Below are 56289 nucleotides of genomic sequence, written 5' to 3'. Positions count from 1 at the left end.
CTGCCTGAAAACCGGATTGTCGGCATGACGACCTTTATGAATATTGATAGAGCCGGACCACGCGTGGAAATTGGCTCTACATGGTATGCGGCCAGCGTGCAGAGAACAGCTGTTAATACCGAAGCCAAAAAGCTCCTTCTGTCTTACGCGTTTGACGTGCTGGACTGTCTGGCTGTGGAGTTCCGTACCCATGTGCTCAACCAGCGCAGCCGCCGGGCCATTGAACGGCTGGGTGCAAAGCTGGACGGAGTGTTACGCTGCCATCAGCGGCTGGCTGATGGCTCCCTGCGGGATACCTGTGTCTACAGTGTCACGGCCGCAGAATGGCCTGCCGTACGGAACCATCTGCACTGGTGTCTGACGGAAAAATATCAGCGGGCGTGAAAGCGCGATCCGCAGCACGCTGCGGATCACTCCTCACCCTTTCAGGCGCGGGCCGCGTCCTGAATAAAGAAGGTGGCGTCTGTACGCCCGTTCCATGTTTCTGACCGCAGATAGCCCGCCAGATGGATCGGCGGACGGGTGCTGTCTTCCAGCGCGATGGCCAGCGGATTATCATTCGCGCGGAACAGCAGGGCTTTCAGGCGGCCCCCATCCTGACTCTTGAGCAGCAGGCGGAGCGTATTGCCATCCCGCCCAATCCGGTCAGACCGGATAATCTGGGCGTGAGAGACAGCAATCAGCGGCTCCGCATTGCCTGCGCCAAACGGGGCCAGCATGGCAAGATTTTCCGCAAGCTCGACCGTTGCGCCCGAGACAGACAACGCGACATCCAGCGTAATATCCAGTGTATCCGGCAGGGCTGCCGCATCTGCCAGCCGTTCATCCAGAAAGGCATGAAAGCGTTCAATATTGTCCGCAGGCATCGAAAAACCTGCGGCCATGGCGTGGCCGCCCCCGGTTGTCAGCAGGCCAGCCTGACGGGCCGCAATAATAACCGTGCCCAGATCCAGACCCGGCACAGAGCGGCCTGAGCCTTTGATGGAGCCATCGTCCTGCTCTGCGCCAACCAGCGCGGGCCGGTTGAACTGTTCCTTGATACGGCCAGCCACAATCCCCACAACGCCGGGGTGCCAGTCCTTCCCGGCCAGCAAAATAACCGGATGTCCGGCTTCCCGCTGTTCGGCAGCCTGCGCCATAGCGCGGTCCAGTATTTCGGCTTCCACACCCTGCCTGCGGCGGTTTACCGCATCCAGCCGCTCGGCCATGGTGCGGGCGTCATGCGCGTCGGTGCAGCGCAGCAGGGTCAGGCCCAGTGCGGCCTCGGCAATGCGGCCGCCCGCGTTAATGCGCGGGCCGAGGGCAAAGCCGCAGGTGAAGGCATCTGGAGCTTTGGTCACACCGGCAATGTCCAGCAGTGCGTTCAGGCCGGTGCGCTGGCGGCGGGCCATGATTTTCAGCCCCTGTGTCACAAAGGCGCGGTTCAGCCCATGCAGGGGCATTACGTCACACACCGTTGCCAGAGCGACCAGATCAAGCTGACGCATCAGGTCCGGCGCAGGCTGGGCGTCGTGGAACCATCCGGCAGCGCGCAGATCGCGGCTCGTGGCAACAGCGGCCAGAAAAGCAAGCGCGGCTGCGCACACATGCCCAAGGCCCGACGTGCAGTCAGGCCGGTTGGGGTTTACGGTCGCCAGAATAGGGGGCAGCGCGTCTTCTGATTTGTGGTGGTCCAGCACAATCAGATCGGCTTTGTCTGTCAGCGCGCTCAGAACAGGCCCGGCAGCAGTGCCGCAATCCACACAGATAATGAGCGAAGCGCCGTGCGACACCAGCCCTTCCAGCGCAGGCACGTTCGGGCCGTAGCCTTCCGTCATGCGGTCTGGAATATGGGTATGGACGGTGCTGCCCAGCTCTTCAAAAAATGAGGCGAGGATGGCGGAAGCGCATGCACCGTCAACGTCATAATCGCCAAAAATACCGATTGTTTCGCCCTTCTGCACTGCCTGCGCCATACGGGCGGCGGCTTTATCCATATCCTGCAGGCTGGACGGATTGGGGAGCAGGGCGCGGAGCTTGGGGTCAAGAAAATGGGACGCCTGTTCCAGCGGGATGCCACGCAGCGCCAGAAGCCTGCCGACAATTTCCGGCAGGCCCGCGCGCTGCGCAATGGCGGCCCCCGTGCGCAGCAGGGCGGGGTTTTCAGCCCCGTCCCGCCACACCCAGCGGCGGCCTGTCAGGCTGCTTTCTACACCAAGGGCCGCACGGGCCTCTGGCATGGGGGGCAGGGTGTCCAGTGTGTCAGACAAAAGAGCCGTCATACCGGGGGAGGACCGCCTTATTGCGGGGTCCATGTTTTGGTTTTGAAGTTATGGTAGCCTTCAATAAACCGCACCGTGCCGGATTTGGAGCGCATGACCAGAGAATGCGTGACGGCATGGTTCGGATACTGATGGATGCCCTTCAGCAGCGTACCGGATGTCACCCCGGTTGCGGAGAACAGCACGGAACCAGCCGCCAGATCATGCAGGCCGAGTTTGCGATCCGGGTTTTTGCCGGGGTTCATTTTCTGGGCGCGTTCACGCTGGCTGTCATCTTCAAACAGCAGGCGGCTCTGCATCTGGCCGTTGACGCAGCGGATAGCCGCAGCCGCCAGAACGCCTTCCGGCGCGCCACCGGACCCTGCATAAATATCGACCTGACTGGTGTCCAGACAGGCGGCAATTGCGCCCGCAACGTCTCCGTCCGTCAGCAGACGGACGCGCGCACCGGCTTCCCGCGCTTTGGCAATCAGTTCTTCATGCCGTTCACGGTCCAGCGTGCAGAGAACGAGGTCCCGCACTGCCTTGCCCTTGGCTTTAGCCAGATTGCGCAGATTGTTTTCAATGGAGGAATCAAGGTCCACAACGCCGTCCGGCAGGCCCGCGCCGACAATAATCTTGTCCATGTAGACGTCCGGCGCATGCAGGAAGTTGCCGCGTTCGGCCAGAGCCACCACGGTAATGGCGTTCGGCATGTCCTTGGCGCACAGGTTTGTGCCTTCCAGCGGGTCCACGGCAATATCCATGGCCGGGCCACCCGAACCGACTTTCTCACCGATATACAGCATCGGTGCTTCGTCCATTTCGCCTTCACCGATCACGACGGTGCCATCAATGGCTACGGTGTCAAACGCCGTGCGCATGGCCTCAACCGCAGCACCATCGGCGTCATTTTTCTTGCCCCGTCCCGTCCAGTGGGCAGAGGCCAGCGCAGCGGCTTCCGTGACACGGACCAGTTCAAGGGCAAGGTTACGGTCGGAAACCACAAAACTCGGGATCGGATCGTTCGCGTCAGACATTCTGGAAGTCATCCTTTATTGTTTTTAGGCCGGGCTGGGCTGTCTCGGCAGAAGCTCAGTCCGTTTCAATCCGGATCATCACCGGTGTATCCGTCACAACATCCAGACCATCAATGCGTGTGACGGCCTCCTGCATGGCGGCTTCGGACGTCTGATGCGTCACCAGCACCAGCGGTACATACGGGTCAGCATCATTCTGCTCCGGTGTATGCTGCAACATGCTGCGGAGCGAAACGCCACAGTCACGCAGAACAGCCGTGATATCCGCAATCACACCGGGGCGGTCTTCCACCAGAAGGCGCAGATAGAACGCGCCAGTGCCTGCGGAAACCGGGTTAGCCTGTAAAGGAGGCGTATCTGTGGCCTGCACACCCCAGACAGGGATGGTATGGCCACGCGCAACATCAATCAGGTCTGCTGCAACGGCGCTGGCTGTTGGGCCAGCACCGGCACCGCGCCCTTCAATCATCAGGCGGCCTGCAAAAGCGCCTTCTGCCACCACGGCGTTAAACACGCCGTCCACCTGCGCGATGGGCGCGTTTTCCGGCACAAGGCAGGGGGTGACGCGGGCTTCAAGTCCCGCCTCGCTCATGCGGGCCATGCCCAGCAGCTTGATGCGATAGCCCAGCGTGCGGGCAAAGGTGAGATCCAGCGCGCCAATGCGGCGGATACCCTCAACATGCAGGGATTCAAAGGCAACAGGCTGCCCAAAGGCCAGACCCGCCAGAATTGTTAGCTTATGCGCAGCATCCAGACCGTCAATATCGGTAGACGGATCAGCTTCGGCGTAGCCGAGTTGCTGGGCATCAGCCAGAACGGTGCCGAAGTCCTTCCCGGTTTCCCGCATTACCGTGAGGATATAGTTGCAGGTGCCGTTCAGAATCCCGCCAATGCGCAGCAGGCGGTCTGCCGCCAGCCCTTCACGCACCATCTTAATGGCCGGAATCCCGCCAGCAACAGCCGCTTCAAACAGCAGAGGGGCAGATTTTTCAGCACTCAGGCGGGCAAGGGCCGGTCCATGAATGGCCAGCAAGGCCTTGTTGGCGGTAACAACGGGCTTCCCGGCAGCAAGGGCGGCTTCCACCACGGCGCGCGCCGTGCCTTCCGCACCGCCAATCAGTTCGACCACCACATCCACATCCGGGTCAGCCACCAGATCAGGCGCGTTATCGTACCAGCGCATGCCGGACAGATCGACCCCGCGGTCCCGCGTGCGGTCCCGCGCGCTGACGGCGGTCACTTTCAGCGGGCGGCCTGCCCGCGCTGTGACCAGATCGGCGTTGGTGGCCAGCAGACGGATAACGCCTGCGCCAACTGTGCCGAGACCAGCAATGCCGAGGCGAAGAGGGGCAGACTGGGGAGAAGTGGGGGAAGAAGACGTCACGATTCAACAGACTCCGGCTTGCTGGCGGAAGCAGGGGGTGCCTTGACCCCATGCGCAGAAAGAAAACCACGAATAGCACGGGTGGCCTGACGCAGGCGCTGGGTGTTTTCCACCAGCCCGATACGCACAAAACCTTCCCCATGCTCACCAAACCCGAGGCCGGGGGCCACGGCCACCCCGGCTTCCTTGAGCAGGAGTTTGGAGAACTCCACGCTGCCCATTTCACGGAACGGCTCAGGGATGGGGGCCCATGCAAACATTGAGCCTTCCGGTGAGGGTACGTTCCAGCCCCCGGCATGCAGCCCGCGGATCAGCACGTCCCGGCGTTCTTTATACAGGGCGCGGATATCGGCCACACAGTCCTGCGGTCCGTTCAGCGCCGCGACCGCCGCGACCTGAATAGGCGTAAAGGCCCCGTAATCCAGATAGGATTTAATGCGGGTCAGGGCGGCAACCAGCCGCTCATTGCCAGCGGCAAACCCCATGCGCCAGCCTGCCATGCAGTAGGTTTTGGAGAGGGACGTAAATTCGACCGCAATATCCTTTGCACCCGGCACAGCCAGAATGGAGGGCGGCACGAGGTCCCCAAAATAGATTTCCGCATAAGCGAGGTCAGACAGGATGAAGATTTCTTCCCGCCGGGCAAACGCCACCAGTTCCTTGTAAAAATCCAGATCAGCCAGATAGGCCGTGGGGTTGGACGGAAAATTGACAATCAGCGCCGTCGGTTTGGGCACGGAATGGCGCACGGCACGCTCCAGCGCCCTCAGCATGGTATCATCCGGGGTGGCGGGAATGGAACGGACGGACGCTCCGGCAATAATAAAGCCGAACTGATGGATGGGGTAGGAGGGGTTGGGCACCAGAATGGTGTCACCGGGGCTGGTAATGGCAGAAGCCAGATTAGCCAGTCCTTCCTTGGAGCCCAGTGTCGCGATGACTTCCGTGTCGGGGTTGAGCTTTACGTTAAAGCGGCGCTCATAATATCCGGCCAGAGCCTTCCGCAGGCCGGGAATCCCTTTACTGACGGAGTAACCATGCGCGCGGGGGTTCTGCACGCTTTCAATCAGTTTTTCCACAATATGCGGCGGGGTCGGGCTGTCCGGGTTGCCCATGCCGAGATCAATAATATCCTCGCCCCGCGCTCGGGCTGCCGCTTTGGCCTGATTGACTGAGGCAAAAACATACGGCGGCAGGCGGCGGATACGATGGAATTCTTCGGTCATGGACTTCAAATGCCCTTGGTGGGAAAGGGGTCAGACCCCGCACGATTGCGGGGAAAAACATAGTAATGGCAGAAACGGAACAGGCAACCGCCCCGACCGGATAATCTGTTGTGCGCCATCAGATTATCCAGCCAGATTATTGCGCGGGCCTGATCATAAGGTGGGGGTCAGGGCGTGGTGGCGATGCGCGCTCCCATACCAAAGGCATCCCCCCGGATATGGATGGCGGAGGCCGGAACCTTCAGGTCAATGAGTTTTTTGGCGATATTCTGGGCGCGCAACAGCCCGAGCTGCACCGCATCGGCCTGAGCCTGAGCATCAAGGGAGGCTGCCGAGCCAAAGCCCCGGACATAAAATGGGCCGTGGGGTGTTTTAGTCACCAGTTTTGCAAACGTATCATCCTGCCCGGAGGAAATCTGGTCAGACTGCGGAACACAGTGAATAGCCGTGCCTTTGGCGTCAGACAGATCATAATTCGGGCGCACAGCATCCGGCAGATATGCGTCGGACGGGATGTTGAAGCCGGGGAAGGAAGGCGGGGCCGGTGGCCCGGAGGGAATCTGCGGAATGGCGCTGGCCGGGGTCGGCGGGGTCTGCGCAGTGGTTTTTACGTCCGGCATCCCGATTTCCGGCATGGCGACTTCCGTCTTGCCCTTGCCTGCGTCTTTCTTTTTATCTGCGCCAAAAAGGCCACCGGTTGAGGGTGCGCTGGTGGACGGAAGTGCGGGCTTGTTGAGTTTATCTGCCGCCGCTGTCGGGGTGGCCGGTTGCGGAGGCGGGGCGTCGGCCGCATCCATAATGGCCCCTGCAGTCCCTTCCGGAAGGGTTGCGGGCTGTGCGGCTGTGGTTCCGCTCCCGTTTCCGGCCTGCGGTGTTGCCGCCGGTTTGGGGGCTGCTGCGGCACCGGGCGGCGGCGGGATTTCGGGCATCAGAGTGCCGTTGGCGGCCACGGTGCGGTACATCAGATTCCGGTCACGGATCATCTGCTGCGTGATCAGCGCACGCGCCTGAGGGGAGGGCATGTCCGGCGTTGTGGTGGGGGTCAGGCCCACATGAGGGTATGGGTCATAAATGCCGGGCGGCGGCGGGCGTTGTGAGGCAATTACGCCGCCGCGCATATGCTGCATCCATCCAAGCGTCGTATCGACGGGGTCTTTATGGCTGCAACTTGTCAGGCAGAGCACGCCTGCTGCAACCAGCACTCCGGAACGGAACGGACTGCCGGACTGAAAGGCCATGGAAACACGGTGCCTTAAAGGCCGGTCCTGTTCGGGGCACGCTTGTTGCATGACGTGAGGGTTGCTCCGCTGGCAGAGTGAAAAACAGGGTGCACTCTACCCTCTTCAGATCGTTGTGGCGAGATAGGGGATCACCCTCGCATGATTGCCCCTTGGCAGGGGCGCGCAGGCAGAGCAGGATAAGAGACATGAACAGAGACACAGAACATGCGGAGACTGGCATGACGGGCATTTCCCCCTGCGACCCTATCCGGCTGGATGATGATACTCCGGACTCTCCGGACGCACCGGAAAAAGAAGACGCCAAAACCCCGGCCGCCCCGGAAGGGGAGCTGGAAAGCAAGCTGTTCAAACAGCGCAAAGTCCTGATTTTTGGCGGGATTAATGACAAGGTTGCGCGTGATGTCACCGCACGCCTGCTGGCGCTGGCCGGTGAATCGGACAAGCCGATTGATGTGTACGTCAACTCACCCGGCGGCCATGTGGAGAGTGGTGACACCATCCATGACATGATCCGGTTTGTCGATTCGGTGGCTCCGGTCAACCTGATCGGGACGGGCTGGGTGGCATCTGCCGGTGCGCTGATTTTTGCCGCAGGCCATAAGGACCGCCGCTTCTGCCTGCCGAACACGCGCTTCCTGCTGCATCAGCCGATGGGCGGGGTGCGTGGCCCGGCTACCGATATCGATATTGAAGCGCGTGAAATCATCAAGATGCGTGAGCGTCTGAACCGTCTTTTTGCCCGGGAGACAGGCCAGCCGTACGAAAAGATCGTCAAGGATACGGACCGCAACCACTGGATGGCTGCGAAAGAAGCAATTGAATATGGTCTCGTGACTAAGATCATTTCGAAGCTTTCCGACATCCACTAAACGGAAGACCCGCGCTCCTCTCTCCCTGCGGGGGGAGGGGAGCCAGTTTGTTGTCCCGGGTCCTGCGTTATCCGCTTCTGCCAAGGCAGGGGCGGGTGGCGCAGCACCCCAGTAAACGGGTTCCTGCCAATGGGTTCTCTAAGCGATATCTATTCCCGCCTGCCTGACAGTGTGGATGATCTGCCTCCGCCGCCCGATAACGCGGCCGTTGTTGAGGCTGATTACAAAGCCCGCCACTGGGTCAGCCCCCTCAAAGGCCCGCTGAAGCCGGGGTCGGACGCGCATAAAAAGGCCATTGCGGCCATGTTCCGCGAGACCTTTAATCCGTACCGGCCCTCCGTGATTGACTGGCCGAAGCTGGACCCGGAAACCCTGCACCGCATTACCTCCCTGCCAATCTGGGATATTGCTGTGCAGACCGAAGGCAAGGCCCGCCTGCGGATGGCGGCATATGCCCGTCTGGTGACTGATCCGGATATCAAGGACGCCATTTCCCGCAATGCGTGGGAAGAAAACCGGCATAAGGAAGTTCTGTCCAAGCTGGTTGAGGCCTATGACATCAAGATGGCCCCGGAGCCGCCTTATGTTGAGCCAAAAGATGTGGAATGGGCCTACCTTGTCACCGGGTTCTCCGAATGTGTGGATAGCTTCTTCGCGTTTGGTCTGTTTGAACTGGCACAGCGGTCCGGTTTCTTTCCGCCGGAACTGATCGACACGTTTGAACCTGTTATGCAGGAAGAATGTCGTCACATCCTGCTGTTTGCCAACTGGCTGGCCTGGTACCGGGCCGTTATGCCCTGGTGGCGTCGCCCGTTCTTTGAAATGAAGGTCTGGGCTGTCTGGGCGTTCCTTGCCTATGAACGCATGAGCCTTGCTTCCTCCGTGGATGATAAGGGTGAGGTCCATACGCAGGACAACAACTTTACCGTCACCGGCGCCAAAGACATTGCGGACATCCAGTTGAATCTGCCGGACTTTATGGATTTGTGTCTGGAAGAAGATGAGCGCCGCTTTGCGGGGTATGATGCCCGCCTGCTGCGCCCCACAACGGCCCCGGCCATTGCACGGGTGATCCGTGACGTTGGCCGTGGCTGGCAGTTTGTTTCCGGTCTGGTTCGCGCCAACCGTCGCTGAGTACCGTTTTACCGTTCGCGGGCGGAAGAGGATCTCTTCTGCCCGCGCACTCTTTGAGCGCGGTAAGAGAATATTTTGCGTTTCAATTAAATTTCCAGAGACACGCAGTTAATTTTTATTTTCTTTATATCATTCCGAATCCAATATGAATTAATATGCTGAACATTTTTGGGAGTCATATTTTTTAGCGCAGGAGAGAGGCGTGGCTCTGTTCAGAAATGGTGATGCCTGCATTTTTTCTCTTTCTCCCAAATTAAAGAGAAACCAGAAGCCATATAGTTTCTTACTGAGTAAAAATCAGGGAAAGATTTTTACGGTGAGTGCTCCTGTTTTTGCTCTGATTGCGCTCATAAATTTTTTTGGGCTGATTTTCTATACCCTGTCTGAGATTTTAACTGAAAAAGCGCCGAATGAACTGATCTTGGTCGTGTCAGTTTCTGTCGCATTGTTCACATTTTTTTCTTATTACTTTCTATTTTTATGGATCAGGACGTCGGCATCAATCTGCCGTGCGTCACAGACTCTGGAAAACTTTCGTGTCGATAGATGGATATCACTCTCTTTATATAGTGGATCTTTGTCGGCACTACTTACGCCACTCTTTGCTCTGGCCAGAATGAAAGAGTTTTCTATTTTTCATGCAGATGAAGATATTCTGACGAAAATTCTAAAGCTGGCACTGATCCTCATGGTGTCTCTGATGGTGTATTACTGTGGGTATATGATAAAAAACATATGGTCAGAAGATAAGGTATAGTTCCTGAGTGTGGGAATGCCGCAATCAGGATTTACGCTTCATCTTAGCATGTGGATCAAGCGGGATTTTTACAAGAATTTTGCTGAAGGCTCTGGTGCTCCGGAACAGCGTGCTGCGGGCGTAATCCTGTGGCCTGAAAACAAAATTTTGCGGCGTATCGCTCTGGTTATCCAGTAAAAGCTGCGTCTGGTCAGCATTAACAGCTTCCAGCCTGCTATGCGGTGCGACTGAGGCAATCAGCCGATGTGCGTCTGGCAACATGAATGCAACAATCACCCCGACAATATCTTCCATGCAGTTATTAAGCTGCCGGAGCCAGTGGCGCGCCTGTGCATCCGTAAACTGGTCCGGTTGCGGGGGGCTGACAGCAATCTGGAATGTAAACCCAATAAAGGATTCTGCGGGCAGATTGGCCATTAAGGGCGGATTTTCTGCCCAGAGAGCTTCTGTCAGAGGCACGGTCAGTTCATCATTATCCGCGTTGAAGAGCGGGATGGCACCGTTTTTTGTTTGCAGATGCAGGCCGGAGGCTTTCAGCGGGGCATCCTGCGGCTGAAGTCTGCCCAGAACATGCAGGGACAAATTGGCGCGGTCCTGCTCGGGCAGCGCATTAAAGCGCCGGAAGACCCGTGCGACAGCCTGATAGGTCTGTACAGTAACAGGCCGTGTGGCATGAACTTCTATGTCTTCAGGCTGAAGCGTTTCCGCGTGTGCCTGTTGGAAAGCGGTCAGATAGCAGGTTGCCAGAAGCCAGAAAAAACCGTGTTTGCGCATAGAAATCCGCCTTGCGGTGTCAGAAAACCCCTTAACTCATACAGGCAGACTTTGCGCAACGCATGGGAAATTCTTTTGCCTGTCAGGCTAAGGCGTTCTGGGTACACGGGTGCATGCAGGCGGTTTGGTGTTGCAGAAGGCTATCCTCAGTCAGGGGGCGTTGCTGTAGCGCCGGTAGCGGAATTCCGGCGGGGTCGCTGGCCGTGCTGCAATGGCCTGTTCTATCCGCTGGTGGGCCGGAGCGCGATGGCAGACAGGGTCCGTTGCACTTGCTTGTCCGGCCAGTGCAAGGGCCTGACAGCGGCAGCCACCCCAGTCCTCTTCCTTAAAGGCACAACTCTGGCACGGTTCCGGCATCCAGCCTGTACCGCGAAACAGGTTGAACAAAGGTGAGTCCTGCCAGATTGCCTCCAGCGAGTCCTCCGTCACTGTGGGAAAGGTCAGGCCCGGAATAGTTTCTGCCGCATGGCAGGGCAGAACCTTGCCGGAGGGTGAGATATTCAGAAAACGCTGCCCCCAGCCGCCCATACAGGGTTTGGGGCGCTCGGCGTAGTAATCAGGCGTTACAAAATCAATCGCAATCCGGTTGCCAAACCGTGTGCGGGCAGCGGCTACCGCCTGTTCCGTGGCGTCCAGTTGCGCACGGTCTGGCAGCAGGGCATCGCGGTTCAGCAGGCCCCAGCCGTAATACTGCGTATGGGCAATTTCCACCCGGCGTGCGCCAAGCTGCTCAGCCAGATCCAGCATGGCCGGAACGCGCTCTGCATTTTGCCGGTGAATAACAAAATTCAGGGTAAGGGGCAGGCCGTCTTCAACAATCAGACGTGCTGCTTCCAGCTTTTTGGCCTGTGCCCCGGCCATGCCGCCAATCCGCTCACCTTCCTGCGCGTCCGCATCCTGAAAAGAGAGCTGGATATGGTCCAGCCCGGCTTCGGAAAGGCTTTTCAGGCTGTCACGGGTCAGCAGCACACCAGATGTAATCAGGTTGGTGTAAAGTCCCAGAGAGACCGCATGGCGGACCAGATCAGCCAGATCTGGCCGGGCCATGGGTTCTCCGCCGGAAAAATGCACCTGCAAAATCCCCATCGCGGCAGCTTCATCGAGCACGCGCATCCATGTTGCCGTATCCAGTTCGCCGGCACGCGGGTCGAGCCGGAGTGGGTTGGAACAGTAAGGGCATTGCAGCGGGCAGCGATGCGTCAGTTCCGCCAGCAGGCTCATGGGGGGCGGGGCTTTAGGTGCGCCGGGGACTGTCATGCCAGCAGCAGAACCTGTTTATCAGCCAGATCCTGCGTCATGCTCATAACGTCCTGTGTAATGACATCACGCGGTGCGGAAAATTTTTCCGTCAACTGGTCAATAATCTGGCCCAGAGAGCGCTTGCCATTCACCAGTTGCAGAATTTCCGCGGCCACGGCATCCGCCAGAAAGGCGCGCTCGGGGGCCTGCACAAACCATTGTTCACGCACGCGGTCGTACTGGAGGCGGGTGCCACGGGCAAAACGCGGCACGCAGGTTTCTTCTCTGATGGTCGCGATTGTCATGCAGCGCTCTCAGCCGGACGAAACGCCCCGGGTGGAATACGGGCCGGAGTGACGTAGGCGTAATCCAGCGCATCCAGCATGGACCACAGAACACCACATTTAAACTTCAGGGCACCCAGCACGGCCTGCTGTTCAGCCACTGTGCGGGCATGCTCCTTTACATAAGCCAGAGCAAAGGCGGAATCCTGCGGGGCCTGCGTCAGGCGCGGCGCAAAATAAGCCAGCGTTTCTTCCGTAATAAACGGATAGTTCCGCAACATGCCGGACACCCGCTCACTAATAATGGTGGGGGAGAACAGCTCTGTCAGAGAGGACGCAATGGCTTCCAGAATGGAGCGTTCACGCACAAAATGCACATAGGCTTCCACCGCAAAGCGGGTGCCGGGCAGCAGCCCATCCAGAGACTCGACATACGCCCGGTCCAACCCCAGACCATCAGTCAGTTTGAGCCAGCGGGCCACGCCGCCCGTGCCGGGCTCCGTGCCATCATGGTCAATCAGCCGGCGGCGCCATTCCCGGCGCAGTTCCGCAGTTGGCAGGCGGGCCAGAAGGGTCGCGTCCTTGGCGGGGATGCTGGCCTGATAATAATAGCGGTTGAGCGCCCAGGCTTGTACCTGCCCCTTTGTCAGCTTCCCGTCATGCAATGCACGGTGGAAAGGGTGCAGGTTATGGTAGCGTTCAGCGCCAATGGCCCGCAGGGCGGCTTCCAGATCTTCGGGGGAAAGCAGCCGGTCTGTCATAGTGTAATCCTCATGCCATCATAGGCGACATCCCATCCGGCCTCTTCGGCCTGCTTGCGTTCAGGCGTTTCGGCTAACAGGATTGGGTTGGAATTATTGATGTGGATCAGCACTTTGCGGCCCACATTCAGGGTGCGGAACGCGGCGATTGTTCCGTCCGGTTCGTCCGCAATGGACATATGCCCCATGCGGTGGCCGGTTTTAGCCCCCAGACCGGCCCGGACCATTTCATCATCCGTCCAGAGGGTGCCGTCAAAAAACACGACGTCGGCCCCGTTCAGGCGTTCCCGCAGGGCGTCCGTCATCATGGCGCAGCCGGGAATGAACAGGGCGCGATGCTGGCCGTCCGTGATGTCCAGCCCGATGGTCTCGCCATTATTCATAATTTCAGCCGGATTCTCCCCGCGTTCCGCATAAAGCGGCACCTTGCCGGGCACGGAAAACGGTGTGATGCGCAGATTGCCCGGCATGAGGGAAAGCGGCTGGTCCAGCGCCATGGTCTGGCGCGGGACTAACGTGCGGTCCAGCGCATCAAAAATCGGGTTGGCATCCAGTTGCGCCAGAACCGAAGCTGTTGCGTACAGCCCGTATGCCTGCCGTTCCCGCATGGTCAGGAGGCCGGTAATGGCGTCAATTTCGCCACTAGTCAGAACCACACCGGCAATAGGGGTGGAGCGCAGACCATTTTTGGGGTGCAAGGCCGGAGTCTGGTTGATCTGCGTCCGCAGATCAGGGGAGGCGTTGAGGATGAACCAGTGCTCACCATCTCCGCTGACGGCAAGAGACGCCTGTGTGCGGGCCGGGGCGTTCGGGTCTCCGGCGCGGGCGCGCTGGCAGCCGGGTGCATTAGAGTTCCACTGAGGGAAGCCGCCGCCTGCGGCAGCGCCTAGAACAAGAAGATCAAGCATACGCGGCTTTTTAGAAAATAAATGCCGCCAGAGTAACCCCGTTCAGGTCCCTCTGGCGGAATAACAGCGTATTGTCCGGCTTATTTCTTCTGGCCGCAAACGTAGCTGTTGATTTCAGCGCCGAGGGGGATTTCGGTGATTTTCGGTGTCGTCCAGGCCATAGAAGTTCTCCGTATCAAAGGATCATGTCACATGCGGCATCCTGCGCTCCGGGGAGGATGCAGGCAGATAAACCGCGTGCAGCGAGTGTGAGCAAAAGCGGAGGCGGTGCAACCCTGATCGGTTGAATGTGAGGCCTTTTTCATGCTTCTCACGGGAGTGTGAACGGGTTTTTGTGGCGCTTGCGGAGTGGGTGAGTGCCCAGCGGGAAGGCCATAATTTGCTATTTTTATCGCATGGCTTCTAAACACAGCCCGGCATGATGTGCCGCTTACGGGCTTATTCCAGCGTGGGGAGAGAAGCGTGAGGGCTGATGAATAGTCAGATCAAGGCGTTATTCGGGCGGGTCTTCAAGAATACGGGCTATCTGCTGAGCGGCAGAGGGGCGATGGCTGTGCTTGCGCTGGCCAGTACGGCTCTGGCTGTCCGCACGCTGGGGCTGGAAGACTACGGGATTCTGCTGCTGATGAGTTCCTTCGTCATGTCCTGCGCTGTGGCGACGCGCTTTCAGTCCTGGCAGCCTTTGCTGCAATACGGCATGTCTCTCTACAAAGCGGCGGATAAAAAGCCGTTTCAGACTCTCTTCCGTCATTGTGCCCTGCTGGATGCGCTGGGCGCGGTCATGGGGCTGGGCGTTGCTGTGGTCTCCAGCCTCTGGCTGGCGCATCTTTCTGGCTGGGCCGCGGCGTACGGGCATATCCCGCTATGGTATATGACGGTGATCCTGTTCATGAACACCGGGTGCGCCATGGGCGTGCTGCGTCTGGCCAACCGGTATGAACTGGCGGTTCTGGCGGATACGGCCAGTTCTGTGGTTAAGTTTGCGGGCTGTGTGGCCGGGTTTTTCCTGCACTGGACCCTGCCGGAATTCCTGCTGCTCTGGTACTGCGCCACGGCGGTTGCCTTTGTGCTGGATTATGGGCTGGCCATCTGGGTTATGGCCCGCACGGACAAGCTGAACGGCTTCCGGCTGGTGAATGTGGCATGGCTCAGCCGGATTAAAGGGATCTGGCGGTTTACCTTCTCCACCAGTCTGGATCAGGCGCTGGGGCGTCTGGGGTCACGCCTGACCGTGCTGATTGTGGGGGCCGTGCTGGGGCCGGAAAGTGCAGCCATCTACAATGTTACCTGGCAGATTTCAGACGGAATGGCCCGTCCGGCCCAGATGCTCACGCCTGCCCTGTATCCGGAACTCGTGGCGCTGCGGGATAAACGGGACTGGGCGTCCATCCGGCAGGTCACCAACCGTATTTTGCAGGCGCTGGCTATTTTTTCCGGTGTGGTGCTGGTTGTCGCGACGTTTGTGGGGCCGTGGCTCCTGCATCTGTTGCTGACTGTCCCATGGACAGGCACCCGCACCCTGCTTTTGCTCATGACCGTCACGGCTATTCTGGATTTGTGGGATGTGCCGCTGGAGCCGCTGCTGGTGTCTCTCAACAAGGCACATCAGATTCTTATCGGGCGTATGGTCACAATGTGCTTCTCCCTTCCCCTGCTTTATGTGCTGGCAAATGCGTGGGGAATGACGGGGGCAGGCCTTGCAACCCTGCTCAGCGAACTGGCTATTCTTCTGACGCGCCTTGGCCCTTACCTTGTCATGAACCGCAAGAGGTCCTTCGACGGTGAACCGGAAGCCTGAAGCAGCGACGGCCAGTGAGCCGGGCAGGCAGCAGAAATGGGAGGATACGACCTGAACCCGTCAGTTTTGTCCGTGCCCGTCTGGATTCTGGAGACAGGGCGCCCCGGAGAACAGGCACAGTGCCAGATTCTGGCGCAGGCTCTGGGGCTGCCGTTTAGAACCGTGCCTCTTGGACCGAACTTTTCTCCGCCGGATCAGTGGCCGGAGACAGCAGGCCTCCGGCTCATTCTGTCTTTCGGGAATGCCGTGCAGGCGGCCTGCGCGTTACGCGCGACGTGTGCTGTGCGGCCCTTGCTGGTGCATATTGGGCGTCCAAGCCATATTCCCGCAAAAAATCTGGACCTGATTATCCCGCTCCCACAGGACGATTACCCGCCGGGACCGAACGTGCTGAGAGTGGCATGGCCGTTTAATGGCGCCTCCCTGCCTCCGCAGCATGAGGAGGCACAGGAATTGAGGCATGCTGGCACAATTGTGCTGTATGGCGGCCCGTCCCGCCAGTTCCAGATGGGGCGCGCCGAGACAGAGCGGCTGCTGGCGTTTGCGTACGCACTGGCACAGACTAACGGGGAACCGCTGCATATTATCACCAGCCCCCGCACACCGCCGGAAGCCGTGCACTGGATTCAGTGCTGGATGACACGAGAGACTGCTGCGTTACATCTTTTCAGGCCGGGAGAAACTCTGTTCACGCATTTTCTGACCACAGGCAACCGTTTTGTCGTGACGGCAGATAGTGCCTCCATGCTGGCGGAGGCCTGGCGGACCCGTGCGCCGGTCTGGCTATTTCCCTTGCCTCAAAAGCAGAGTTTCATGTCCCGCCTGCAACAGGGGGCGGACCAGATGGGGTTGAGGCCTCTTCGCTCATGGCTGATCAGACGCGGCCTGCTGGGGAGTGGCAGCAGGTTTGCCTGCTGGCATCGTGCCTTGATCCAGTCAGGCGTTATCCGGCTGGTCCGTCCGGCGTTGACCGAACAGGATTTGCGATGGAGGCCAGTACACCGTCAGGCAGATACAGACCTTGTGCGCTGTCAGGAACGCCTTCTGGCTCTCCCCGGCCTTCTGCCGCTAACGGCAACTACACGGGAACAATCGTGAGCAATGTGAGCACCTTAACCGAACAGGCTGTTCTGGATGGAACCTGTGCTGTCATTGTGACCTATGGCAACCGGCTTCTGTTTGTTGAACAGGTTTTACGGGGCGCCTTTGTTGCCGGTGCCGGGCATGTTGTGCTGGTGGATAACGGCACAGAGCCTGCTGTGGCACAGGCACTCACAAGCTGCACGGTCCTTTGGGGCACCGGGCGCGTCACATACATCCGGCTTGAACAGAATGGAGGATCGGCAGAAGGGTTTGCCGCCGGTATTGCCGCGGCCGCGCAAAGGCCGGACACCCGCCATATCTGGTTACTGGATGATGACACTGTGGCGGATACCAGAACGTTAAAAGCTCTTACGCAGACATGGCTTCTGATGGGAGCAGACCCCTCGTGCTGTCTGTCCAGTTTTCGGCAGGATAAACGGACATACATCAAGCTGGCTGAAAGGCATAAACCCAACGCTATTCAGGGAAATTCCTTTTTCGGATTTTCGGTGCAGGCACCTTTTCAGAAAAAGACGGTTCCTGTCTGGCAGAAAGAGGGACTGGACTGTCTTGGTATGGAAATGGGCGCGTATGGTGGCCTGTGGTTTCATAAAGACTGGGTGCGGCGTATCGGCCTGCCAGATGTACGTTTTTTTCTTTATTTTGATGATTATGACTACACATTACGCATCACCCGTCAGGGTGGTGCACTCTGGATGTGCCGGAACAGTGTGCTGAAGGACCTTGAGCCATCATGGACGCAGGCTGCGTCATGCCTGCACCCGTGGTTGCAGGCACCGCAGGGGATAAACCGGTCCTATTTTTCTGTTCGGAATCGCGTTGTTATTGAGCAGAACAGTGTTCGGTGTCAGCCGGTATATTTTCTGAATATGACACTGTTTCTGCTCATTAAAGTTTCCTGCAAATCGCCGGGCAGTATTTTGTATCATTTCCGCCATCCGCTCAGAATGGCGCGTCGGTGGAAAAGCGTTTTCCGGGCTATTCAGGATGGTCTTGCCGGAAATTTTGAAAACGGATTGCCCAGAACATAAAACCAAAAAGGCTGCCAGAACGCTGACAGCCTTTTTGCGGTTAGTGAACTGGTGCGGGCGGGGCACCAGAACCCGGCGGAGGAGGCGGAGGCGGGTTACCGCCCATCATTGACGGGCCGGGCGGGCAAGGCGGCTCGTCCTTCTTTTCTGCAATCTGCTTCAATTGCTTTTTGGTCAGAACATCGTGGATCTGCACATCTGTCTGCAAACGCTGGGCTTCATGCTGAGCATGGAGCGTGCCGATCTGCTGCGTCAGGCTGTTAAGCTGATCGGTATCAACCTTCCCCGGTGTGGTCAGCAGAGTGCGGATCTGGTCATGCAGGGCGTGGTCCTGCGCCATATCCGCTTTAGGGTCCGGGCGATTGGCGTCCAGAATGGCCTTAATCTTTTTCTTCTGGGCAGAGGTCAGCTTGACGCCGTCCAGATTAAGCACCGGGCCGGGCGGATGGCAGGCTCCGGGCGGGGGAGGCGGCGGCGGAGCAGTTTCTTCAGCATGAGCAGCCGCACCTGCGGTCGTCAGTATGCCGAGAGTCAGAGCCGTTGCCAGCAGAGCCTTCTTCATCATATCAGCCTTTGTCTTTCCATCTTGCTTTGGTGGGAGCCCTGAAAGATCTCCTGCTACTGATAACAGGCGAGATTTATGGTCATACCAAGGCGGGAAAATTGTTTTGTATGGCCATACGGACACAAAACTCCCTGATCAGGGATGGGGCTTCAGCGAGGCGGGTGAATACAAAAAACGGCGTGCCATAAAAAGGCACGCCGCTGATTTTGGAAGCAGTCTTGTAAAAAGCGCTGCTGTTTAGTCAACACCAATCATGACGTCAGAGGCTTTGACCAGTGCCGTTGCTGTCTGACCAACTTTCAGGCCCAGATCAGCGACGGCTTCATTCGTGATGGATGCCATCATGACTGTTCCGCCCGGTAATTCCAGACTGATGTGAGAGGTTGTTGCTCCCGGCTGAATGGCAATAATTTTACCGGCAATCTGGTTACGTGCGCTAATTCTCATCAGAAGAGTCTCCTCAGACCTTTATCGTCCGTAATACTAGGCAGTCTTCAGCATTTCGGGAAGGCTTGTCGCGCCACTGGCAAAAGCACATTGCGGAGCACAATGCCTGCGACCGTAAATTTACAGAATGGAGTATTAAGTCCATCCGATTTTCTCAGGATAAATCAGCGGTCTGGTAAGGCGGGTGGTGGAGCTAAGGGGAATCGAACCCCTGACCTCCTCATTGCGAACGAGGCGCTCTCCCATCTGAGCTATAGCCCCGCCTTTACACGGCGAAAACCTAAGGGGCTTATCAAGACGCTGTCAAGCTGTATTGTATCGGTCTGCGGTCTGGTAAAGCCAGACATACCTCTATGTTGTGGAGAAGTGTTCTTGCTGTTTGCTCTTTTTACAGTGCTGATGCGTTTGCTGGAAATCTACTGCTGGATTCTGATTATATCCTGCATTTTCATCAATCTCTGCCTGTTTGGTATTCTGGACACCCGGAAGCCACTTGTCTGGAAAGTCGGGCTTTTCCTCAACCGCATGACAGAACCGGTTCTGGAGCCGGTGCGCCGCGTTCTGCCCTCGCTGGGTGGCGTGGATTTCAGCCCGATGGTGGTGTTGCTTGGTATTCAATATGTGCTGCAACCCGTGCTGGTCAGCCTGTTCAGAACCCTGATCTATCGCTGAGCATCTTAAAAAGGTTCGTGCCGGAGGAGGGCACGAACCAGAGTGGTCCGATTCTGAAGCTGGAAAAAATCAGATCACGGGGTTTCTGGATTTGCACGGCCATCAAATCTGTGATGCGCACTCCCGCACTCCCGCACTCCCGCACTCCCGCACTCCCGCACTCCCGCACTCCCGCACTCCCGCACGTTATAGGTTTTCCTTTCTGATGCGGAAGAATGCGGCTGGTCAGAGTGGAAAATGCAATTCCATATCAGGCTAAGATCATTGTCCGCTGTTTTGTCAGTCTGGACAGTGCAAAGCGCCGAAGTGTGGTTCCTGGGTGTGTGGCTGATGTTAAGCGTTCGGCCTCACTACCCGGCAAAGGAGAGCGTCCCACTTCTCAAAAAGCTCCCCTGCGTCCGCAGAGGGATTAAGTTGGCTCTTGTTGCCAACCGGAGTGCTTGCTCAAAATTCACGAGGACCCTTCGATAGTTTTTGGGGCGGATTTCGCGCGCAGGCGGAAAGGCGTGAGGGTTATCGACACAGCCTGTACTGATTATCCACAAGCTTACCCCCGCAGCCATCCGCAGAATCTGGGGATAAGTGCAAAAGCTTAAAAAAGCAGCGGGTTATGGAAAAAGGCGAGTGATTTCAGGCTTCTGCTGACTCCAGCACGGGGGCCTGCACAACGTGCCTGAACGCCAATAAACGCCTGACTGGTGACGCGCACGAAATCAGCGCGGTTTTAAACCAAGATCAGATATTTTTAGTTTTTAGGGAAAAAATGGTGCCCAAGACCGGGATCGAACCAGTGACACTGCGATTTTCAGTCGCATGCTCTACCAACTGAGCTACTTGGGCACCGCAAGCCTTGCGGCGTGAGAGAGCATTTATCTCAGGCGGGGAGGGAGATCAAGTCACCTTTCGTCATTTATCTCAGGTTTTTCAAGATTCTCTTCGTCAGCCGGGGGGCCGGGGATACGATACTGCCCAGAAAACCACCGCCCGAGGTCAATATCCGCGCAGCGCTGAGAGCAGAAGGGGCGTGTAGAGGCCTGAGTTGGCGCGCCACAGACGGGGCAGGTGCTATTTTGGCTCATGCGTGTGTCGTCCAGAAAAAATCAGGAAGGGCAGGGTCGAGCCGGAGGCTCAGAGCCTTGCCGCGTTGAGAGATACAGTCTGCCAGAGCCTGCGGGTCCTGCTCCAGCGCTGTCATCAGGCCCAGCCCGCACCGTAGCGTGCTGGCCTCACATTCCTGCGTTACAAGATGCCGTAACACGCGCAGAGCCTGCCCGTGCGGAGAGGAGAGCTGCTCTGGCAGAGAGGGGTGGATACGCGCCCGAACAATTTCAACCAGCCCCAGTGCCGTAATGCCAAGGCAGCGGGGGCGAAGAGGGTCGTCCTGCAAGGCGGCTTTCATAGGGTCCAGAAGGGCTTGTCGTTTGCGGGTGGCGAGTCCTGCCGGGTCAATCAGAATGGCCCCGGAGAGGTTCCGCAGGCGAATCTGGCGCATAAGGGCCGGAAGGGCATCCCGGTTAGCCGCAAACTGCGCTGTCTGCTTGGGCCAGCCTGTTTTGGCCGGAGGGGCATCCATATCAATGGCGACCAGAGCAGGCGTCGGCGTAATGGTGGCCTGCATTCCACCCGGCAGGCTGATCAGCGGGTCTTCCAGCGCGGCGCAGGCGTGGGCGATTTCTTCAGGGAACGACTCAAGTTCCTGCTGGCGGCGAGAACGCAGAGCCGAAGGGATACGCGCAGCCGCAGCAGGGGAATCAACAACAAGGGTGGCATCAGGCCAGCGGGCGGCCAGACGGTCCAGCGGGGTTGGGCCCCGGTGGATCAGCCCCGGTCTGGCGGGCACGTTTGCGGGAGTCTGTTCGGCCCTGAGCCGGACACCCTTACCGCCCTGAGCGGCCCGCACCACGCGCACGACCAGCGTTTGCCCCTCTGTGAGAGTCTCGGAGCCTTTCTGGTCCGGCAGAAAGCCACTTTCGCCTGACCCGAGGTCTACAAAGGTTCCGCCTATTCCCGGTGCGTGTGCGCTGATGCGCCCGAGATAGAGATCATCCACACCGTCGGGCGCTGCGGGACGCCACAGGGCGTAATCAAGCAGGGTGTCGTGTTGTGTGACAGCAATGCGGAATTCGCCGGGAAAGGTGGCGAGGCGCAGAAAGACGCTCACGCCAGCCAGTGGCCCGGCTGGCCGCGCAAAAGCTGGGCGGTTTCAAATAAAGGCAGTCCAATAACGGCTGAGGCACTGCCTGAGATAAAGCGAATAAATGCCGCAGCATGGCCTTGCAGCGCGTAGCCGCCTGCTTTGCCCTGCCAGTCACCCTGATCCAGCAGTGCTTCAATCTGATGCGGGGTCATGCGGGAGAACGTTACAGCCGTTTCTACAATCCGTTCAGCCCGACGGCCTTCAGGCCAGCAGGAAGACGGAATAACGGACAAAGCCGTCAACACAGTATGGCGGCGGCCGGAAAGCAGTTCCAGACAGGCCCGTGCTGTCTCACGGTCTTCGGCTTTAGGCAGAATACGCCGCCCAAGGGCAACCACCGTGTCTGCCCCCAGCACCAGTGCCGGTTCAGTCAGGCTGGTGGCCACCGCAGCGGCTTTTTCTGCGGCCATGCGGCGGACATAGGGGCGTGGCTGTTCTGCCCGGGCTGGTGTTTCGTCAAGATCAGCTGGCAGAACGCGGTCTGGTGCCAGCCCAATCTGGCGCAGGAGGTCAAGCCTGCGGGGGGATGCAGAGGCCAGCACAAAGCAAGGCCGGCGCACAGGCTCAGCCCCGTCCGGCCCGGACGCAGCCCCAGAAGTCGTCATGCTCTTACTTGAAGCGGAAGGTAATGCGACCTTTGGAAAGGTCATACGGTGTCATTTCGACATTCACCCGGTCACCGGCCAGAACACGAATACGGTTCTTGCGCATTTTGCCGCTGGTGTGGGCCAGAATCATATGTTCGTTGTCGAGTTTGACCCGGAACATTGCGTTGGGCAGCAGTTCGGTAACCGTACCGCTGAATTCAATCATGTCTTCTTTAGACATGGCGTCCTTCGTTCATTTTTAAGCCTCGTTGTGGTTGGATGTGCAGATATGGGTGAGGGAGCGGGTTCGGTCAAGCGTCAGCCGTGGTTTGGTCCAGCGCCTCAAGCCGCGCGGAGATGCTCAGCGCATGGGCTTCCAGCCCTTCGGCCTGTGCCAGAGCCACCCCGGCAGGACCAATACGGCGCAGCGCATCCGGGCCACCGGCAAGGAAGGTCGTCCGCTTCATGAAGTCAAAAACAGACAGGCCGGAGGCAAAGCGGGCGGTGCGGGATGTGGGCAGCACATGGTTCGGGCCGCCAACATAGTCTCCCACTGCTTCCGGGCAGAACCGGCCAAGGAAAACCGCGCCTGCGTGCCGGACGTGGGCAAACAGGGCTTCTGGATCATCCACCATTAATTCCAGATGTTCCGGGGCCAGACGGTTGGCCAGAGCCACCGCTTCCTCCAGATCTTTTACCACCAGAACGGCTCCGTTTCGCTCCCAGCTGGCGCTGGCAATGGCGGTGCGGGTGAGGGTTTTCAACTCGGTAGCGACGGCCTCTGTCACCTTGTCCGCAAAGGCGGCGTCCGGTGTAATCAGCGTGGCCTGAGCCAGTTCATCATGCTCAGCCTGTGCCAGCAGATCCAGCGCAATCAGGCGCGGATCGGTTGCCGAATCGGCAATCACCACGACGTCCGAGGGGCCTGCGATGCTGTCGATCCCCACATGCCCGAACACCTGCCGCTTGGCTTCCGCCACAAAGGCATTGCCGGGGCCAACAATACGGTCCACCGGGCGGATGGTCTGTGTGCCAAACGCCATGGCCCCCACAGCCTGCGCCCCGCCAATCCGATAGATTTCCGTCACTCCGGCCCGGTGGGCCGCAGCCAGAACCAGCGGATTTATCACGCCGTCCGGGGTGGGGACGCACATGGCCAGACGCGGCACACCCGCAACGCGGGCCGGAATGGCGTTCATCAACACGGAAGAAGGATAGGCCGCTTTCCCGCCCGGCACATAAAGCCCGACAGCGTCCAGTGGGATCCAGCGCATGCCCAGCGTCATGCCGACGTCATCCGTATAACGGATGCCGGACGGCACCTGAGCTTTATGGAAAGCCTCAATGCGTGTGGCGGCCACGTCCAGTGCCGCCATTAGCTCCGGACTGACCTGCGTGCAGGCCTGAGCAATCTCCTCCGACGTGAAGGCAAGCTGGGCAGGCTCAAGCGGCAGGCGGTCAAATTTTTCTGTCAGCGCGCACAGGGTGGCATCGCCATCGCGCCGGACAGAGGCCAGAATCTCCGCAACGGGTTTATGAACTTCCTGCCCCTGTTCCTCACGGGCTGTCAGAAGCGAGGCAAAATCAGCCTCAAAACCGGAATCGCGTGTGTCTAACCGTTTCATGAAGACTGTTCTGCCCTGGTTTTTTCTGCGGCAGGAGGGGAGGCCTCCAGCGCGTTACGAAAGCCGTTGATCAGTGCGCCGATTTCTTCCGGGCGCGTTTTCAGCGCTGTCCGGTTTACAATCAGCCGGCTGGTAATGTGGGTAATGGTTTCCACTTCCCGCAGCCCGTTGGCCCGCAGGGTGGAGCCTGTGTCCACCAGATCGACAATCAGGCGAGACAGGCCCAGCATGGGGGCCAGTTCCATGGCGCCATGCAGATGCACAATATTGGCGTTAATGCCGCGCGCGGCAAAAAAGCGACGGGTAATGGCGGGGTATTTGGTGGCAACCCGAACCTCAGACCACCGGGCCCATTCCTGCGGGTCATGCGGGAGGCTGGCGGGTTGCGCAACGGATACGCGGCAGCCGCCAATGCCCAGATCCAGCGGGGCATAAATTTCCGGGTAATCAAATTCCATCAGCACGTCTGCGCCGCAGATGCCGATATGCGCGCCACCGGATGCGACAAAAGTTGCTACGTCAAAGGAGCGGACGCGCACAACATCCAGCATCGGGTCCTGCGTAGGGAAGCGCAGCTTGCGGCTGTTATCACCCAGACAATCGGGGGAGGGGGCCATCCCTGCCTGATCAAGCAGCGGTGTGACGGCTTTGAGAATTCGCCCTTTGGGCAGAGCCAGAACCAGAGGGCCCCGGTCCTGCGCTCCGGGAGAGCGCGCGGGCTGAAGATCTGGCTGGGGCACGGTCATGAACACTCCGGTGGGCGGGCAGGTCTGTTTTTACGAAGGCTTTACCTACCATACGTCGCTGATGCCCAAAAGAGGCAGGCAACAGTTAGGGGGCAGGTGTGTCACCCTGCCCCCTTTTTCAGTCGAGTTTTAGCGGCGCCACCAGCCTGTGCGGCGCCGGGAGGCAGGCTTGTCGTCCTCAATAACAATCGGCTGTACGATGGACGCATCAGGCGCGTCCTCTTTAGCCGGTGTTTTCCCGGTGCTGCTCTCGCTGGCTTCAGCCGCGACAGCTTTTTCAGCAGTCGCGGTGCTTTTTGCAGCGGCGCGGCGGCGGCGCGGCTTGGGAGCCTCTTCCTCAGCAACCGCAGCGTCAGCAGTGGGGGCTGCCGCCTGATCCTGTTCTGCGGATACGGTCGCCTCAGCCGGTGCCGCCGCAGGTTTCCGGCGGGGTGCCGCGCGGCGGCGTGTGCGGGGGGCAGGCTCTTCTTCCGGAGCGGCTTCGGCCACCGGGGTGGCAGAAGTCTCAGCGTCCTGCGCGGGTGCTTCGGCGTCAGCTTTTTTCCGCGGCGCACGGCGGCGGCGCGGCTTGGGAGCCTCTTCTTCAGCAACCGCAGCGTCAGCAGCAGGGGCGGCTTCCGCTACAGGGGCAACCGGTTCTGCCTGCTCAGCATCAGCGTCAGCGGCAACCGGCGTGCTTTCGGCCGGAGTTGCGGCTTTACGGCGACGTGCCGGGCGTCTGCGGGCGGGTTTAGCGTCCGGGGCTGGAATGTCTTCAGCCTGTGTTTCCACCGGGCTTTCAACTTTTTCTTCTTCCGGAGCTTCTTCCACAGTGGGTGCAGCCGCCGCAGCCTTTTTGGCTGCGAGAGCCTTTTCCGCTTCCATGGTGGAATTTTCGATCAGATCGAAAATATCCAGACTGCCGCCAAACGGATTGGCCGGTGTCGGGCCCTGCCATGTCGGGCGGCGCGGCTGCGGGGCCGGGCCTTCCTCAATGGTCACCCGGACGTCCGGTGTGTCCGTATCGGTCGGCCGCATGCGGGAATGGCGGGTGCGACGACGGCCGGGGATCAGATTGCCTTCAGTTTCCGCAGGGGCAGGCGCGGAGGGTGCAGACTCGTCTTCCTCTGCCTCTGCCGGAGCGTCTGCCGTAGCAGCGTTCTGTTCATGCGTTGCCGCATTGTCTTCGCGGTTTCCATTGCCGCCACGGCGGCGGCGACGGCGACGACGACGACGCGGCTCCTCTTCCCCGTTGCCTGCTTCAGCAGCAGGTGCCGGAACATCCGTGTGGGCCGCTGTTGTGTTCGGCTCGGCAGCAGGTGCTGCTTCGGGTGCGGGGTTTGCAGCGACGTTTTCTACCGGCGGCAGCGCCTCATAAGTGCGGTTTGCCTTGGGCGGCTGACGGCGTTCAATGCGAATTTCCGGCACAGGCAGCGTGGCATCGGCGGCAAACAGAATTTCCATCTGATGCCGGTGCTCGATTTCCGCCAGCCAGTCGCGCTTGTTGTTCAGCACATAGAAGGCGATTTCCGCCGCGACATGCACGGTAATGGCGGAGGCCCGGCGGCGTGCGCCTTCCTCTTCCACTGCGCGCAGCACATGCAGCGCAGAGTTTTCAATGCCGCGGACCATGCCGGTGCCCTGACAGTGCGGGCAGGGCGTAAAGGCGGCTTCCGCGACAGACGGGCGCAGCCGCTGGCGGGACATTTCCAGCAGGCCGAAATGGGAGATTGTTCCCATCTGGATGCGTGCACGGTCATTGCGCAGCGCATCTTTCAGGCGGCGTTCAATCGCGACATTGTGGCGGCGGGATTCCATGTCAATAAAGTCAATGACAATCAATCCGGCCAGATCGCGCAGGCGGAGCTGGCGGGCCACTTCATCCGCGGCTTCCTGATTGGTGCGGAAGGCGGTTTCTTCAATATTGCGCTGGCTGGTGGCCTTGCCGGAGTTGACGTCAATGGCGACCAGAGCTTCTGTCTGGTTGATAACCAGATAGCCGCCGGAACGTAGCGACACGACCGGGGAGAGCATGGCATCCAAATGCCCTTCCACATGGTAATGTGTGAAGAGCGGCTGGTTCTCCTTGTTCCACAGCCGGACTTTTTCAGCGTGCTGCGGCATGAGCATCCGCATGAAGTCCCGCGCGGCCTTCCAGCCGTGTTCGCCATCCACCAGAATTTCACTGACTTCCCGCGTATACACATCGCGGATGGCGCGTTTGACGAGGCTTGCTTCCTCATAAATCAGCGCAGGGGCGACGGACTGCATCGTGAGGTCACGGATATCGTCCCACAGATGGAGCAGATATTCGCAGTCGCGCGTAATTTCAGGCCCCGGCCGCTGTGCACCCGCGGTGCGGACAATCATCGCCATGCCACGCGGCAGGTTGAGGGCGGTAATAATGTCGCGCAGACGGCGGCGGTCGGGCACGGAGGTGATTTTGCGGGAGACACCGCCGCCACGCAGGGCGTTGGGCATCAGCACACAATAGCGGCCAGCAAGGGAGACGTAGGTGGTCAGGGCCGCGCCTTTGTTGCCCCGTTCTTCCTTGACGACCTGCACCAGCAGAACCTGCCGGCGGCGGATGACTTCCTGAATCCGGTAGTTCCGCAGGAAACGCGCAATGCGCTTCTGGATCAGCGCTTCCTCACCCGTATCAGTCTCGCCGCCCACATAATCAGGGGTGTCGTTCCGGCGGGTGGGGCGGCGGCCTTCTTCATCGCTGGCGGACTCATCAGCGTCAGAGCTGGCGTCCTCATCTTCAGCGGTGGAAGCCTGCGCGCTGTTTTCATCGTCTTCAGAATCAGCTTCGCCTGCGTCGATCAGGCTTTCTTCTTCCGCCTGAAGGGCAAGCAGCTTCTCCCGGTCGGCAACCGGAATCTGGTAGTAGTCAGGGTGGATTTCGCTGAAGGCCAGAAACCCGTGGCGGTTGCCGCCATATTCGACAAAAGCAGCCTGAAGGCTGGGTTCTACGCGAACAACGCGGGCAAGATAGATGTTCCCTTTGAGCTGCTTTTTGGAAGCCGCTTCAACATCGTAATCTTCAAGTCTGTTTCCATCCATAACGACAACGCGCGTTTCTTCCGCGTGCGTCGCATCGATCAGCATACGCTTTGACATAAAAGGAAAAACTCCGGCGTGCCGGTGGCCGGCCTATCCGGTGGAGCCGTCTTGACGGCTGGACACGGGATGGGGACGCTTCCGACAGGCATAGGTCTGTATATGTGAGAAAATGAAAGGCGGATGTCAGGCCGGACGCTGAGGTGACAGCAGAGGCGCGGAAACAGGATGCTGTCTCCGGTCTGGTCATGCACTCCAAGAACGTGGCCCTGACGATAGTCATGTATCCTTCAACCAGTGTTTCCTGCTCCCATCTGCGCGGGGCGGCGGTTCAACGCCAGTCGCGCCTTTAAAGCTTAAAGGAGCGGAAACAGGATGCATGACGGGCAATCCTGCCTTGAGCCATGCTTGCCGACCATGACCTAAACAGCAACAAACCGCAAGCCATTCAGCGCGACTGTTTTGCATCCGGGTGGCTTTGACACGGTTTAGACATTATCTGTGTGCAGGATTGCCCCAGTTAGAGAAGTGTGAGCCTCGTCATGACGCCTGAGTCTGAAAAAACACCCGGTTTTTTTCTGATGGCCGGGCGGTCCGCCCGCACAGCCGGATTTTTTGCCCCAGAGTCCGCAGGATCGTCTCCCGTCTCCTCCCCTGACCGGCGCGGCCTTCTGGTGGTGGGTGCGGGTCTGTTGGCTGGCGGCTTTCTGGCCCCGCAGGCACGGGCCGCTGGCGCTTCGGCGCATGGGGCAGGGCAGACCCTGCACGCGCCTGCTATTATTGGGAAGGCGCGGCCAGCACTCCCGATGGTGATGCTGGACCCGGGGCATGGAGGGAAAGACCCCGGTGCGATCGGTTACAGTGGCACCTATGAGAAATATGTTGCGGAAGCCGCCGCTGCTGAACTGCGTCAGCAGCTTCTCGCCACAGGCCGGTATCGCGTGGCCATGACGCGCAGCAGTGACCATTTTGTGCCGCTCGATGGCCGGGTTGAGCTGGCTCAGCAGCACGGAGCCTCCCTTTTTATCTCCATGCATGCGGATGCCCTGCATAATGCCGGGGTGCGGGGGGCGAGTGTCTATACCCATTCGCACGGCGCATCGGACAGCCAGACGGCGGATCTGGCGAAAACAGAAAATAGTGCTGACCGGTATGGCGGGCCGCTGGTGCAGGGGGCGTCCCCGGAAGTGCAGCAGATTCTCGCCAGTCTGGTGACGGAGGAAGCCCGGCGCGGCTCTGCGCATATGGCCAGTGCGGTTGTCTCGTCTTTTCAGTCCCGCATCAATCTGCTGCCCAATCCGCACCGGCACGCCGCATTCGCGGTTCTGAAATCAGCGCAGATTCCTTCTGTTCTGGTTGAAATGGGGTTTATGTCCAACCGGATGGATGAGGCCGCACTCCGGCAGGCCGGGCACCGGGCCATGGTCGCGGGTGCGATGTGCACAGCCGTTAATCGTTACTTCGCATCTGCAGGCGTTGGGCTGGCTGGCTGAGTGGTCCGCCTGTAAAGTTATTTGTTTCAGTGTGTAAACAGACTGGTCTGGCGTCGATCTTCCTGATATTCAGGCTATATTATAACATAGTCTGACGGGATGAATGGTCATGCGTACAAAACAGACAGGCCTGAAACTGGCCGGTTTGCTTGCCACGGTTTCAGTCTTTGCGGCCGGTGCCGGTCTTTCTGCTCAGCCAGTTGCCCGGGCTGCGGAAGCTCCGCAGGCGACGGACGCCGCAAAGCAGAAATTCAGCGTGGAAGATTTTTTCGGTAAACCGCAAAGCGTGACCAGCAATGGCTCTGTGACCGTACATGGCGCGCATATTGATTATGAAGCCGTGTCCGGCACTCTGATTGTGCATAAAGCCGGATGGGATGATTCCGAGCGCCCCGAGGCGGACAAAGAGAAGTCTCAGCCAGAGGCTGCGGCATCCATGTATTATGTCGCGTATTTCAAGAAGGGGGTGCGCCCGGAAAATCGGCCCATCACGTTTGTTTATAACGGCGGCCCCGGTTCTTCCAGCGTGTGGCTGCATATGGGGGCGTTTGGCCCCAAAAGAGTTGTCACGTCGGATGATAGCCACACCCCCGCTGCGCCCTACGCCATTGTGAATAATAATGACAGCCTGCTGGATGTGACTGATCTGGTGTTTATCGATGCACCGGGCACCGGCTACGGGCGTCTGATCGGCAAGGATAAGGAAAAGGCGTTCTGGGGCACGGACCCGGATGCCGGTGCGTTCACGGACTTTATCGCGCAGTTCCTCTCTCGTTTCGGGCGTTACAATTCTCCCAAATATCTGTTTGGTGAAAGCTACGGTACGACGCGGTCTGCAATTGTCGCCAATAAGCTGGCGGATGATAAAGGGATTGATCTGAACGGCGTGATCCTGCTCTCGCAGATCATGAACTACGATAACGATATTGATGGGGTTGCTATGAACCCCTCAATTGATCAGCCGTATGTCCTGGCTCTGCCGAGCTACGCCGCAACGGCGTGGTATCATAAACGTCTGCCCGCGGAGCATCCTGACCTCAAGGCGTTCCTGAAAGAGGTGGAGCATTTTGCGCTGACGGACTACACAGCGGCCTTGCAGGAAGGAAACGCAATTTCTGACGCGCAGCGTGATGCCACAGCGCAGAAGCTGCATGACTATACCGGTCTGCCGGTGGACTATATCAAAAAGGCTGACCTGCGGATCAACGGCGGAGAGTTTGAAAAAACCCTTCAGGGCGATAAGGATCTTGATACCGGCCGTCTGGACAGCCGCTTCTCCGGCCCGACGATGGATAAGCTCTCCCAGTTCTCATATTACGACCCGCAGTCCTCTGCCATGTCTTCAGCCTATATCGCCGCGTTTAATGACTATGCGCGGAATACGCTGCATTACGGCAACTCTCCGGCCTTTGGTGACGGGTATCAGGAATACAAATTCTTCTCTGACGCCATCATGAAATGGGATTTCTCTCATAAACAGCCCAACACCGATTTCCCCATTCATGGGGCGGTCAATGTGCTGCCGGATCTGGCGTCTGCCATGAAGCATAATCCGAGCCTGAAAGTGATGCTGAATCAGGGCTATTATGATCTTGGCACCCCTTATTATGAGGGGATTTATGAAATGAAGCATCTCCCCATTTCACGTGATCTGAGCAACAATATTCAGATTGTGCAGTATGAATCCGGGCACATGGTATATGCCAACCAGAATGCTCTGACCCAGTTGCATGATAACGTCGCGAAATTCATCACGCAGACGCACAGTGCTCCGGCTGCGGTTCCGGCAAAATAAGACTGCTCAGTGTGAGAACGGGGTGGGAATAGTCCTGCCCCGGACAGGATTTTTAAAGCGGGGGCTTGCTGATACCGGCAAGCCCCTGTTTCTGTCTGAGCACAGCAATCAGCAGACTGGTGCTGACGCCCGCAACGCCTCCAAGCCCCAGCCAGTATAAAACGCCCAGCGCCGGATTATGGATCAGGCAGAGGGCCAGCGCACAGCACGGCCCCAGCATACGAAGAATCTTGCTGGCCAGAACCGCGCGTGCTGAGCGCGGAAAAGGCGAGCCGCGTCTGGGTTGTAAAAACGCATGGCTCCAGAAGGCAGCGGCCCATAGTGTCAGCACACACAGCATGATCATGCGGCACTCTCCCGTAATTTCAGGAGGGCGAAAAGGGCTATCAGGCCAGTGCAGAATGCCAGACTATCTGTTGTCAGAAAAACGCCGCCGCCCTGCATCCATGGATGTGAGCCGGAAACAAGATCCAGAAGAGGCAGCGCACATCCGGCTCCGGCAAGCAGCCCGAGTTGTTGCCGCCAGCCTGATGCAGCATGACGTGTCATGCAGAGCACCAGCGCATGAGCGGCACAGATGCCCCACACGGTAAAGAAGAGGTAAATCTCCGCCATGGTGCGGCCGGAGAGTGTGACCGGCAGGCAGCGGTTAGCCCAGAAGAAGGCAAGCGTTGCTGTAGGAAACCCGATAAGTGTTGTCTGAGTCAGAGCTTCTGCCAGACGGAACAGAGCCTGCTCCCCTGAGGAGCGGCGGCGTTTCATGAGAAACACCACCAGTCCGCTTGCGGCCAGAGCGGTTGCGGCAAGGCCGGAGCAGAAATACAACCAGCGTAAGGAGAGAGGGGCATAGCGGGCATAATGCAGTCCGCGCACAAGCTGCATGGTGGCTGTGGCAGGCGAGCTTTGTGTGGCTGAGCGCAGAAACTGCCCGTCTTTCCGGCTGAAATCCGCATGGTCTCTGGTCAGAAAGGGGCCGTAGGCATCGCTCTTGAAAATACGGACTTCATCAGGCGTAAATAAAATCAGATTGCCATCCGGACTTTGCAGAAGCTCACGGGCCTGCGCAATGAGGGGCGCAAGAGGCGGCGGTAATGGCCCCGCCTGCAAAACCCGCCCTTTTGGTGCGGTTTTTTCTTTCTTGTCCTTCCCGCCGTGATGAGAGGCAAACCAGGGCTGAGCAGGAAGCAGAACCCGCGCATGAATGGCGGTGCCGGTATAGCCCATAAAAAGAATGAAAGGCAGAAACAGCACGCCTGCCAGCAGATGGGCATCCAGCCACGCGCGTGGCCGCGGGCCAAAAGGGCGAAAGAGGATAAGGTCTGGCCAGAGTGCTTTGATATGAATGACCAGCCCGGACCCGATGGCCACTAGCAGGCAGAACCCTAGAAAGGTTACAATCTGCACACCGGGCTGATTGCCACCCCGGAGGGAGAAGTGGAAATTATAGAAAAACTGTCCGCCTGCTGTCTCACGCGCCGGGACGAGTGCGCCGGTTGTGGGTTCCAGAGCCGTGCCAACAAATTCATACCCGTCATAATGCAGGACCCGCAGAACAGGATCACGGTCTGAGGGGAGGGTAAGGAAAGCGGAAAGCCCTTTTTGCTCTTCAGCCTGAACAGCCTGAGCGGCGGCCTGTAACGCTGCCGGTGTCAGGGTGGTGCTGTGCGTCAGCGAGACCTCGGGCTGCATCCACTGGGTGATTTCCGTATCAAACACGGCCAGTGTGCCGGATGCAAAAACAAGCACCAGAAGCAGCCCGGCCAGAAAGCCAACCCAGCTATGGAGCCACCCCATATGCACCCGCAAAGTTTCACGCATGGGTCGTCTTTCTCATCAGGAGGGGAGAATGCTGGCAAGAGCGATGGAGGCACACACCACAACGCCAAGAATCAGCCCCCATGAGTGGCGGCGTCCTGCAAAACCGGCCAGGACCAGCATCGGAACAAGGGCGGCAATCACCATCCCGCCCAGATCTGTTTTAAGCCGGGCATCTTCAAGCGGTAGGAGGCGGGTCAGAACCATAATCAGATGGGCGGTTATAAAGGAGAGCGCGCAAACGCAGGCCAGCAAGCCGGACCGCCGCAGAACGGTCTGCCTTTTCTGGCTCTTTTTTGCATCTGGCCCGGAGGAAGAGCCAGCCAGACCGGTCTTTTGGGTGCGACTCATTCTCATGTTGCTAGGTGTTCAGAGGGGGACTGTAAAGCCCGGAACGGAGACGATTTTATAAAATAATATTGCGAATGTCTCTTAATTGCGTCTATGGAAGCGCACACTGTCTTTATTTCTGGATTTATCATGATGATGCGTGGTCGCCCGCCTGTCCTTTCTTCGCTGCGCCATGTGGGGCGGGGTGCAGTCCTGCTGGCAAGTGTTGCCGTTTTGAGTGGGGCCGCGTTTGCTGAGCCGCAGGAAACAACGGCAGCGGTGGCGGCTTATAAATCTGCCAGAAAAGACACCAAACCGGCAGAGACTGAGCAGCAGTCCCGGCAGGATGAAAGCCTTCTGGTGACAGCCCGACGGCGCAACCAGATGGAAGTGATCAGCGGCGGGCAGCTTGGGGCTCTGGGCACCAAGAAGGGGCTGGATGTGCCGTTTAACATCCGCAGCTATACGTCCAGTCTGATTCTCAACCAGCAGTCCCAGACGCTGGGTGAGGTGCTGGAAAATGATCCGTCCGTGCGCACCACCTATGGCTATGGGAATTTCTCTGAAATTTTCGTTATCCGCGGCTTCCCGGTCTATGGGGATGATGTTGCGATCAATGGCCTTTACGGCATTACGCCCCGGCAGCTTGTCTCCCCCCAGCTTTATGATCAGGTTCAGGTGATGAACGGCGCCAGCGCCTTTCTGAACGGGGCTGCTCCCGGCGGGACCGGTATTGGCGGCACCATCAATCTGATGTTCAAACATGCGCAGAAAACCCCCATCACGCGCCTTACGGGGGATTACGCCAGTCAGGGCGTCGGGGGCGGTAGTCTGGATGTGGGGCGGCGTTTTGGGCAGGACAAAGCCTATGGCCTGCGTCTGAACGTGGCCGGTCTGTCTGGCCAGACATCGGTTGATCATGAACGCCGCCACTCCATAGCCCTTGGTGCTGATTTTGACTGGCACGATGATAAAACCCGTATTTCTTTGGACATGAATTACCAGAATCAGGGCGTGAATGGCGGGCGTCCCGGTGTCTTTCTGGGGGCCAGCGCAACAGGTGTGCCACGTGTGCCGGGTGCGTCTCATAATTATGGGCAACGCTGGACCTATAATGATCTGAATTATATTTTCGGCATGCTCAACGTCGAGCATGATCTGTCAAAACATATTACGCTTTATGGGGCTTTTGGCGGCCTGGGCAGTGATGAAAAGGGGAATTACTCCACCCTTACGGTGCAGAATTCCCAGACGGGTGCTGCAACCGCCGGGGCGATGTATGTGCCGTATCAGCAGACGAATGAAAGCACACGGGGCGGTGTGCGCGCCCATTTTGATACTGGCCCGGTCAAGCATGAAATAAATGCCGGTGGTTCTGCCCTGTGGGAGGAAAGCCGGACGGCGTATTCCATGGCGCTCAGCTCATTTGATACAAATCTGTATAATACGGGGGCTGTTGCTGCGCCTACTGAAAACTGGACCGGGGGCAATCTGGATAATCCGCTGCCTACCAGCCGCACGCAGCTTTATAGTCTGTTCTTCTCAGATACGATGTCCTTCTGGCAGGGGCGCGTCGCGCTGACGGCAGGGTTCCGTTACCAGAATATGCTGATTAACGGTTATAATGCGTATGGCGATGGCGCGCGGACGGCCCATTATAATGAGGATGCGATTACCCCTGTTGTCGGGCTGGTGGTGCATCCTACCCGCCGTACCTCCATTTACTTCAACCGGATTGAAGGGCTGGCACAGGGGCCGACGGCAACCGGGACCAATGTGGTCAACCTTGGGCAGATTTTCCCGCCCTTTAAAAGTGTGCAGTATGAGGTTGGCGCGAAATACGACACCGGGCGCTTTACAACAACGCTTGCATTTTATCAGATTTCCCAGCCCAACTCCTATACGGAACCCTATGGGAACAGTGGCGCCTTTATTTTCCGGGAAAATGGATTGCAGCGGAACCGTGGTGCTGAGTTGAGCATCAATGGCCAGATCCTCCCCGGTCTGCGCTTTAACGGGGGTGCTACGCTGATTGATGCTGATCTGCGCCGCACCGCACAGGGCGCTAATGACGGTCATACCGCGATTGGTATTCCCAATTATACCATCAACGGAAATCTGGAATATGACCTGCCATTCCTGCGCGGGGCGACACTGGTCGGGCGTGTGGAAAATACCGGCAAACAGTGGGTGAATACGAGCAACACACTGCATCTGCCGGTCTGGACACGGTTTGATCTGGGCGCGCGCTATACTTTTGCTGTGGCGCATAAACCTCTGACACTCCGTTTTGGCGTCGATAACCTTGCTAATACCCGCTACTGGGCATCCGCTTTTAACGGGTACCTGTTGCAGGGCCTGCCCAGAACATTCAAATTTTCCTTCACCACCGATCTGTAATTGCTGCCGCGCGTGGTCATGCTTAAGTCTGGATAAGGTTCGGGGATAAAGAGCCGTTTTCTTTTCACCCGTTTTTATAAAGCCACCCTTCGGGGTGGCTTTTTTTGTTCGGACACAACAATGCAGGACAATCGATGCGCCACTTCTGAGGAAGTGGCGCTTTTGCGTGAGCGTGTCGCGCGCGTTGAAGGGGGGCATGACCACCTTCGTGACGGGCTGGATACGTTATCGCGTCAGTTTTCTGATTTGCGGAGGGATCTGACGCACTCTGTCGCGGAAAATGCGGCTCGCACGCGGCATGAAATCATGGCCCGTGTGGATGATATGAGCCGGGATGCGCAGAACCGTGATGCGGAAGTTTCAGACCGTCTTGCGCGGATAGAAGGCGGAATCCGTCTGGCAAACTGGGCCATGCTTACCTGTATCACGCTGGCCACAGGCCTGCTGGGGTGGGATCAGATGGGGAGTGCTGTCTGGCGTTTTCTGCTGTCTGTCACGCGGTTTTCCTCATGAACGGGGCGGTTGAAACTGCCGCCCGCACGGCATGGGGTGAAGCACGCGGGGAAGGACTGCGCGGGATGCAGGCCGTGCTCAATGTGATCGGGAACCGGGCTGTCCATCCCGGCTGGTGGGGGCGCGATATTGCATCGGTCTGCACAGCGGAGGCGCAGTTTTCCTGCTGGAATATGCAGGACCCCAATCGGGCCGCACTCCTTGCTGTGACGCAGGCAGACCCACAGTTCCGGCAGGCCAGCGCTCTTGCCGCCCAACTTTGCCGCCAGCAGCTTTCAGACCTCACCGCCGGGGCGGACCATTATTACGACTGGCGCGGCGCAAAGCCTGTCTGGGCACGAAAACAATTTTTTACAAAAACAATAGGCCATCACGCATTTTACCGGATTGGCCTGAAAGGATAGACGTTATGAAACAGACACTTCTGACAAGCGCCAAAGTCAGCGGTCTTGCGGCTGCTATCCCGATGCTTCTGGGCACGGTTCCTGAGACGTGGGATCACCTTATCTGCACGCTGATTGTTGTGTGCGGTGCCATCAGTACGGTCGTTCCTGTACCGCATGCGGGGTCTGCATGGATGGTGGCTTACAAAATTCTTTCAGTCGCCGGGCTGAATTTTGGCTGGGCTGCTAATCATCTTGCGGCTGCCGCGGGCACAACGCTTTCAGGTGGCGATACAGACTCGAAAAATACTGCTGTTGCACAGGCACCAAAAGCCGACGCATCATAACAGACTGTCTTTTTATGCAGCGCGCCGCGCCGGGAACACTGAGTGTTGTGGTGCGTTCCTACAGGTGAGCAGGAGAGTGTTTTATGGAAAAATTGTCTGAGGATTTCAAAGAACGCCAGAAGCCGGTGGCGCGCATTATTGTTGCGACAGGTGTGGCGGTGGCTGGTTTTCTGGTCATGCTGTTCCGGACGATCAGGAAGTCCTAAGGGTTTCCGGCGTCTTTGCTTTTAAAAATATGGCCCGGCCCTTTCTGCGTCAGCAGAGGGAGCCGGGCCTCTTTTTTTGTTTCCCGTCACCTGTACCCGTTATCCACAGGCTTACCCCCGCAGGCATCCTCAGATTCTGGGGATAAGTGCAGCCAGAGTGCGGCACGATGCGCAAGGCTGAACACGGAGATCGGAGATGGGGCTGAGTCAGCTAAGAACCTGGGCATCGGGCGAAGCTGCGCGCGCAGGTCTTTTTTAGGGGAGGCAGATTTAAGGTAGCCAGAAACGGGCAGGATTTAACCGTGCTGTTTCTCGCACATGTTGTTCTGCTGTGGCTGCAAAATGGAAAGAGGGGAGAGGCTACTCTCATCACGCCTCATGCCGGAAGCATGGAGGGGATGAAGAGCAGTAGATACAAAAAAACCGCAGCAAGCTGCGGTTTTTTTTTTGGTGCCCAGAAGAAGACTCGAACTTCCACGACCTTGCGGCCACAGATACCTGAAACCTGCGCGTCTACCAATTCCGCCATCTGGGCTCAGAAGGCAACCGGGTCACCCCGGCTGGTGAAGGGGTATTTAGCTTGGCCCATGACCCCCGTCAACGGGGAAAATACATTTTTCTGCGGTTTTGTTTCTTTTTCATGACGGGCGCAGGGTTGTGCCCCATAAGGCCGCGGAAAACCGCCATTTTTGTGGAGTTGAGCGGTATTTTTCATGCAAATCACGTCGCCAGATACGGCTGCTGACCTATTTGTGCGCACCCGGCATCCGGAAAAGGGGCGTAGACTGCGCGCAGGTTACCCGCAGACGGTGGGCCGGAGAGCAGACAGGAGTGAAAAGAACCCATGAGTGAGCAGAAGATCGCGACAGTGTTCGGCGGTGGGGGTTTTGTCGGGCGCTATGTTGTCCAGCAACTGGCCGAGGCGGGGTATCGGGTTCGCATTGCCTGCCGTCGGCCGGACAAGGCGGCTGTGCTGCGGGTTTTGGGGAATGTCGGGCAGATTGCCCCGTTTTATGCCTCAGTGCTGGATGATGCGTCGGTCGCCTGTGTGGTGGAAGGCGCGTCAGTGGTGGTTAATCTGGCGGCTGTGCTGGGGGATGCGTCCGGGCAGGGGCTTGAAGCCGTTAATGTTCAGGGTGTGGGTCGTGTCGCGCGGTTGTCCGCTCAGGCGGGTGTTTCCACATTCGTGCAGATGTCTGCGCTGGGGGCCTCTCATACCGCTCCGTCAGCTTATGGGCGGAGTCGTGCGGCCGGGGAGGACGCAGTAAGAGCGGCCATCCCGCAGGCCTCCATTATCCGTCCTTCCGTTATTTTCGGGCCGGAAGACCAGTTTTTCAATATGTTCGCCATGCTGGCGCGTTATCTGCCGGTTCTGCCTGTTTATGGGGCCCGCACCCGCCTGCAGCCCGTGTATGTGGGGGATGTTGCGCAGGTCGTGGCGCGGCTGGTGGAAGACCCTTCTCTGGCGGGCCGGGAATGGGCACTTGGCGGCCCGGATATTCTGACCATGAAGCAGATTTACCAGTGGGTCCTGCACACAACGCAGCGTTCGCGCCCGCTTTTTGAGGTTCCCCCGGCGCTGGCGCGAATTCAGGCCGCCATTTTTGAACGTCTACCGGGTCATATTCTCACGCGCGACCAGCTCCTGATGTTGTCTCAGGATAATATTGTGCCGCCCGGTCAGCCGGGCTTTGCGGAACTGGGAGTGACTGCGCAGAGTATTGATGCCGTGGTGCCGTTCTACCTGACCCGGTATCGGGCCGGAGGAGGGCGTTCTGGGATTCGTGTTGAAAAATAAGGACTTAACAATAAAAGGGTCCGAAATAGATCATATTTATCGCGGATTTTTCACCACCTTCTCTTTCGAAAATTGGAAAAATGCAGAAAGGGCAGCAATGCTGTCTTTTCAGGATACTGTGTAAGACGCTACCTCATTTCTGCTTGTTTGGGGCGAGGTCTGTCTGACGCGCGCCCTGTCTCCGGGGATCGCCTTATGACCACACCCATGCTGAAATTTGTCTCTGTTGCTCAGAAACAGCCCGATAAGCGCACGGCTCAGGCGCGCCGGGCTGATTTTGATGAGATTTATGAGGACTTCGCACCAGCGGCTGCGGGTGTGCAGGCCAGCCGGTGTTCTCAGTGTGGTGTGCCGTTCTGCTCCGTCCATTGCCCGCTGGGGAATAACATCCCCGACTGGCTGATGCTGACGGCGGAAGGGCGGCTGGAAGAAGCTTATGAAGTCTCTTCCGCAACCAATACCTTCCCGGAAATCTGTGGCCGTATCTGCCCGCAGGACCGCCTGTGTGAAGGCAACTGCGTCATTGAGCCGGGGTTTGAGAGCGTCACCATCGGGGCCGTTGAGCGTTATATTACGGACACCGCTTTTGAGAATAACTGGGTCAAGCCGACGCGCCCGGTGCGGGAACGCGCTGAGAGCGTCGGGATTATCGGCGCTGGTCCGGGCGGTCTGGCTGCGGCGGAACGTCTGCGGGCCTCAGGCTATCAGGTCCATGTGTATGACCGGTATGACCGCGTGGGTGGCCTGCTGGTTTATGGCATTCCCGGCTTTAAGCTGGAGAAGGATATCGTGGCCCGCCGCCATGCGCTGCTGGAAGAAAGCGGCGTGGTGTTCCATCTGGGGCAGGGTGTTGGCAGTGGTAAAGGAGAGCTTTCCTTCGCGGAGCTGCGCACCCGCCATCAGGCTGTTCTGATTGCAACAGGTGTCTATAAATCCCGCGAGATTGGTGGGCCGGGTGCCGGTCTGGCCGGAATTGAGCGCGCACTGGATTACCTGACGGCCTCCAATCGTCGCTCTCTGGGTGATACGTTGCCGGATGATGCACTGGCACTGGATGCTAAAGGCAAAAATGTTGTGGTGCTGGGCGGTGGGGATACCGCCATGGATTGCGTCCGCACCGCTATTCGTCAGGGCGCAAAATCCGTGAAGTGCCTGTATCGGCGGGATAAAGCCAACATGCCGGGGTCCGCGCGGGAAGTTAAAAACGCGGAAGAGGAAGGTGTGGACTTTGTCTGGCTGTCTGCCCCGGAAGCTTTTCTGGGCGATGATCATGTCACAGGTGTACGCGCTACCCGCATGAAGCTGGGCCTGCCCGATGCGACAGGCCGCCAGTCAGTCGAGCCGCTGGAGGGCAGTTCCTTCACACTGGACGCGGATCTGGTGATCAAGGCTCTGGGGTTTGACCCGGAACCGCTGCCCCAGTTGTGGGGCGAGCCTGATCTGGCCGTCTCCCGCTGGGGCACGCTCAAAGTAGGGCATGACAGCTTTATGACCAGCCTGCCCGGCGTGTTTGCCGCCGGGGATATTGTGCGCGGGGCCAGTCTGGTGGTGTGGGCTATTCGCGATGGTCGGGATGCGGCGGAACGCATTCATCAATGGATTGAAACACACGCAACGGCGCAGACCGTGGCGGAGCAGGGATAATGGGTATGCAGAAGCATCCTGACACCACGCATGGTGAAAGCGCCAAAGAGTTTTTTGAAGCGTGGGACAACAATGTTGCCGCTCTGGACGGGCTGTATGACCCGGCGGATGAGCGGGATTCCTGTGGCGTTGGTCTGGTTGCCGCACTGGATGGCAAGCGCCGGCGTGACGTGGTGGAAGCCGGTATTGCGGCCCTGAAAGCCATCTGGCACCGCGGCGCTGTGGATGCCGATGGTAAAACGGGTGATGGTGCCGGGATCCATGTTGAAATTCCGCAGAAGTTCTTTGCCGATGCAATCACCAGCACCGGGGATCAGCCGGTAGAAGGAGCCCTGATTGCGGTTGGTCAGGTCTTCCTGCCCAAGACGGACCTTGTTGCGCAGGAACAGTGCCGCCAGATTATTGAGACGGAAATTCTGGCTTTTGGCTACGGAATCTACGGCTGGCGTCAGGTGCCGATTGATACGGCATGTATTGGTGAAAAAGCCAATGCTACGCGGCCGGAAATTGAACAGATCATGATCCGTAATCTGCCGGGCACGGCAGAGGATGCGTTTGAGCGTGATCTGTATGTCATCCGTCGGCGGATTGAAAAAGCGGCGATTGCAGCGCAGGTTGACCTGTATATCTGCTCTCTGTCCTGCCGCTCGATTATCTATAAAGGCATGTTTCTGGCCGAGCATCTGACGGAGTTTTATCCGGATCTTCTGGATGAGCGTTTTGTCAGCCGCTTTGCTATTTATCATCAGCGGTATTCTACAAACACTTTCCCGACATGGAAGCTGGCGCAGCCTTTCCGGCGTCTGGCGCATAATGGTGAAATCAACACCATTTCCGGCAACATCAACTGGATGAAAAGCCACGAAACACGGTTGTCTCACCCGGATCTTGACCCATGGATGAAGGACATCAAGCCGCTGGTGCAGGCAGGTGGGTCCGATACCGCGACGCTGGATAACGTGTTTGAACTGCTGACGTTTGCCGGGCGGGATGCACCTGCCGCCAAAGCCCTGATGATCCCCGCCAGCGTGGGCGGGAATTCTCTGATGAAGCAGTCCCACCGGGACATGTTTGCCTATTGCAACGCTGTTATGGAACCGTGGGACGGCCCGGCCGCCCTGTGCGCAACGGATGGCCGCTGGGTGGTCGCTGGTCTGGACCGCTCGGGCCTGCGTCCGCTGCGCTATACGGTGACAGATGATAATCTGCTGATTGTCGGCTCTGAAACCGGCATGGTGCGTGTGCCTGAAAGCAATGTTGCCAAACGCGGGCGGCTTGGGCCGGGTGATGTGATTGGCGTCGATCTTCAGGAAGCCCGCCTGTATGGCAATGAGGAACTACTAGATCTTCTGGCCTCCCGTCAGGATTTTTCTTCATGGGTAGGCGGTATTCAGAAAATCGGCTGCATCGTGCGTTCCGATGTGAAAGAGCCCGTTTTCTATCAGGGGGATGAACTGCGCCGCCGCCAGCTTGCCGTCGGCACGACGCTGGAAGAGCTGGAAGCCATTCTGCACCCGATGGTGGAGACCGGGAGCGAAGCGATTGGCTCCATGGGGGATGATACGCCGTTGGCGGTGCTGTCTCCGCGCTTCCGGGGTCTGTCACATTATTTCCGGCAGGGCTTTAGTCAGGTCACCAATCCGCCGATTGATTCCCTGCGCGAATCCCGCGTGATGAGCCTTGTGACCCGTCTGGGAAATCTGGGGAATATTCTCGATCAGTCCGCAGAGCAGTGTGAAATGCTGCAACTGCCCAGCCCGGTTCTGACATCGGGTGAATATGAGGCTCTGCGCGCCTTCTGCGGCACATCCGGGTGTCTGATTGACTGCTCCTTCCCGGCGAAGGAAGGCGAGGCTGGCCTGCGTGAAGCCATTGCCCGCATCCGGCGTGAGGCGGAAGAAAGTGTGCGCGGTGGCTGCACGCATGTCTTCCTGACGGATGAAAACCAGTCTCCGGACCGCGCGTACATCCCGATGATTCTGGCGACGGCGGCGGTCCATACGCATCTTGTCCGCAATTCTCTGCGCACCTTCACGTCTCTCAACGTGCGGGCGTCCACCACGCTGGATGTGCATTCCATCGCCGTGACCATCGGGGTGGGCGCGACGACGGTAAACCCGTATCTGGCGCAGGAATGTATTGCGGACCGGCATCGTCGCGGCCTGTTTGGCACCCTCAGCCTGCGTGAATGTATGGAGCGTTACCGCAAGGCGGTGGATAAAGGGCTGCTCAAGATCATGTCCAAAATGGGCATATCAATCGTGGCGTCTTACCGTGGCGGCTGTAACTTTGAGGCGGTGGGGCTTTCCCGCGCACTGACGGCAGAATTCTTCCCCGGTATGCCGTCCCGCATTTCCGGCATTGGTCTGCCCGGCATTGCCCGTAACGTGCTGACCTTCCATCAGGAAGCATGGGATTCCGCGTCTCTTGCTCTCCCTGTCGGTGGTTTTTACAAACTGCGCCGCAAGGGGGAACAGCATGCGTTTGATGGTACGCTGATCCATATGCTCCAGACCGCTGTGGCGAGTGACAGCTTTACCATCTACAAACGCTATGCCGATGCCGTGCGCGCCCAGCCGCCGGTGGCACTGCGTGATCTTCTGGACTTCCGGGAGGGTCGCACGCCCATTCCGGTGGAGGAAGTGGAAAGCATTACGCAGTTGCGGAAACGCCTGATCTCACCAGCAATTTCTCTTGGCGCACTCAGCCCGGAAGCGCATGAGACGCTGTCCATCGCCATGAACCGGATTGGCGCGAAGTCTGACTCTGGGGAGGGCGGGGAAGATCCGGAACGCGCAAAACCGCGCCCGAATGGCGATAATGCCTCTTCCGCCATCAAGCAGGTGGCCTCCGGCCGCTTTGGCGTGACGGCGCAGTATCTGAATGATTGCCGTGAGCTGGAAATCAAGGTGGCACAGGGTGCCAAACCGGGTGAGGGCGGCCAGTTGCCGGGCTTTAAAGTCACGGAACTGATTGCAAAGCTGCGTCATGCCACACCGGGTGTCACTCTCATTTCCCCGCCGCCGCATCACGATATTTATTCAATCGAGGATCTGGCGCAGCTCATTTATGATCTGAAACAGATCAACCCCGAGGCGACTGTGACCGTCAAACTGGTCGCACGCTCCGGCATCGGCACCATTGCGGCCGGTGTGGCGAAGGCGAAGGCCGATGCCATTCTGATTTCCGGCCATTCCGGTGGCACCGGGGCCAGTCCGCTAACATCTGTCAAATATGCGGGTCTGCCGTGGGAGCTGGGGCTGGCGGAAGCCCATCAGGTACTGATGCTCAACCGCCTGCGGCACCGCGTAAAGCTGCGCACGGATGGCGGTATCAAAACCGGGCGGGATGTGGTGATTGCCGCCATGCTGGGTGCGGAAGAGTTCGGGATTGGCACCGCTAGCCTTGTGGCGATGGGCTGCATCATGGTGCGCCAGTGCCACTCCAACACCTGTCCGGTGGGCGTGTGCTCGCAGGATGAGGCGATGCGCAAGAAGTTTGAAGGCACGCCGGAGAAGGTGATCAACCTGTTCTCCTTTATTGCGGAAGATGTGCGCAATATTCTGGCGTCTCTGGGCTTCCGGAGCCTGAATGAAGTGATCGGCCGGACTGATCTGCTGCGTCAGGTCTCTCGCGGTGCGGATTATCTGGATGATCTGGACCTCAACTCTTTGCTCTCACAGGCAGACCCGGGCCCGTATGCACGCTACTGCACACTGGAAGGCCGGAACGAGGTGCCGGACACGCTGGATGCGCAGATGATTAGCGATGCAAAGCCGCTGTTTGATCACGGCGAGAAAATGCAGCTGCATTACAATGTGCAGAACACGCAGCGTGCCATTGGCACCCGTATGTCCTCGCTCATTGTGCGCAAGTTTGGCATGACGACGCTGGCGCCGGGGCACCTCACGGTGCGTCTGCGTGGCTCAGCCGGGCAGTCTCTCGGGGCATTCGCCGTGCAGGGGCTGAAGCTGGAAGTGCTGGGGGATGCCAACGATTACGTCGGGAAGGGTCTCTCCGGTGCGACCATCACTGTGCGGCCTTCTCCGTCCTCCCGTCTGGTCAGCAACCAGAACGCCATTATCGGCAACACCGTGCTGTATGGCGCGACGGCAGGGGAACTCTATGCCGCAGGGCAGGCGGGTGAACGCTTTGCCGTGCGCAACTCCGGTGCGGTTGCCGTGGTGGAAGGCTGCGGGTCCAACGCCTGTGAATATATGACGGGCGGCACCGTGGTGGTGCTGGGTGAAATTGGGGACAATTTCGGCGCGGGCTTTACCGGCGGCATGGCGTTTGTGCTGGATGATGCCAACACGTTTGAAAAACGCGTTAATCCGGAGGCACTCCTCTGGGCCCGTGTGACAGAGGGCCGCTGGGCACAGGACCTGCGGCGTCTGGTCGAGCGGCATGTGGAAGAAACCGGCTCGCCTTACGCGACAAACCTGCTGCATAAATGGGACGATGTTCTGCCGCGCTTCTGGCAGATTGTGCCGAAGGACTATGCCCGCATCATCGGCTTTACTGTGCCGGAAGACGCACTGGCTCAGTCTGCCTGATCAGGCCTGTTTCTGAGCAGAGAATATCTGCTCAGAAACAGTATTCCAGAAGGCTGGCTTCTGTTTCCTCAGTGAGGGAAGGGGAGCGGCCTGCCGGGGGAGGCGTGACCTGCGCCTTATGTGAACCCCGATTGCGTTCACATGTACTCGCCTCATGATAAATTGCACGGTAGGATGCGGCTTATGAAACAGACAGCGCATTCTCACCGTTCGTCCCGGCTTCCGGCCTTTGCTGCGGAAGCGGGGGCTGTGGCCGCAACCAGTGCCGCGCCGGGGCAGGGGGCTTCCGCCCTTCCGCGCTGGGACCTCTCGGCTCTCTATAACAGTATGGAAGATCCCGCCATCACGCAGGATCTGGATCAGGCTGCGCAGCAGGCACAGGACTTTGCCGCCCGGTATCAGGGCAAGCTGGCCGGGCTGAGCGGGGCGGAGGTTGCCGAAGCGATCCGGGCCTGTGAGGCAATTGAGGAAACGCTGGGTAAAGCGGGGTCCTACGCCTCCCTGCTGTTTGCCGCGAATTCATCCGATCCGGCTATCAGCCGGTTCAGCCAGTCCATCAGTGAAAAGCTGACGGAAATTTCCACGCATCTTCTGTTCTTCACGCTGGAACTCAACCGGCTGGATGAGGCCGATCTGGCGCAGAAAATGCAGGACCCGGCGCTGGCGCACTGGAAGCCGTTTCTGGATGATACCCGTCTGTTCCGCCCGCATCAGCTCTCTGATGAGGTCGAGAAAGTTCTGCTGGAAAAATCCGTCACGGGTGCACAGTCCTGGTGCCGCCTGTTTGATGAAACGATTGCCGCCCTGCGCGTCACGCTGGATGGCACGGAAATGCCGGTTGGCGATGCGCTGAACCGCCTGTCCGATTCGGATCGCTCCGTGCGGGAAAAAGCCGGGAAGGCCGTTGGCAAGGTGTTTGGTGAGAATGTGCGGCTGTTTGCCCTCATTACCAATACATTAGCCAAGGACAAGGCCATTTCCGACGGGCTGCGCCATTACGCCCGCCCCACATCCTCCCGCAATCTGTCCAACATGGTGGAAGATGAGGTGGTGGATGCGCTGGTTTCCGCCGTGCGGGAAGATTATCCGCGTCTGGCGCACCGCTATTACGCCCTGAAGGCGCAGTGGATGGGGCTGGATAAGCTGGAACACTGGGACCGCAACGCCCCGCTGCCCGGTTGTGAAGACCGTAAAATCCCGTGGGACGAAGCAAAACAGATTGTGCAGAAAGCCTATGATGGCTTTGACCCGCGCATGGGCAAGGTGATCAACACCTTCCTGACGCATCCGTGGATTGATGTGCCGCCCGCACCGGGCAAGTCTCCGGGGGCGTTTGCGCACCCCACGGTGCCGTCCGCTCATCCGTTCATCCTGCTGAACTATCATGGCCGCACGCGCGATGTGATGACGCTGGCGCATGAGCTGGGGCATGGTGTGCATCAGGTTCTGGCGGCGAAGCAGGGGTATTTTCAGTCCAACACTCCGCTGACACTGGCTGAAACCGCGAGTGTGTTTGGGGAAATGCTGACCTTCCAGTCCCTGCTGGATGCCGAGACAGACCCGGCGCGCAAACGCACGCTGCTGGCTGGCAAGGTGGAGGATATGCTCAACACCGTGGTGCGCCAGATTGCGTTCTACGAGTTTGAAACCCGCGTGCATGATGAGCGGAAATCCGGTGAGCTTCTGCCCGAGCGGATTGGGGAAATCTGGCGACAGGTGCAGACAGAAAGTCTCGGTCCGGCCTTCAACTTCACGCCGGAATATGATGTGTTCTGGGCGTATATCCCGCACTTCATTCACTCGCCGTTCTATGTCTATGCCTATGCGTTTGGGGATTGTCTGGTGAATGCCCTGTATGGTGTGTTCAGTGAGGGCGCTCCGGGCTTTCAGGACAAATATATCGCCATGCTGGAAGCAGGCGGCACCAAACGGCACAGGGAATTGCTGGCGCCCTTCGGGCTGGATGCGTCTGACCCCGGCTTCTGGCGCAAGGGGCTGGATGTGATTTCCGGCTTTATTGACCAGCTGGAGCAGGCATAACATGGCGGAGCGGGATCTGGATAATACCGGCGTTTTTGGGGAACTGCGCCGGATGGTCCAGACAACCGGCACCGTGGGCGGCATTGCGGCCCGCCTTGCCGGGCACAAGATGGGCATCCGCTCTGGTGGGGCTTCTCACGCGGAAGATCTGAAGTCCATTCTCGGCGGCCTGAAAGGGCCGCTGATGAAGGCCGCACAGCTTCTTTCCACCATTCCCGGCGCACTGCCGGATGAATATGCGGAAGAACTCGCCCAGTTGCAGGCTAATGCGCCGCCTATGGGCTGGAACTTTGTGCGTCGCCGCATGACGGCGGAGCTGGGGGCTGGCTGGGAGAAGAATTTCCGCTCCTTCGGGCGGGAGGCCTCAGCCGCCGCAAGCCTCGGGCAGGTGCACAAAGCGGTGCTGACCGATGGCCGGCAGGTGGCGTGCAAGCTGCAATATCCGGACATGAATGCGGCAGTAGAAGCAGATCTGCGCCAGTTCCGGATGGCTATTGGTGTTTATCACCGGCTGGATAACGCCATCCGGCAGGATGATGTGGTGGAGGAACTGACCGAGCGCCTGCGTGAGGAACTGGATTACCTGCGTGAGGCCGCCAACATGCGCCTGTATCGCAGCGTTCTGGCAGACTGCCCGGAGGTGACGGTTCCTGCCCCGGTGGATGAACTCTGTACACGCCGCCTGCTGACCATGGAATGGGTCAATGGACGTGGCCTGAACGCGGTCATTCAGGCAGGCCTGACGGAAGAGCAGAAGCAGAGAATTGCCCGCACGCTGTTCCGTGCATGGTATGTGCCGCTCTATCAGTATGGTGTGGTGCACGGGGACCCCCATATGGGCAACTTCACCGTGCGGGACGATTACGGCCTGAATCTGCTGGACTTTGGGGCAATCCGTATTTTCAGCCCGGCCTTTATCAAGGGCAATCTTGATCTTTATCGCGCCTTGCAGACCAAAGATAAGGAGCTTGCCACGCAGGCTTACGCGGCGTGGGGCTTTAAAGATCTGACGCCGGACAAGGTCGATGTGCTGAATGAGTGGGCCGGGTTCCTGTATGAACCGCTGATGGATAACCGCGTGCGGTATATTCAGGAAGGCAACAACCCCAATCAGGGCCGGGAAATCCTGACCCGCGTGCATGAGGGCCTGCAACGCACCGGGGGCGTCCGTCTGCCGCGTGAATTTGTGCTGGTGGACCGCTCGGCTGTGGGGCTTGGGTCTGTCTTTATGCGGCTGAAAGTGAAAATGAACTGGTACGAACTCTTCCATGAGATCGTGCAGGAGTTTGACGAGGCTGCTCTGGCAGCCCGCCAGAAAGCGGCGGTGGACGCAGCCTGCTTTCCGACAACGCCTGCGAGCTAACAAGCGAGCAGAGCGCCAGGGGCTCCCGTAATCCTGCCTCACGCCTTACCCCCGCAGGGAATGTGTGAGGCAGGGGCGGCCCCCCCTGCCTCTGGTCGGAGGCGGGAGGCAGGTCTTTCAGGGGTTTAGTACGCCTGATAGTCCACTTTTTTCAGGTGCTTTTCATTATAATCAAGCTGGTCCTGCGTAAGCTGAAAGCCCACTTCAAACCGGTAATCCGAATCCGTGTTCTTGGGCGGAATGGGCAGATCAACCGTGACGACCTTGCTGTCACTCGTGATGCTGGAGAGGTTGGCCGGGAACTGGAATGTGTGTTTGAACACATGCTTGTTCACAATCTTATCTCCATGCAGCACGGCGATAAACCACGGCAGCGTAACGGTGCTGCCTGCCGCTGCGGGGCCGTGACTGACCACAAAGCGCAGCGCGATTCGGGTTTTCAGGTCCTTCGGACCGGCCGCCAGACAGTCCCCCTGCAACTTCAGAATGCTGGCCTTTGTAATCAGGTGCGGGAAGGTCGCGGTCTTGCCGTCATACAGATAATAATCCGCGGCTTCCGGCGGAATATGCGTCAGCGGGCAGGACGGCGCGAAGGATATGGAGGCACTTTCCTCATCCCCGCAGCCACCAAGGGTGGTCAGCAGGCCAAGAGCCGCAAGACCTGACACCGCAAAGCGGGGCAGCAGACGGCATGGACGAGAAAGGTCTTGGGACATGTGCAAATCCGGAATTATCGGTTAGAGGGGGTTGAACAGATAAAAAACAAGCAAAATAGAACATCAAGCAGGGGTGTGCTGGCCACCATGCCGGAAAACGGGTTGCATCACCACCTCGGTTTGCGTAGGCCATGGCCACGGTGACCGAGACCTGCTCAGGGTTTCGGGCATAGCCTACCTTACTTAATGCTTCTTAGTAGCTGTTTTTTCTATACCGTCCGCCGCAAGTTTGGGGAACACCATGCCCGATCAAACACCGTCTGTTGCCACACAGGAGCCTGCACAGGCTTCTCATGGCAGGTCTCTCAAGGTTCTTCTCGCTGGTCCGCGTGGGTTCTGCGCCGGGGTAGACCGCGCAATCCGCGTGGTGGAAGAAGCCATCCGCCGCTACGGCGCACCTGTTTATGTGCGTCATGAAATTGTCCACAACCGGACGGTGGTGGAAGCGCTGGAAGCGCAGGGCGCCATTTTTGTCGAGGAACTGGATGAAGTTCCGGCCGATGGCCATGTTGTGTTTTCCGCCCACGGCGTGCCCAAGACGGTGCCCGCGGAGGCAGAACGCCGTAACCTGCTGTATCTGGATGCAACCTGCCCTCTGGTGTCCAAGGTGCACCGTGAGGCTGAGCGTCATTTTGCCGGGGGTGGCCCGGAAAGCCGCCATATCCTGATGATCGGCCATGCCGGGCACCCGGAAGTGGTGGGGACCATGGGGCAGTTGCCTCCCGGTGCGGTCACGCTGATCAATGATGCGGAAGAAGCCCGCACCGTGCAGCCTGCTGATCCGGCCCGTCTGGCGTTTATCACGCAGACCACGCTCTCCGTTGATGATACGGCGGAAATTGTGGACATCCTGCGTGAGCGCTTTCCGCTGATTGAAGGGCCGAAGCGCGAGGATATCTGCTACGCCACAACCAACCGTCAGGAAGCCGTGAAGGCCATTGCGCCGGAATGTGATCTGGTGATTGTGATTGGCTCACCCAACTCCTCCAACTCCCAGCGTCTGCGGGAAGTGGCTGAGCGCTCCGGTGCCGCGCGCGCTCTGCTGGTGCAGCGTCTGGATGCGCTGGACTGGTCCGTGCTGGACGGTGTGAACACGCTGGGCATTACCGCCGGGGCCTCCGCGCCGGAAGCTCTGGTGCAGGAAATGGTGGCCGAAATGGCCAAGCGTTACACGCTGTGCATTGATGAACGCACGGTGAAGGAAGAAAACGTGATCTTCCGTCTGCCTGCTCCTCTGGGCTGAGGGCAGTCAGGCAGGATGGCTGTTTATACAGATGTGAGTGATGAGGCTCTTGAGGCTTTTCTAAGCGATTACGCCATCGGGAATCTGGTGGCGTTTCGCGGGATTGCCGAAGGGGTGGAAAACAGCAATTTCCAGCTGCGGACCACACAGGGGGATTTTATCCTCACGCTGTATGAAAAGCGCGTGAATGCGCAGGAACTTCCGTGGTTTCTGGGGCTGATGCAGCATCTGGCCGGGCAGGGCGTTTCCTGCCCGCAGCCTGTTGCCAGTAAGGCCGGGCAGACGCTTGGCACCCTCGCCGGGCGGCCCGCAGCCATTACGACCTTTCTGCCCGGTGTCTGGCCGCGCAAAATCCGGCAGGAGCATTGCCGCCCGCTCGGGCAGGCACTGGCCTGCCTGCATGAGGCCGGACGCAGCTATACACCCGTCCGCCCCAACGCTCTGGGGCCGGACGCATGGCAGCCTTTGCTGGATTCCTGCCGGGCAGGAGCGGATGCCGTGCATCCCGGCCTGCTGGCGGAACTGGATGAGGCATTTACGCATATTCTGCCGCACTGGCCGGGGCACGGCGCAAATGCTGCGCTGCCGCGCGGCCAGATCCACGCGGATCTGTTCCCGGATAATGTTTTCTTTTTGCAGAAGAGCGTTTCCGGCCTGATTGATTTTTATTTCGCCTGCACAGATTTTCTGGCGTACGACATCGCTATCTGCCTCAATGCTTGGTGCTTTGAAGGGGATGGGTCGTTTAACGTCACATTCGGGCGGCAACTCTTGCAGGGCTATGAATCCGTGCGCCCGCTGAGTGCTGAGGAACGGCAGGCTCTGCCCGTTCTGGCCCGAGGTGCGTCCATGCGCTTTTTGCTGACGCGCCTGTATGACTGGATCAACACACCCGCCGATGCGCTGGTAACCCCCAAAGACCCGCTGGATTACCTCAGGCGCCTGCGCTTCCATCTGGCAACGGAGACGGTTGATGGCTACGGATTCTGAAACCTCTCCCGCCCCGGAACAACAGGGGGAGCCGCAGCCTGAGGCACAGGTTGTGGAAATCTGGACCGACGGTGGCTCCCGCCCCAACCCCGGCCCCGGTGGCTGGGGTGTTCTGCTCCGCTTTAAGGGTGTTGAGCGGGAACTCTCTGGTGGCGAGGAAGCAACCACCAACAACCGTATGGAGCTGACCGCAGCAGCGGAGGCTCTGGAAGCCCTCAAACGCCCCTGCACCGTGCGCCTGCACACGGATAGCGAGTATGTGCGCAACGGCATTACCCGCTGGCACACCGGCTGGGTGCGCCGCAACTGGCGCAATGCCTCGGGTGATCCGGTTGCGAATATGGATTTATGGCGTCGCCTGCTGGAGGCCGCCAAACAGCATGATGTGTCCTGGCACTGGGTTAAAGGCCATTCCGGTGTGCCGGAAAATGAACGGGTGGATGAACTGGCGACCGAAGCCCGTAAAGCCGTGGAAGAGGCCATGAAAAACCCCGGCTGACGGGGGAGACGGCCAGAGAGTGTGAGCGGGAGCGGATGATGCCTGATTTCTCTTCAAAACAGTTCGTCATTGTTCATGGTTATATGGCCAGCCCCGAGGCGCACTGGTTCCCCTGGCTCAAGGCGCAGCTGGAGCAGGCCGGGGCTACGGTGCATGTGCCCGCTTTGCCATTCTCCCAGAACCCGGACCCCCAGCTCTGGGCTGAAACGCTTGAGACAGTTCTGCCGCATCTGAATGAGCGGACCGTGCTGATTGGCCATAGCCTCGGCTGTGTCACTCTGCTGCGGCATGTGCTGTCCCGGCCGGAAGGAGAGACCTTAGGAGGCTATGTGCTGGTCTCCGGGTTTGACCAGCCTCTTCAGACCCTGCTACAGCTAGATGCGTTTACGGCACGCCCGCTGGATTATGCGGACCTGCAACGCCGGGCCGCATTCCGGGCCTCTGTTTTTTCCGATAATGATCAGATCGTAGCCCCTCAGCTTTCTCGCGCTCTGGCGGCCGCGCTGGAGACCACGACGCTGGAAGTACCCGGAGGCGGGCATTTTCTGGGGCGCGAGGGATATGAGCAGTTTCCGGCCCTGCTGGATTTGCTGCGACAGGCCTGAGAGCGGCCTGTGTTGCGCGTTGTCACAAAAAAGGTCTGCTGTCTGCCATGACGATTTGCCCGATTGTCTGCTTCCCGGACCAGCGTTTGCGGCAGGTGGCCGCACCTGTCACGGTTTTTGATGCCGGTCTGGCAGCTCTGGCACAGGATATTCTGGAAAGTATGCGGGCCGCTCCGGGCATTGGCATGACGGGCCCCCATATTGGCGTGGGGCAGCGTATTGTGGTGCTGGAACTGCCGGACGCCGCGCGCCCACAGATCTACGTTAATCCGGAAATTCTCTGGATGTCGGACGACATGATCCGGCAGGAGGAGGGAAGTGTCTCCATGCCAGGGGTGACGGAGGATATTGAGCGGGCTGCGAAAGTCCGCGTGCAGTATCAGGATCTGGACGGGGTGACCCATGTGGAAGAGGCGGAGGGCCTGCGCGCTGCCTGCCACCAGCATGAAATTGACCAGCTTAATGGCCTGTTCTGGCTCCAGCGGTTATCTGGCCTTCGGCGTAGGCGCGTGATGGACCGTTATGAAAAATTGCAACGCCGCCAGAAGGAACTGCGGTAAAAGCCTGTCACACGGAGGTCGCCAGCCTTCACGCGCCGGGCGGTGTCGTCTCTGTTGTTTTGAAAGGTCCGGTGTGCCTGTCCGTATCAGGAAAACCAGTAAGACGCTTCTTGGCTATCTTGTCGCCTTTGTGGTGCTTTCGGCCTTTTATATGTCTCTGGCCGCAACTCTGCCGCTTAATTCGGACAGTGTGTCTGCTGTGCTGGAAGCACGGGATATTCTGCACGGCAATGTTCTGCTCCGGGGCTGGGATCTGTCCACAGAGCCCTATTATGTGACGGAAATTCTCCCTTATGTAGTGGCAGCCGGTCTCGCTGGCTGGCATCTGTCTTTCTACTATCTGGTGCCGGCCATGCTGCTGGCCGCCCTGGTGTTGCTGGCGTTCCGGTTGTATCAGGTGCTGGCTCCGGCAGGTGCGTGGTTTTGGCTGGTACTGGTGGCGGCCCCGACCGCGTTTGGGGTGCAGGTGTTGCTTATCCCCTGCATCCATATCGGCGCGTATATTGGTGTGCTGGCGTGCTGGCTGTTGATTTTTGCCCAGAAAAAGCAGGAAAGATCGGCCGTATGGGGGGTATTTGTTGGCCTGCTGGTTCTGTGCCTCGCCAGCGATGATATTATAAAATACGGCTTCATTCTGCCCGTTTTGGGCGCGCTTGCGGTGCTGAGTGTGCAAAAGCGTCGGCTGGAACAGGGCCGGTTGCTACTGTGCTTGCTGGTGTCTGTGGTGCTGGCAAATGGGCTTAAAACCGTGCTGACCCATAACGGCGCCTTTCATGTGCCGGGGTTATGGACGATGGCGTTCGCGGGGCAGGGGCGGATTGGGTATAACCTGTCTGTGCTGGTCTCTGGTGTGCTGCATTTTTTCGGCGCGTATTTTTTTGAAAAAGAGTTCTCCCTCCACGGGTCCGGATCAGAACTCTTCCATCTGGCTGTGCTGCTGCTGGCGCTGTGGGGCGTTGTGCGGATTGCCCGCAGCAAAACCATTCTGCCCGATGTGTTTGATTACGCGGCCTTGTTCTGTATCGGCCTTATGGTCGGCGCATTTACGTTTAGCCAGTTACCGATTGATGATGCCTCAACGCGGTATCTGGTGTTGCCTTATGTCATGATGGCGCTTCTGCTGGCCCGGCATACGGTTTTGCCCGCGGGCGGGCGGATGGTTGGACTGATCGGGGCGGCGGCTTATGCGCTGCTCAGCGTGCCTGCTCCTGTAGTGCATTTCTGGCAGACCAACCGGAATTTCCCGGTGAATATGGAACTGGCCCGCCTCGGGCTGAGGCAAGGGTTTGCACCGTACTGGAGTGCTGCGGTCAATACTCTGCCCAACCCGGTGCGGATTGCGCCTGTGGACTTTAGCGCGGAGATCAGGCCGTTTCATTTCCTGTCAAAACGGGACTGGTACACGCAAGGCGGCACTTTTTTCCTGTGTGATACCCCGGCTCAGGCCGCACAGGCGCAGGCGCGTTTTGGCGCAGCGCAACGTGTGGAGCCAGTGGACGGGCATGTTTTGCTTGTGTGGGATAAAACGCTGACGTTGGCGGATTAGTGCGGGGTTAGCCTAACCATAAGCCGGTCCGCTATCAGGCAAGGCAAAATGGCAGGACAAAATAAGCAGGCGGCGGGGCTCACTGAGTAGGGCCGGGGCAGAAATCTGTCCCCAACTCAGGAGAGACGAAGCGGAGGAACAGTTTTTCTTGAGTCTCTTCGTCCGCCTGCTTACCTAACCTGCCACCCTGCCACCCTGCCACCCTGCCACCCTGCCACCCTGCCAACACCTGTCTGTGTGCTGTCGGTTAAGTCTGTTTCGGCGCGTCTCAGCGGTCCGTCAGGCGGAATTCAATGCGGCGGTTGCGGGCATAGGCGGCGGCACTGCTTTCTGTATCCAGCGGCTGGTAATCAGCAAAGCCGGTGGCCGCCAGATGGTGTGGGTCAATCCCTTCCGCCACCAGCAGCTTGACCACCGTAATGGCGCGGGCGCTGGACAGTTCCCAGTTGCTGGGGAAGGCGGTGTGAATGGGCTGGCGGTCCGCATGGCCGTCCACACGCAAAATCCACGGGATATCGGCCGGGATGTGGCTGGTTACGCTTTTCAGAGTCTGCGCCAGCGTATGGATTTCTGACCGGCCTTCTGGCGAGAGGTCCGCGCTCCCCACCGGGAAGAGCACTTCGCTCTGGAACACAAAGCGATCCCCCACCACATGCACGCCCTTCTGGTTGTGCAGGATGTCCCTCAGGCGGCCAAAAAATTCGGAACGGTACCGGCTGAGCTGCCCTACCTTGTCCGCAAGAGCGGTGTTTAGTCTGGCGGACAGGTCACCAATGGTGGCGTCTTTGCTCTGCACGGTTTTCTGCGTCACATCCAGCGCCTGCGCGAGTGCCGCAAGGCGGGCGTTCAGGTCTGTCAGTTCATCATTCAGTTGTGTCACCCGTGTCTGGTCGGCAACGCTCAGGGCGCTGGCGGCCTGCGCGGCGCTGCGGGCGGCTTCAGCTTCAGCCGTGCGGGCAGAAAGCGCTTCGGTATCCTGCGTATGCTGGGCCTGAAGGCCGGTGACGCTGCTTTCCAGCGCATGCGCGCGGGCATGTTCCGTATCAAGCTGGCGGGAAAGCTCGGCAGTCTGGCCTTCCAGCTTTTCCAGCACATGTTCACGCCGGTTGAGGGCTGCGGAGAGCAGGGTCTGGCCCATGACAAACACCAGCAGCACAAAAATGACGACCATAAGCAATGTGGACAGCGCATCCACATAGCCGGGCCAGGCATCCAGCCCGGCGTGCAGCTTTCTGCGGCGGCGGGCCATGCTCAGGGTGCTTTCCGGTCGGCGGGTGCGGTCTCGGCGGTGGCGGCAACGGTGCGGGCCAGCAGGCGGAGGTCATTCCGCAGGTCCGCCGTCATGCGGGCGCGGCCTTCCTCAGTGTTCTGCACCAGAGTGTGCAGCAGGCGTTCAATATTATGCAGCGCTTCTGTCTGGCCGGAGGAGGCTTCCAGCTTGTCGGACAGCTTGCTGAGGATCGCACTTTCCCGCTCGCGACGGGCCTCACTTGTGCGCACCAGATTTTGCAGGGATTCCAGATTTTCAGCCGTTTGTTCCAGCAGGGCCTGAATATAGGCCGGAACGGAGGAAGAGCTTTCCACCCCGGATCCGGAGGGGGCACCAAAACGGGTCTGTTCGGCCAGCCATTCTTCCAGCTCGTTAAAAAAGCGGTTTTGTGCCTGCCCGGCCGTCAGATCCAGAAAGCCCAGCACCAGTGCGCTGGCCAGCCCAAACAGGGAGCCGGAAAACGCCGTGCTCATGCCATGCAGCGGTTTGGCCAGCCCGGTTTTAAG

General features: G+C 58.8%; 53 protein-coding genes and 3 tRNA genes (2 of these 56 running past the window's edge). 26 read left to right on the top strand and 30 right to left on the bottom strand.

What is annotated here, in order from left to right; genetic code table 11:
* Nucleotides 1-384, top strand: the 3' portion of a protein-coding gene (locus JK199_RS01300) for a GNAT family N-acetyltransferase (RefSeq protein WP_212373202.1). The gene continues 234 nt to the left of window position 1, outside the view; the window shows 384 of its 618 coding nt (coding positions 235-618); its start codon lies off the left edge, out of view; it ends in the stop codon at nt 382-384.
* Nucleotides 385-425: 41 nt separating this feature from the next.
* Here the strand turns inward: JK199_RS01300 and recJ are convergent, their stop codons facing one another.
* The 5 genes from recJ to JK199_RS01275 all read right to left on the bottom strand — a co-directional run bounded on the left by recJ (nt 426) and on the right by JK199_RS01275 (nt 7128).
* Nucleotides 426-2261, bottom strand: a complete 1836-nt coding sequence (gene recJ, locus JK199_RS01295) for a single-stranded-DNA-specific exonuclease RecJ (RefSeq protein ID WP_244984795.1) — start codon at nt 2259-2261, stop codon at nt 426-428.
* A 17-nt stretch (nt 2262-2278) separates the two neighbouring features.
* Nucleotides 2279-3280 carry a class II fructose-bisphosphatase gene (glpX, locus tag JK199_RS01290; protein ID WP_025827517.1) on the bottom strand — a complete coding sequence of 334 codons (1002 nt, stop codon included), beginning with the start codon at nt 3278-3280 and terminating at the stop codon, nt 2279-2281.
* Nucleotides 3281-3335: 55 nt separating this feature from the next.
* A complete protein-coding gene (locus JK199_RS01285) occupies nt 3336-4664 on the bottom strand; it encodes a homoserine dehydrogenase (protein WP_212373200.1) in 1329 nt (442 codons plus the stop codon).
* On the bottom strand, nt 4661-5890 hold the full coding sequence (locus JK199_RS01280; protein ID WP_077931221.1) for an LL-diaminopimelate aminotransferase: 1230 nt from the start codon (nt 5888-5890) through the stop codon (nt 4661-4663). Before JK199_RS01280 ends, JK199_RS01285 begins: the two co-directional genes overlap by 4 nt.
* 167 nt (nt 5891-6057) lie before the next feature.
* The gene (locus JK199_RS01275) at nt 6058-7128 is read right to left on the bottom strand and encodes a hypothetical protein (protein WP_244984794.1); all 1071 of its coding nucleotides are present in this window, start codon (nt 7126-7128) and stop codon (nt 6058-6060) included.
* A 188-nt stretch (nt 7129-7316) separates the two neighbouring features.
* Between JK199_RS01275 and JK199_RS01270 the strand changes: the two genes are divergently transcribed.
* The 3 genes from JK199_RS01270 to JK199_RS01260 all read left to right on the top strand — a co-directional run bounded on the left by JK199_RS01270 (nt 7317) and on the right by JK199_RS01260 (nt 9891).
* Entirely contained in the window at nt 7317-8000 is a 684-nt protein-coding gene (locus JK199_RS01270; protein WP_025827523.1) for an ATP-dependent Clp protease proteolytic subunit, read from the top strand.
* A gap of 129 nt (nt 8001-8129) precedes the next feature.
* Entirely contained in the window at nt 8130-9134 is a 1005-nt protein-coding gene (locus JK199_RS01265; protein ID WP_086654916.1) for a ferritin-like domain-containing protein, read from the top strand.
* 202 nt (nt 9135-9336) lie between these two features.
* Nucleotides 9337-9891, top strand: coding sequence for a hypothetical protein (locus JK199_RS01260; RefSeq protein ID WP_212373198.1), 555 nt, complete (start codon nt 9337-9339; stop codon nt 9889-9891).
* A gap of 24 nt (nt 9892-9915) precedes the next feature.
* On the opposite strand, the gene JK199_RS01255 is transcribed toward JK199_RS01260, so the two are convergent.
* The 6 genes from JK199_RS01255 to pqqA form a co-directional block, all read right to left on the bottom strand.
* Entirely contained in the window at nt 9916-10665 is a 750-nt protein-coding gene (locus tag JK199_RS01255) for a DUF2987 domain-containing protein (protein WP_212373196.1), read from the bottom strand.
* A 150-nt stretch (nt 10666-10815) separates the two neighbouring features.
* A complete protein-coding gene (gene pqqE, locus JK199_RS01250) occupies nt 10816-11922 on the bottom strand; it encodes a pyrroloquinoline quinone biosynthesis protein PqqE (protein ID WP_244984793.1) in 1107 nt (368 codons plus the stop codon).
* The gene (gene pqqD / locus JK199_RS01245; RefSeq protein ID WP_025827532.1) at nt 11919-12209 is read right to left on the bottom strand and encodes a pyrroloquinoline quinone biosynthesis peptide chaperone PqqD; all 291 of its coding nucleotides are present in this window, start codon (nt 12207-12209) and stop codon (nt 11919-11921) included. The genes pqqE and pqqD overlap by 4 nt, the downstream gene beginning before the upstream one ends.
* Complete coding sequence (gene pqqC / locus JK199_RS01240; RefSeq protein ID WP_212373194.1) at nt 12206-12949, bottom strand: pyrroloquinoline-quinone synthase PqqC; 744 nt, start codon at nt 12947-12949, stop codon at nt 12206-12208. Before pqqC ends, pqqD begins: the two co-directional genes overlap by 4 nt.
* Nucleotides 12946-13857: a pyrroloquinoline quinone biosynthesis protein PqqB gene (gene pqqB / locus JK199_RS01235; RefSeq protein ID WP_212373192.1), complete on the bottom strand. Its 912-nt coding sequence runs from the start codon at nt 13855-13857 to the stop codon at nt 12946-12948. Before pqqB ends, pqqC begins: the two co-directional genes overlap by 4 nt.
* Before the next feature lie 80 nt (nt 13858-13937).
* Nucleotides 13938-14018, bottom strand: a complete 81-nt coding sequence (gene pqqA / locus JK199_RS01230) for a pyrroloquinoline quinone precursor peptide PqqA (RefSeq protein WP_043550231.1) — start codon at nt 14016-14018, stop codon at nt 13938-13940.
* 311 nt (nt 14019-14329) lie between these two features.
* Here pqqA and JK199_RS01225 point away from each other — a divergent pair, with 311 nt between their 5' ends.
* The 3 genes from JK199_RS01225 to JK199_RS01215 are packed head-to-tail and all read left to right on the top strand — an operon-like array spanning nt 14330 to nt 17790.
* Nucleotides 14330-15655, top strand: coding sequence for a lipopolysaccharide biosynthesis protein (locus tag JK199_RS01225; RefSeq protein WP_244984792.1), 1326 nt, complete (start codon nt 14330-14332; stop codon nt 15653-15655).
* Between the two features lie 36 nt (nt 15656-15691).
* On the top strand, nt 15692-16753 hold the full coding sequence (locus JK199_RS01220; RefSeq protein WP_212373190.1) for an ELM1/GtrOC1 family putative glycosyltransferase: 1062 nt from the start codon (nt 15692-15694) through the stop codon (nt 16751-16753).
* Complete coding sequence (locus tag JK199_RS01215; RefSeq protein ID WP_342356267.1) at nt 16750-17790, top strand: glycosyltransferase; 1041 nt, start codon at nt 16750-16752, stop codon at nt 17788-17790. The genes JK199_RS01220 and JK199_RS01215 overlap by 4 nt, the downstream gene beginning before the upstream one ends.
* A 40-nt stretch (nt 17791-17830) precedes the next feature.
* On the opposite strand, the gene JK199_RS01210 is transcribed toward JK199_RS01215, so the two are convergent.
* The 3 genes from JK199_RS01210 to JK199_RS01200 all read right to left on the bottom strand — a co-directional run bounded on the left by JK199_RS01210 (nt 17831) and on the right by JK199_RS01200 (nt 19063).
* Entirely contained in the window at nt 17831-18355 is a 525-nt protein-coding gene (locus JK199_RS01210) for a Spy/CpxP family protein refolding chaperone (protein WP_244984791.1), read from the bottom strand.
* A 237-nt stretch (nt 18356-18592) separates the two neighbouring features.
* Entirely contained in the window at nt 18593-18802 is a 210-nt protein-coding gene (locus JK199_RS01205; RefSeq protein WP_077931230.1) for a TOBE domain-containing protein, read from the bottom strand.
* Between the two features lie 185 nt (nt 18803-18987).
* Nucleotides 18988-19063 (bottom strand) — tRNA-Ala (locus JK199_RS01200).
* 111 nt (nt 19064-19174) lie between these two features.
* On the opposite strand from JK199_RS01200, the gene JK199_RS01195 reads away from it, so the two are divergent.
* Nucleotides 19175-19474, top strand: coding sequence for a YggT family protein (locus JK199_RS01195; RefSeq protein WP_143217681.1), 300 nt, complete (start codon nt 19175-19177; stop codon nt 19472-19474).
* A gap of 764 nt (nt 19475-20238) precedes the next feature.
* On the opposite strand, the gene JK199_RS01190 is transcribed toward JK199_RS01195, so the two are convergent.
* The 8 genes from JK199_RS01190 to JK199_RS01155 all read right to left on the bottom strand — a co-directional run bounded on the left by JK199_RS01190 (nt 20239) and on the right by JK199_RS01155 (nt 27731).
* A tRNA-Phe gene (locus JK199_RS01190) sits at nt 20239-20314 on the bottom strand.
* Between the two features lie 56 nt (nt 20315-20370).
* The gene (locus JK199_RS01185; protein WP_077931232.1) at nt 20371-20553 is read right to left on the bottom strand and encodes a DNA gyrase inhibitor YacG; all 183 of its coding nucleotides are present in this window, start codon (nt 20551-20553) and stop codon (nt 20371-20373) included.
* Nucleotides 20550-21635, bottom strand: a complete 1086-nt coding sequence (locus tag JK199_RS01180; protein ID WP_212373174.1) for a ribonuclease E/G — start codon at nt 21633-21635, stop codon at nt 20550-20552. The genes JK199_RS01185 and JK199_RS01180 overlap by 4 nt, the downstream gene beginning before the upstream one ends.
* Entirely contained in the window at nt 21632-22276 is a 645-nt protein-coding gene (locus JK199_RS01175) for a Maf family protein (RefSeq protein WP_212373167.1), read from the bottom strand. Before JK199_RS01175 ends, JK199_RS01180 begins: the two co-directional genes overlap by 4 nt.
* A gap of 4 nt (nt 22277-22280) precedes the next feature.
* Nucleotides 22281-22499 (bottom strand): translation initiation factor IF-1, encoded by a 219-nt coding sequence (gene infA, locus JK199_RS01170; RefSeq protein WP_003622234.1) that lies wholly within the window; start codon nt 22497-22499, stop codon nt 22281-22283.
* 70 nt (nt 22500-22569) lie between these two features.
* The gene (gene hisD, locus JK199_RS01165) at nt 22570-23883 is read right to left on the bottom strand and encodes a histidinol dehydrogenase (protein ID WP_212373161.1); all 1314 of its coding nucleotides are present in this window, start codon (nt 23881-23883) and stop codon (nt 22570-22572) included.
* The gene (gene hisG / locus JK199_RS01160; protein WP_212354244.1) at nt 23880-24629 is read right to left on the bottom strand and encodes an ATP phosphoribosyltransferase; all 750 of its coding nucleotides are present in this window, start codon (nt 24627-24629) and stop codon (nt 23880-23882) included. The genes hisD and hisG overlap by 4 nt, the downstream gene beginning before the upstream one ends.
* 129 nt (nt 24630-24758) lie before the next feature.
* Entirely contained in the window at nt 24759-27731 is a 2973-nt protein-coding gene (locus JK199_RS01155; protein ID WP_212373160.1) for an Rne/Rng family ribonuclease, read from the bottom strand.
* A gap of 482 nt (nt 27732-28213) precedes the next feature.
* On the opposite strand from JK199_RS01155, the gene JK199_RS01150 reads away from it, so the two are divergent.
* Both JK199_RS01150 and JK199_RS01145 read left to right on the top strand, forming a co-directional pair.
* Entirely contained in the window at nt 28214-29164 is a 951-nt protein-coding gene (locus tag JK199_RS01150; protein ID WP_244984790.1) for an N-acetylmuramoyl-L-alanine amidase family protein, read from the top strand.
* 109 nt (nt 29165-29273) lie between these two features.
* Nucleotides 29274-30959, top strand: a complete 1686-nt coding sequence (locus tag JK199_RS01145; protein ID WP_212373159.1) for a S10 family peptidase — start codon at nt 29274-29276, stop codon at nt 30957-30959.
* A gap of 52 nt (nt 30960-31011) precedes the next feature.
* Here the strand turns inward: JK199_RS01145 and JK199_RS01140 are convergent, their stop codons facing one another.
* Genes JK199_RS01140 through JK199_RS01130 form a run of 3 tightly spaced genes read right to left on the bottom strand, consistent with a single transcriptional unit; the run spans nt 31012 to nt 33125 of the window.
* Entirely contained in the window at nt 31012-31305 is a 294-nt protein-coding gene (locus JK199_RS01140) for a hypothetical protein (protein WP_212373157.1), read from the bottom strand.
* Nucleotides 31302-32777: a PepSY-associated TM helix domain-containing protein gene (locus tag JK199_RS01135; protein WP_212373155.1), complete on the bottom strand. Its 1476-nt coding sequence runs from the start codon at nt 32775-32777 to the stop codon at nt 31302-31304. The genes JK199_RS01140 and JK199_RS01135 overlap by 4 nt, the downstream gene beginning before the upstream one ends.
* 15 nt (nt 32778-32792) lie before the next feature.
* Nucleotides 32793-33125, bottom strand: coding sequence for a hypothetical protein (locus tag JK199_RS01130; RefSeq protein WP_025829004.1), 333 nt, complete (start codon nt 33123-33125; stop codon nt 32793-32795).
* A gap of 129 nt (nt 33126-33254) precedes the next feature.
* Between JK199_RS01130 and JK199_RS01125 the strand changes: the two genes are divergently transcribed.
* The 5 genes from JK199_RS01125 (at nt 33255) to JK199_RS15930 (ending at nt 36953) form a co-directional block, all read left to right on the top strand.
* Nucleotides 33255-35504 (top strand): TonB-dependent receptor, encoded by a 2250-nt coding sequence (locus JK199_RS01125; protein WP_244984789.1) that lies wholly within the window; start codon nt 33255-33257, stop codon nt 35502-35504.
* Nucleotides 35505-35624: 120 nt separating this feature from the next.
* A complete protein-coding gene (locus JK199_RS01120) occupies nt 35625-36017 on the top strand; it encodes a hypothetical protein (RefSeq protein WP_212373153.1) in 393 nt (130 codons plus the stop codon).
* The gene (locus JK199_RS01115) at nt 36014-36421 is read left to right on the top strand and encodes a cell wall hydrolase (RefSeq protein WP_212373151.1); all 408 of its coding nucleotides are present in this window, start codon (nt 36014-36016) and stop codon (nt 36419-36421) included. The genes JK199_RS01120 and JK199_RS01115 overlap by 4 nt, the downstream gene beginning before the upstream one ends.
* A 5-nt stretch (nt 36422-36426) precedes the next feature.
* Nucleotides 36427-36747 carry a hypothetical protein gene (locus tag JK199_RS01110; protein WP_212373150.1) on the top strand — a complete coding sequence of 107 codons (321 nt, stop codon included), beginning with the start codon at nt 36427-36429 and terminating at the stop codon, nt 36745-36747.
* 83 nt (nt 36748-36830) lie between these two features.
* Nucleotides 36831-36953, top strand: a complete 123-nt coding sequence (locus JK199_RS15930) for a hypothetical protein (protein ID WP_256442311.1) — start codon at nt 36831-36833, stop codon at nt 36951-36953.
* 448 nt (nt 36954-37401) lie between these two features.
* Here the strand turns inward: JK199_RS15930 and JK199_RS01105 are convergent.
* Together JK199_RS01105 and JK199_RS01100 are read right to left on the bottom strand one after the other, a co-directional pair.
* Nucleotides 37402-37488: transfer RNA gene (locus JK199_RS01105), tRNA-Leu, on the bottom strand.
* Nucleotides 37489-37668, bottom strand: a complete 180-nt coding sequence (locus tag JK199_RS01100) for a hypothetical protein (protein ID WP_212373149.1) — start codon at nt 37666-37668, stop codon at nt 37489-37491. It lies immediately after the preceding tRNA gene.
* A gap of 129 nt (nt 37669-37797) precedes the next feature.
* Here JK199_RS01100 and JK199_RS01095 point away from each other — a divergent pair, with 129 nt between their 5' ends.
* The 5 genes from JK199_RS01095 (at nt 37798) to JK199_RS01075 (ending at nt 48354) form a co-directional block, all read left to right on the top strand.
* Nucleotides 37798-38751 (top strand): complex I NDUFA9 subunit family protein, encoded by a 954-nt coding sequence (locus JK199_RS01095; RefSeq protein WP_212373146.1) that lies wholly within the window; start codon nt 37798-37800, stop codon nt 38749-38751.
* 195 nt (nt 38752-38946) lie between these two features.
* Nucleotides 38947-40395 (top strand): NAD(P)-dependent oxidoreductase, encoded by a 1449-nt coding sequence (locus JK199_RS01090; RefSeq protein ID WP_212373144.1) that lies wholly within the window; start codon nt 38947-38949, stop codon nt 40393-40395.
* Nucleotides 40395-44951: a glutamate synthase large subunit gene (gene gltB, locus JK199_RS01085; RefSeq protein WP_212373139.1), complete on the top strand. Its 4557-nt coding sequence runs from the start codon at nt 40395-40397 to the stop codon at nt 44949-44951. The genes JK199_RS01090 and gltB overlap by 1 nt, the downstream gene beginning before the upstream one ends.
* Before the next feature lie 174 nt (nt 44952-45125).
* The gene (locus tag JK199_RS01080; protein WP_244984788.1) at nt 45126-46991 is read left to right on the top strand and encodes a M3 family oligoendopeptidase; all 1866 of its coding nucleotides are present in this window, start codon (nt 45126-45128) and stop codon (nt 46989-46991) included.
* Between the two features lies 1 nt (nt 46992).
* Nucleotides 46993-48354: an ABC1 kinase family protein gene (locus JK199_RS01075; RefSeq protein WP_212373135.1), complete on the top strand. Its 1362-nt coding sequence runs from the start codon at nt 46993-46995 to the stop codon at nt 48352-48354.
* A 125-nt stretch (nt 48355-48479) separates the two neighbouring features.
* Here the strand turns inward: JK199_RS01075 and JK199_RS01070 are convergent, their stop codons facing one another.
* Nucleotides 48480-49070 (bottom strand): hypothetical protein, encoded by a 591-nt coding sequence (locus JK199_RS01070; RefSeq protein WP_035374522.1) that lies wholly within the window; start codon nt 49068-49070, stop codon nt 48480-48482.
* Nucleotides 49071-49311: 241 nt separating this feature from the next.
* Here JK199_RS01070 and ispH point away from each other — a divergent pair, with 241 nt between their 5' ends.
* The 6 genes from ispH to JK199_RS01040 all read left to right on the top strand — a co-directional run bounded on the left by ispH (nt 49312) and on the right by JK199_RS01040 (nt 54513).
* Complete coding sequence (gene ispH, locus JK199_RS01065; RefSeq protein ID WP_025828496.1) at nt 49312-50313, top strand: 4-hydroxy-3-methylbut-2-enyl diphosphate reductase; 1002 nt, start codon at nt 49312-49314, stop codon at nt 50311-50313.
* Between the two features lie 15 nt (nt 50314-50328).
* Nucleotides 50329-51303, top strand: coding sequence for a homoserine kinase (locus JK199_RS01060; RefSeq protein WP_212373133.1), 975 nt, complete (start codon nt 50329-50331; stop codon nt 51301-51303).
* Nucleotides 51287-51802: a ribonuclease HI gene (gene rnhA / locus JK199_RS01055; protein WP_212373132.1), complete on the top strand. Its 516-nt coding sequence runs from the start codon at nt 51287-51289 to the stop codon at nt 51800-51802. Before JK199_RS01060 ends, rnhA begins: the two co-directional genes overlap by 17 nt.
* 35 nt (nt 51803-51837) lie before the next feature.
* On the top strand, nt 51838-52407 hold the full coding sequence (locus JK199_RS01050) for an RBBP9/YdeN family alpha/beta hydrolase (RefSeq protein WP_212373127.1): 570 nt from the start codon (nt 51838-51840) through the stop codon (nt 52405-52407).
* Nucleotides 52408-52454: 47 nt separating this feature from the next.
* A complete protein-coding gene (locus tag JK199_RS01045; RefSeq protein WP_212373126.1) occupies nt 52455-52967 on the top strand; it encodes a peptide deformylase in 513 nt (170 codons plus the stop codon).
* 73 nt (nt 52968-53040) lie between these two features.
* Nucleotides 53041-54513 (top strand): hypothetical protein, encoded by a 1473-nt coding sequence (locus JK199_RS01040; RefSeq protein WP_212373120.1) that lies wholly within the window; start codon nt 53041-53043, stop codon nt 54511-54513.
* Between the two features lie 268 nt (nt 54514-54781).
* On the opposite strand, the gene JK199_RS01035 is transcribed toward JK199_RS01040, so the two are convergent.
* A complete protein-coding gene (locus tag JK199_RS01035) occupies nt 54782-55762 on the bottom strand; it encodes a peptidoglycan -binding protein (RefSeq protein WP_025829607.1) in 981 nt (326 codons plus the stop codon).
* A gap of 2 nt (nt 55763-55764) precedes the next feature.
* A protein-coding gene (locus tag JK199_RS01030) for a flagellar motor protein MotA (protein ID WP_077931251.1) crosses the window boundary here: on the bottom strand, nt 55765-56289 show its end. Its footprint extends 528 nt past the window's final position; only the last 525 of its 1053 coding nucleotides appear in the window; its start codon lies off the right edge, out of view — the gene reads right to left on this strand; the stop codon is at nt 55765-55767.

Origin of the sequence: Acetobacter persici, assembly GCF_018256955.1 — a bacterium.
Taxonomy (GTDB): Bacteria; Pseudomonadota; Alphaproteobacteria; order Acetobacterales; family Acetobacteraceae; genus Acetobacter; species Acetobacter persici.
Note: the sequence above shows the minus strand (reverse complement) of the source record. Positions and strands in the feature narration are given on the sequence as shown.

Coding starts and splice junctions, on each gene's coding strand:
- JK199_RS01255 (WP_212373196.1), bottom strand. CDS start 10,665: ATGCGCAAACACGGTTTTTTCTGGCTTCTGGCAACCTGCTATCTGACC.
- JK199_RS01265 (WP_086654916.1), top strand. CDS start 8,130: ATGGGTTCTCTAAGCGATATCTATTCCCGCCTGCCTGACAGTGTGGAT.
- JK199_RS01115 (WP_212373151.1), top strand. CDS start 36,014: ATGAACGGGGCGGTTGAAACTGCCGCCCGCACGGCATGGGGTGAAGCA.
- JK199_RS01090 (WP_212373144.1), top strand. CDS start 38,947: ATGACCACACCCATGCTGAAATTTGTCTCTGTTGCTCAGAAACAGCCC.
- JK199_RS01100 (WP_212373149.1), bottom strand. CDS start 37,668: ATGAAAAATACCGCTCAACTCCACAAAAATGGCGGTTTTCCGCGGCCT.
- JK199_RS01130 (WP_025829004.1), bottom strand. CDS start 33,125: ATGAGTCGCACCCAAAAGACCGGTCTGGCTGGCTCTTCCTCCGGGCCA.
- pqqC (WP_212373194.1), bottom strand. CDS start 12,949: ATGACAGACCGGCTGCTTTCCCCCGAAGATCTGGAAGCCGCCCTGCGG.
- infA (WP_003622234.1), bottom strand. CDS start 22,499: ATGTCTAAAGAAGACATGATTGAATTCAGCGGTACGGTTACCGAACTG.
- JK199_RS15930 (WP_256442311.1), top strand. CDS start 36,831: ATGGAAAAATTGTCTGAGGATTTCAAAGAACGCCAGAAGCCGGTGGCG.
- pqqB (WP_212373192.1), bottom strand. CDS start 13,857: ATGCTTGATCTTCTTGTTCTAGGCGCTGCCGCAGGCGGCGGCTTCCCT.
- JK199_RS01175 (WP_212373167.1), bottom strand. CDS start 22,276: ATGACGACTTCTGGGGCTGCGTCCGGGCCGGACGGGGCTGAGCCTGTG.
- hisD (WP_212373161.1), bottom strand. CDS start 23,883: ATGAAACGGTTAGACACACGCGATTCCGGTTTTGAGGCTGATTTTGCC.
- JK199_RS01125 (WP_244984789.1), top strand. CDS start 33,255: ATGATGATGCGTGGTCGCCCGCCTGTCCTTTCTTCGCTGCGCCATGTG.
- pqqE (WP_244984793.1), bottom strand. CDS start 11,922: ATGACAGTCCCCGGCGCACCTAAAGCCCCGCCCCCCATGAGCCTGCTG.
- JK199_RS01140 (WP_212373157.1), bottom strand. CDS start 31,305: ATGATCATGCTGTGTGTGCTGACACTATGGGCCGCTGCCTTCTGGAGC.
- JK199_RS01205 (WP_077931230.1), bottom strand. CDS start 18,802: ATGAGAATTAGCGCACGTAACCAGATTGCCGGTAAAATTATTGCCATT.
- JK199_RS01280 (WP_077931221.1), bottom strand. CDS start 5,890: ATGACCGAAGAATTCCATCGTATCCGCCGCCTGCCGCCGTATGTTTTT.
- JK199_RS01095 (WP_212373146.1), top strand. CDS start 37,798: ATGAGTGAGCAGAAGATCGCGACAGTGTTCGGCGGTGGGGGTTTTGTC.
- JK199_RS01155 (WP_212373160.1), bottom strand. CDS start 27,731: ATGTCAAAGCGTATGCTGATCGATGCGACGCACGCGGAAGAAACGCGC.
- JK199_RS01275 (WP_244984794.1), bottom strand. CDS start 7,128: ATGGCCTTTCAGTCCGGCAGTCCGTTCCGTTCCGGAGTGCTGGTTGCA.
- JK199_RS01210 (WP_244984791.1), bottom strand. CDS start 18,355: ATGATGAAGAAGGCTCTGCTGGCAACGGCTCTGACTCTCGGCATACTG.
- JK199_RS01135 (WP_212373155.1), bottom strand. CDS start 32,777: ATGCGTGAAACTTTGCGGGTGCATATGGGGTGGCTCCATAGCTGGGTT.
- hisG (WP_212354244.1), bottom strand. CDS start 24,629: ATGACCGTGCCCCAGCCAGATCTTCAGCCCGCGCGCTCTCCCGGAGCG.
- glpX (WP_025827517.1), bottom strand. CDS start 3,280: ATGTCTGACGCGAACGATCCGATCCCGAGTTTTGTGGTTTCCGACCGT.
- JK199_RS01185 (WP_077931232.1), bottom strand. CDS start 20,553: ATGAGCCAAAATAGCACCTGCCCCGTCTGTGGCGCGCCAACTCAGGCC.
- JK199_RS01110 (WP_212373150.1), top strand. CDS start 36,427: ATGAAACAGACACTTCTGACAAGCGCCAAAGTCAGCGGTCTTGCGGCT.
- JK199_RS01080 (WP_244984788.1), top strand. CDS start 45,126: ATGCGGCTTATGAAACAGACAGCGCATTCTCACCGTTCGTCCCGGCTT.
- JK199_RS01150 (WP_244984790.1), top strand. CDS start 28,214: ATGACGCCTGAGTCTGAAAAAACACCCGGTTTTTTTCTGATGGCCGGG.
- JK199_RS01270 (WP_025827523.1), top strand. CDS start 7,317: ATGAACAGAGACACAGAACATGCGGAGACTGGCATGACGGGCATTTCC.
- JK199_RS01035 (WP_025829607.1), bottom strand. CDS start 55,762: ATGGCCCGCCGCCGCAGAAAGCTGCACGCCGGGCTGGATGCCTGGCCC.
- gltB (WP_212373139.1), top strand. CDS start 40,395: ATGGGTATGCAGAAGCATCCTGACACCACGCATGGTGAAAGCGCCAAA.
- JK199_RS01045 (WP_212373126.1), top strand. CDS start 52,455: ATGACGATTTGCCCGATTGTCTGCTTCCCGGACCAGCGTTTGCGGCAG.
- ispH (WP_025828496.1), top strand. CDS start 49,312: ATGCCCGATCAAACACCGTCTGTTGCCACACAGGAGCCTGCACAGGCT.
- JK199_RS01225 (WP_244984792.1), top strand. CDS start 14,330: ATGAATAGTCAGATCAAGGCGTTATTCGGGCGGGTCTTCAAGAATACG.
- JK199_RS01050 (WP_212373127.1), top strand. CDS start 51,838: ATGATGCCTGATTTCTCTTCAAAACAGTTCGTCATTGTTCATGGTTAT.
- pqqD (WP_025827532.1), bottom strand. CDS start 12,209: ATGACAATCGCGACCATCAGAGAAGAAACCTGCGTGCCGCGTTTTGCC.
- JK199_RS01060 (WP_212373133.1), top strand. CDS start 50,329: ATGGCTGTTTATACAGATGTGAGTGATGAGGCTCTTGAGGCTTTTCTA.
- JK199_RS01220 (WP_212373190.1), top strand. CDS start 15,692: ATGGGAGGATACGACCTGAACCCGTCAGTTTTGTCCGTGCCCGTCTGG.
- recJ (WP_244984795.1), bottom strand. CDS start 2,261: ATGACGGCTCTTTTGTCTGACACACTGGACACCCTGCCCCCCATGCCA.
- pqqA (WP_043550231.1), bottom strand. CDS start 14,018: ATGGCCTGGACGACACCGAAAATCACCGAAATCCCCCTCGGCGCTGAA.
- JK199_RS01075 (WP_212373135.1), top strand. CDS start 46,993: ATGGCGGAGCGGGATCTGGATAATACCGGCGTTTTTGGGGAACTGCGC.
- JK199_RS01120 (WP_212373153.1), top strand. CDS start 35,625: ATGCAGGACAATCGATGCGCCACTTCTGAGGAAGTGGCGCTTTTGCGT.
- JK199_RS01070 (WP_035374522.1), bottom strand. CDS start 49,070: ATGTCCCAAGACCTTTCTCGTCCATGCCGTCTGCTGCCCCGCTTTGCG.
- JK199_RS01145 (WP_212373159.1), top strand. CDS start 29,274: ATGCGTACAAAACAGACAGGCCTGAAACTGGCCGGTTTGCTTGCCACG.
- rnhA (WP_212373132.1), top strand. CDS start 51,287: ATGGCTACGGATTCTGAAACCTCTCCCGCCCCGGAACAACAGGGGGAG.